The sequence below is a fragment of the uncultured Psychrosphaera sp. genome (assembly GCF_947500655.1).
Taxonomy (GTDB): domain Bacteria; phylum Pseudomonadota; class Gammaproteobacteria; order Enterobacterales; family Alteromonadaceae; genus Psychrosphaera.
This window is the reverse complement of sequence record NZ_CANMSK010000008.1, coordinates 1-57,671: the sequence shown is the minus strand read 5'-3', so window position 1 is coordinate 57,671 and position 57,671 is coordinate 1. Positions and strand designations below refer to the sequence as shown.

Sequence of the window (57,671 nt, the reverse complement as noted above, 5' to 3'; positions counted from 1 at the left end):
TGCTCAGCATTATCAGCAAACAATCAGCAAACTTATAGAACTGCAAAAATTACCTAAGCCTGTTCTATCTGGTAATAATCATCAATATGTAGCACCTAAAAACATAGACGAATTAGCTTATGAACTAACCAATGAGCCAGACTCAAAACTGGTTGCTGGTGGCACAGACTTAGCCCTTTCAGTTACTCAAAATTTAGCCGTTATAGATAAACTAGTGTACGTGGGCAATGTAGAAGAACTCACCACAATGACGGAAACTGAGTCAGACATTATTATTGGTTCAGCTTTGCCTTACAGTAAATTTATCGACACTTTGCATCATTATTACCCTGAACTGGGTGACATGATTGAGCGCATTGGCTCAAAACAAGTACGTAATACTGGAACCTTAGGCGGTAATATCGGTAATGCTTCACCAATTGGTGATATGCCACCGGCGTTAATCGCACTTGGCGCTAGTATGACACTGCATTTAAATGGTGAAGAGCGTACTATTTTAGTTGAAGACTACTTTGTAGATTACAAAAAAACAGTGCTTAAACCTTCTGAGTTTATTAAGTCTATCCAAATACCAAAACCGACCGCAGGCCAAACACTTAAGCTATATAAAATATCTAAGCGTATTGATGATGATATCTCTGCAGTACTAGCGGCTTTCTTTATTGAACAAAAAGATGACTCAGATAAAACAAAAATAACCAATGTTCGTTTCGCCTTTGGCGGAATGGCAGGTATTCCAAAACGAGCGTCGGCAACTGAACAAGTATTACAAGGTAAAAGTTTAGACAAGGAGTCGGTAGCTCAAGCTAAATTGGCATTGGCAACTGATTTTCAACCAATGTCAGATGTAAGAGCATCAGATAAATATCGCATGAAGGTTGCGCAAAACTTAATTGAAAAGTGTTACTTAGAGATGCAAAACCGAACAATAGAAACACGGGTGATGAACTATGCGTAATTTAATAAATGTTAGCTCTTCATCAGCAAGCAAAGCACAATCTAATATTGGGCTAGGCGGTGTAGGCCGTTCCAAAAAACATGAAAGTGCCGACAAACAAGTTGCTGGTGAAGCTATATACGTAGATGACCGTCCATCATTACGTGGTGAATTGCATGCAGCTGTTGGGCAATCTACCCAAGCTCACGCCAATATTATTTCTATGGATTTATCTGCCGTTAAAGCTGCCGAAGGTGTGGTAAAAGTTATTACAGTGGACGACGTACCTGGACATACCGATATTGGCCCTGTATTTCCTGGCGATCCTGTATTGGCCATCGGTAAAGTTGAATACATTGGCCAGCCCATTTTTGCAGTTGCCGCAACAAGTTATGATTTAGCACGCAAAGCGGTAAAATTAGCAAAAATAGAATACCAAGAACTTGAAGCGGTATTAACCGTTAAAGATGCATTAGCCAAACAAAATTTTGTACGTCCTCCAGCTACCATGAAGCGCGGTGATTCAGACTCGGCTATTGCCAAAGCGCCACATCAATTATCTGGTGAGATTATAGTTGGTGGACAAGAGCATATGTATCTTGAGGGGCAAGTATCTACTGCTGAGCCAACGGAAGATGGCGGTATGAATATTTATTCTTCATCACAACATCCAAGTGAAGTGCAAAAACTAGTGGCTGAAGTATTAGCGATTCCGCTAAATAAGGTGTTGGTAGATATGCGCCGCATGGGCGGTGGTTTTGGTGGTAAAGAAACTCAAGCTGCGCCTTGGGCATGTATTGCAGCGTTACTGGCAAATGAAACCAAGCGGCCAGTTAAATTTAAATTAGGACGCATGGATGACATGATCATGACGGGTAAACGTCATCCATTTGAAAATAATTATACCGTTGGTTTTGATGAGCAAGGTCAAATCCAAGGGATTAATATTCAAGTAAACGGCAACTGTGGTTATTCACCAGATTTATCCGACGCTATTGTTGATAGAGCTATGTTCCATTCAGATAATGCGTACTTTTTAAATGAAGCTAGGGTAACGGGAAATCGTTGTAAATTAAATACAGTTTCTCATACCGCTTACCGTGGTTTTGGTGGCCCGCAAGGCATGATGACCATTGAAATGGTGATGGATGATATTGCACGCCATTTAGGTAAAGATCCATTAGAGATCAGAAAAGTGAATTTGTACGGTGAGCAAGGCCGTGACGAAACTCATTATCATCAAACGGTAGAGCATAATAATTTACCGGAGATCATTAATACTTTAGAGCAAACATCAGATTATCAGGCTCGTCGTACAGCCATTAACAAATTCAACCAAGAAAATAGCATACTAAAAAAAGGCATAGCATTAACGCCGGTTAAGTTTGGTATTTCATTTACCGCACAGCATTTAAATCAGGCTGGTGCTTTGGTGCATGTTTATACCGACGGCACCATTCATTTAAGTCATGGCGGCACAGAAATGGGTCAGGGTTTAAATACTAAAGTTGCTCAAATAGTGGCGGAAGAGTTTCAGGTTGATGTTGATACGGTAGCAAGTTCGTCAGCGCGTACCGACAAAGTTCCCAACTCATCACCAACCGCAGCATCTTCTGGTACTGACTTAAATGGTAAAGCGGCGGAAGCCGCGGCTAAAATCATTAAACAAAGACTAATCGATTTTGCTTGTGAAAATTACCAAGTGAGCCAAGAGCAAGTTCGTTTTGAAAACAGTAATGTTGTGGTTGGCGAGCAAGTATTTAGTTTTGCAGAATTTGCACAAATTGCTTACATGGCACGCGTATCGTTATCATCTACTGGATTTTATAAAACCCCTAAAATCCACTTTGACCGAGCAACTGGCAAAGGTCGTCCGTTTTTTTACTATGCAACGGGCGCATCCGTATCTGAAGTTATAATAGATACACTAACGGGTGAATATAAAACATTACGTACTGACATCTTACAAGATGTTGGTCACTCAATTAATCCTGCGATAGATCTTGGCCAAATAGAAGGTGCTTTTGTGCAAGGTATGGGGTGGCTTACCACTGAAGAATTAGTTTGGAATGAGCAAGGCCGATTACTTTCTAATAATCCAGCCACTTATAAGATTCCAGCAATTAACGATGCGCCAGAAGACTTTAGAGTCGCGTTATTACCAGATGCGCCAAATCGTGAACACACTATTTATAACTCAAAAGCCGTAGGCGAGCCGCCGTTTATGTTAGGCATGTCAGTGTGGTCGGCACTTAAAGATGCTATTGCTAGTGTGGTTGACCATAAAGTAAGCCCAGCGCTTGATACGCCAGCAACACCAGAACGTGTACTATTTGCCGTTGAAGCTTTAAAAGCTGAGCAAGAGTAGGGTGGCAAATATGAATAATTTTGATGAAAGTTTTGAGCCACCAAAATCATTTACTGGTGGAGAGATGCATAAATTAAAATGGGATCAAGCCAGCTTTAATTTAAATAGCCAAGGTAAAGGTTTTGTTTTGATCACAATTATTGGTGTTAGCGGTTCAACACCAAGAAACAGTGGCACCAAAATGGTCGTCAGTCAAAATCAAAGTTTCGACACCATAGGTGGCGGTCACCTTGAATATAAAGCGATACAAAAAGCCCAAGAGCTATTACAGCAAAAGCAAGATTGTCAGGTAATTGAACATTTTCAATTAGGCAGTCAGTTAGGCCAATGTTGTGGCGGTAATGCCAGTTTATTATTTGAGTATTTTGCAGCCAGTAAAGTACATATTGCCGTTTTTGGTGCAGGACATGTAGCGCAAGCGCTAGTGCCTATTTTAGCCAGTTTACCTTGTCATATTACATGGGTTGATAATAGAGAGTCGCAATTTCCTGTTAACTGTGAACAGTATCCAAATGTGACTAAGTTGTTAACGGACGATCCCGCGAGCGAAGTGGCTTCGATGCCAAGCAATACATTAAATGTAGTGATGACACACAATCACCAGCTGGACTTTGAAATTAGCCTGGCGATTCTAAAGCGTGAAGATTTTCACTACTTAGGCTTAATAGCATCAGACACAAAATGGCGCCGTTTCCAGCAGCGTTATAAACATCGTGATGTAAAACCATCTCTTGTTGAACGCATGAATTGTCCAATTGGCTTAGAGCAAGTAGTAGGCAAAATACCAATGGAAGTAGCCGTGAGTGTAGCAGGCGAAATTATAGAGTCTTATCAGTCACTGCTATCGGTATCTGATAATGTTTCTTCTACGGAACAAGCTAGTAAAAAAAGCAAAGGCGTCGCTTGGCAAGAAGTAAAACAACTTCTTGCAATGCAAACGTCTGAATCAAGCGACGAGCTACTTGAAAATGAAAGCGAGTAAGCTAAATAAATAGCTCAACGGCTATCTAAGTAAAGAACTAAATAAAAGCTAAGTAAAAACGTAAACAAATTTGATCTAGGAAGACCAAGCTATGATGGCAGATATAAATACTCAAGAACAAAACAAACTAAGCGGTGATGCACTCGAGCTGGAACGTAAATTAAAAACACATTGTGTAGATTTAGCCAGTGAACGAGTTGGTGGTGAAACCTTATCTTGCAGTGATGACTTTTTTGCTGGCATGGAAAACTTGCTAAAAGAAGGACGCGGAATTTTTATTGACGGTAAATTTACCGACCGTGGAAAATGGATGGACGGTTGGGAATCTCGTCGTAGTTATGGCCGTGATAATGGTCGTGAATTTGACTGGTGTATTATTCGTCTTGGTATTCAAGGTGTGATCAAAGGGTTTGATATTGACACTAACTACTTCCGTGGTAACGCGCCACAAACCGTTTCAGTAGAAGCTTGTGTGAGTGATGTTCAGCCGAATAAAAGTACAGTTTGGCACACTGTTTTAACCGAAGTTTCTGTGGATGCACATAGCCAGAATGTTTTTGAAATACATAATGATATTTCTTGGACTCACGTTAGATTAAATATGTTTCCAGATGGCGGTATCGCTCGTTTTCGTGTCTACGGTGAAGCAGACGTAAATTGGAATGACTTTATTGACGGCGAGTTAATCGACTTAGCGTATATCAAAAATGGCGCAAAAGCCTTGTTAGTATCTGATATGTTTTTTAGTGATAAAAACAATTTGATCATGCCGGGACGCGGTAAAGATATGGGTGACGGTTGGGAAACAAAACGTCGTCGTGATCCAGGTCCGGATTGGTCAATCGTTAAGTTAGCAGCCAAAGGCAGTGTAGAAAAAGTGATAGTTGATACTTGTCACTTTAAAGGTAATTTCCCAGACACGTTTTTATTGGAAGGTATGGTTTCGGACAGTGACGACTTTACTAATGATGCACAAGCCGATAAATGGCAGCCTATTATCAGCAAAACTAAATTATATGCGCACCGTGAACACTTATTTATTAATGAAATTATTCCTGCTAATACGCAAGAATTTACTCATATTCGTTTAAGTATTTTCCCAGATGGTGGCATATCTAGATTGCGCGCCTTTGGTAAAACTAGTGGCAAAAACGCATGAACCTAGCACAATTAAACAAGCTTAATGTTGAGGATGCAACGCACATGTTTATGCAATGTTGTACAGCTACAACTTGGGTAAATAGCATGGTTAAAGCGCGTCCTTTTGCTAGAGAAGAAGCTTTGGTGCAACAAGCTGATAAAGCATGGCAAGGACTTGCTGAGTCTGATTACTTGGAAGCCTTTGAAGGTCATCCAAAAATTGGTGATGTAAATAGCTTACGAGCTAAATATGCCAACACCAAAGAATTAGCTGGTAACGAACAAGGTTTAGTTAAAGAGGCTGATGACACAGTGCTTGAGCAGCTTGCACAAGGTAATACAGATTACGAAGCCAAATTCGGTTTTATTTTTATAGTGTGTGCCACAGGTAAAAGCGCACAGCAAATGTCTGACTTACTGCAAGCTCGATTACCAAATAACAGAGCACAAGAATTAATTAATGCAGCAGAAGAGCAAAGAAAGATCTTTCAACTGCGCATCACAAAAGCATTGTCATAAGCTGTAAGCCATAAGCCATAAGTCATAAGTCTTAAGCTTTAAAGCTGAAAGTTAAGAGATAGAAATAAGATAAGAACAGGGAATAACATGAGTCAAATTACTACACACATATTAGATGTTACACGCGGCTTACCCGCGCAAAATGTGCCAATTACTTTATTTGCCCAAGATGGTAATAATTGGCAGGAGATCAATGGCGGTGTCACCAATCAAGATGGCCGTTTACCAAATTTATTAGCTGACGGTGAGGTTTTACCCGCTGGTGTTTATCGTATGCATTTTGCGACTGCGGTTTACTTTAACGCGAACGACGAAAAAGGATTTTATCCTTATGTTGATATCGTGTTTGAGATAGATGCTGGTGGTGCGCATTACCATATTCCATTGTTGTTAACTGCGTATGGTTATTCAACGTACCGTGGTAGCTAGTGCTGTTTAGTATATGTAAATGAATTGGAAAAGATCATGTTAAAAGAAATTATACCTAAGCCATTAACCAAAGACGCGTTTAAAGCGTTTGGTGATGTAATTGAAGCGAATGAACAAGCTAATAATTTCACTATTAACGATGGTTTTACTCAGCGTTATCATGACTTAGCCAAGGTTGATGTGGATGATAATAATGGTCGTACTTTAGTTAATATTTTCCGTTCAACACCATTAGAACAGCCTATTGCGATAAAAATGATGGAACGCCATCCTTTAGGTAGCCAAGCATTTATTCCTATGGGACAAAATCCTTATTTAGTAGTGGTTGCCCCTGCGGGGGAGTTTGATGTTAATAAAATTGAAGTATTTTTAGCGGACTCTAGCCAAGGTGTGAATTATCACAAAGGCACGTGGCATCACTTCTGTTTAGCACTGAGCAGCGAAAGCGACTTCTTGGTAATTGATAGAGGTGGCGAAGGTGACAACTGCGATGTATTGGAACTTGATGGTTCATTAGTTATCGCACAGAGCTAGTCAAACAACTCTTTTTAAAAGAGTTGAATTTAAGAAAGTTTACAAAGGTAAAATAATGTTAAAAGTATACCGTGGTGAGTTGTTACATTTTTTGGCAGACCCTGCAAAAGTCGCCTTAGAAGACAGCTATCAATATATCGAAGACGGTTTGTTAATTTTAAAAGACGGACTAGTTGAACAAGTTGGAAGTGCCGCTGAATTGCTGCCAACAATTGATGATAGTGTTGAAATAACTCACTATGAAAATGGTTTGATCATGCCCGGCTTTATTGACACGCATGTGCATTATCCACAAACAGAAATGATCGCCTCTTATGGTGAACAACTATTGGAATGGTTAGAGAATTATACCTTCCCATTTGAAAAGCAATTTAGTGACTTTGAACACGCTAAAGGCGTAGCTGAGTTCTTTTTGGAGCAGTTGCTAGATGCAGGAACTACAACGGCACTAGTATTTGGCACTGTGCATAAAGCCTCGGTCGATGCATTTTTTACTGCAGCACAACAGCGAAAATTAAGAATGATCTGTGGCAAGGTATTAATGGATCGTAATTGCCCAGAAGATTTGTCGGACACGGCAGAGTTAGGCTATCAAGAGTCAAAACAATTAATTGAAAAATGGCATAAAGTCGACCGTTTACAGTACGCCATTACACCACGTTTTGCACCAACCTCTTCTCCTGAACAATTAAAAAAAGCAGGTCAATTACTAGCTGAAAACCCTAGTGTGTACTTACATACTCATTTAAGTGAAAACAAGAATGAAATAGCTTGGGTTAAAGAGTTATTTCCAGAATCTGATGGTTACTTAGATGTGTACGACAAGAGTAAATTGTTAGGCCGACGTAGTGTTTTTGCTCATGGTGTTCATTTGCATGACTCAGAATGTCAGCGCTTAGGTGAAACCAATTCGGCTATTGCTTTTTGTCCAAGCTCAAACCTGTTTTTAGGCAGCGGTTTGTATAATCTTACACAGGCTAAGCAATTCGACATTAATGTAGGAATGGGCTCTGATATCGGCGCGGGTACTACGTTTTCTATGTTAAGTACTATGAATGATGCATATAAAACACAACAATTACGTAACGATAAATTAAGTCCTTTCCAGTCTTTTTACTTAGCCACACTTGGCGGTGCTATTGCTCTGGATTTAGAAGGGACAATTGGTAACTTTACCAAAGGTGCAGAAGCTGACTTTGTTGTGCTTGATTACAAGGCGACGCCTTTAATGGCAAGACGTATGACGCATTGTACTAACTTGTCTGAAAAACTATTTATTCTGAGTATGTTAGGTGATGAACGTCATGTAATTGCTACCCATATAATGGGCGAAAAAGTTTAAATAAAACACGTAAATTATAAATTTTTTATTAAAGAATAAGAATCGAGAAAAATTATGGATCCGTATATTACAGATTGGCTTAATTTAGTCCTTCGCTTTGCCCACGTTGTGGTAGGTATTGCTTGGATTGGCGCATCATTTTATTTTGTGTGGCTAGATAATCACTTAGAAACACCGCCACAGGAAAAAGCCGACAAAGGTATTTCTGGTGATCTGTGGGCTATTCACGGCGGTGGTTTTTATGAGGTAGCCAAATACAAACTTGCGCCACCAAAAATGCCAACTATGTTGCATTGGTTTAAGTGGGAAGCGTACACCACATGGATCACTGGCTTCTTCTTATTATCGCTCATGTTTTATGTAGGGGCTGAAACTTACCTTATTGACTCTAGTGTTGCCGAGCTTACTCAACTTCAAGCTATTTTATATGGCTTAGGTTCAATTGTTGTTGGTGTTGGAACGTATGAAGTTTTAGTTAGAACTAAACTTAAAGATCACAGTTTAATTTTAGCCATTATTTTACTGGCATTAGGCACTTGGTTATCTTACAGCTTGATGCAAGTATTTAGTGCTCGTGGTGCTTATATGCACATGGGCGCAGTGATGGGAACTATCATGGCTGGGAATGTGTTCTTTGGCATTATGCCAGCACAGCGCGCTTTGGTTAAAGCGGTAGAAGACGGAACAAAACCAGATTCTAAATATGGTTTGAACGCCAAATTACGCTCAACTCATAATACTTATATTACCTTGCCTGTGATCTTCATTATGATCTCTAACCATTACCCAATGACATTTAATCACAATGCTGGTTGGGCTGTATTAATGGGACTTGTTTTAATAGGTGCGGCGGTAAGACAATATTTTGTACTTCGTCATTTTGGTAAAAATAAGCCAAGTATTATTATTGGAGCAATATTAGCAACAATCACATTAGCCTATGCCATTGCACCAGAAAAGGTGGAGGTAACCAAAGAGCAATTACAGCAAAAAGTAACCATGGCTGAAGTGCAAACTATTATAGAAGCCCGCTGTAGCTCATGCCATTCTGAGCAAAATACCGACGACATTTTTACGGTAGCTCAAGGTGGTGTCGTGTTTAATGGCGAAGCTTCAATTAAACAATGGGCGCCACGCATACAGGCTCGAGTTGTTGACGCTAAAGATATGCCATTTATGAATAAAACTAAAATAACCGATAAAGAACGTGGTCAATTAGCTATTTGGTTACAGCAAAATAATAAATAGTTTTAATGAATGATTTGCTCTGATTTTGCTTGAGGAAAAGGATACTGTTATGAACAAACGTGTAATAAAACATGGTTATAAAGTTGCTGAGTCACTATACAACTTGGTAGAAAATGAAGTCCTGCCAGACTCAGGAATAAATGCTGAACATTTTTGGCAATCTATGGCAGATATTTTTGATGAGTTTATGCCAAAGAATGCAAGTTTATTAGAGCAAAGAGAAACATTTCAAGCGCAAATAGATAAGTGGCACTTTGACCATAAAAAGAATGCGTTTAGCCAAGATGAATACCAAGAGTTTTTAACGGACATAGGTTACATTGTTAAAGAAAAAGAAGGTTTTTCTATAACAACAACCAAGGTAGATGACGAAGTAGCACTGGTTGCTGGTCCTCAATTAGTTGTGCCTTTGATGAATGCACGCTTTGCTTTAAACGCGGCAAATGCACGTTGGGGCAGTTTGTATGATGCACTTTATGGTACAGATGTTATCAGCAATGACGATAGTGCAAAGGCAGGTAAAGGTTACAACCCTATCCGTGGCGCTAAGGTAACAGCTTATGCTCGTGCCTTCTTAAATCAAGCAATCCCGTTAACTTCAGGAAGTCATAGTGATGTCATTAGTTATCAAATAGCTAACTCTCAATTAGTTGCAACTATAGGTGCAAAAAAAACAGTAGGTTTAAAACACCCAGAAAAGCTAATTGGTTATAACGGCGAGCAAGACAAACCAACGACCATACTATTTAACAATAATGGTCTGCATATAGAAATTAAAATTGATCCAACTTCGCCAGTAGGAAAAACCGATATAGCATCAGTTTCTGATGTTATTTTGGAATCTGCATTAACTGTTATTCAAGACTGTGAAGACTCAATTGCAGCGGTTGACGCAGCAGATAAAACGGCGGTTTATCGTAACTGGTTAGGATTAATGAAAGGTGACTTAACCGAGACGTTAGAAAAAAATGGTAAAACCGTTACCCGCTCATTAAATGCAGATAAAACCTATAAAACGTTAGATGATAACGAGTTAACTTTACCAGGTCGCAGTTTGTTATTTATCCGTAACGTAGGTCATTTAATGACAAACGATGCAGTATTAACCGCTGACAATCAGCAAGTGCCAGAAGGTATTCTAGATGGCTTGATCACCACACTAATTTCCCTGCATGATTTAAAACGTAATTCTCAATTTATAAACTCCCAGCAAGGCAGCATTTATATTGTGAAACCTAAAATGCATGGGCCTGATGAAGTGGCATTTAGCAATGAATTATTTACTCGTATTGAGTCATGTTTAGGTCTAGAAACTAATACCATTAAATTAGGTATTATGGACGAAGAGCGCAGAACATCAGTGAATTTAAAAGAATGTATCCGGGCTACTAAAGACCGAATCGCTTTTATTAATACTGGATTTTTAGACCGAACTGGCGATGAAATTCATACCAGTATGCAAGCTGGTCCAATGGCGCGCAAAGAGTTAATGAAGAATGAACCATGGATCATAGCTTATGAAAACCGTAATGTGCGCATTGGGTTACAAGCCGGTCTAAAAGGTAAAGCACAAATAGGCAAAGGCATGTGGGCAACACCAGATGAAATGGCCGCTATGGTAGAAACCAAAATAGCGCATCCAAAATCTGGCGCTAACTGTGCTTGGGTTCCTTCACCAACTGCTGCTACCTTGCATGTTTTACATTATCACCAAATAAACGTAAGTGATATTCAAGACGCTATGCTGAACACATTTACCACAACCCAGTATGACGATGGCCTAACTGACTTGTTAACGATCCCATTATTAAAAAATCAAAGTGAATTAACCGAAGCCGACATTAAAAATGAGTTAGATAACAATGTACAAGGCTTGTTAGGTTATGTAGTTCGTTGGATTGACCAAGGTGTTGGTTGTTCAAAAGTGCCAGATATTGAGAATGTAGAGCGTATGGAAGATAGAGCAACCTTGCGTATATCAAGCCAACATATTTGTAATTGGTTATTGCACGGAATATTAAGTCAAGAGCAAGTGATGGAGTCGTTGAAGCGCATGGCGGCTGTGGTTGATGGACAAAACCAAACCGATCCAACGTATAAACCTATGTCAGCTGACTTTGACACTAATATTGCGTTTAAAGCTGCTATGGATTTGATATTCAAAGGCAAAGAGCAACCAAGTGGTTACACAGAGCCGTTATTGCATAAGCGTCGTGTTGAATTGAAGGCTGGGCTTATATAGGTTGTAAAAAATCGGTTTTTACTTTCTAATTGTTAACATTATCAGCGGCTTATATTAATCTGCCGCTGCCAATAATCTTGGTACTAAAATTAATAATATAAAAGGAGTTTTTGTGACAAAAGTAAACGAGTCTGAAGGGCGTATCAGGCAGAAGAATAAAGCTATTATTTTTGATGCTGCAAAAAAGGAATTTGTTACCCATGGTTTTAAAGGTGCATCCATTAAGCGAATTGCCGAACGTGCAAAGATCCCTAGAGCTAATATCCATTATTACTTTAAAGATAAAACAGACTTATATCAGCAACTACTAAGTAGCATTATTAACGTGTGGAATACGGATTACGACACTCTAAATGCAGACAATGATCCAAAGCAAGCCTTGAGCGATTATATCCGTGCAAAAGTGATGCACGCTAAAGATGATCCTGATGGCTCAAGAATATTTGCCAGCGAAATAATTCATGGCGCTCCAGTATTAAGTGAGTACCTAAACAGCGACTTTAAATCTTGGTTAGCCAGTAAAGTTGTAGTTATTGAATCTTGGATTGAACAAAGCTTAATTGATACCGTTAATCCACATCATTTACTGTTTTTAATTTGGAGTTCAACTCAGCATTATGCTGATTTTAATGTTCAAGTTGTGGCAGGATTAAGTAAAGATAAAATGGATGAGCAAGACTTTGAAGATGTGGTTGCTTCATTAACGCAGATCATTCTTAAAGGCTGTGGTATCAAATAAGCTCAGCTGTTTAACCTTTTAAAAGCGACAAAAAATTGCTGTAATGGAACCTTAGTTAAAAACGTATCCACTACAGCAATCTTATTTATAAATAGATGATATCTAACTTATTAATCTTGATTCTTTTCTGACTTCTTATTTTTAAACCATGTATAACCTTTGTAAACTACAACAGCAAATAAAGCCCAAAACACAGTGTGATAAATAGCATGAGAATTCTCAGTTAAACTATGATCTGGATGAGCGGCTACTTGAGCACTGAATATAAAAAGTAAGCTAATAAGTATTGTTAAAAATTTCATGTTAATTCCTTAATTCAATTGGTATAAATTTGGTTTATTAGTAAATCAATGCTGAAAATTAAACTTTCAACATACCTTCTTGTTCAATAAATTCTATTATTTCTGCTAGGCCTTGTTGAGTTTTCATATTAGAGAATATGAATTTTCCGTCGCCACGCATTCTTTTAGTATCTCGGTCCATCACTTCCAATGACGCGCCAACTAAATCAGCTACATCAATTTTATTAATAATTAACAAGTCAGATTTAGTAATACCAGGACCACCTTTACGTGGGATTTTATCGCCCGCTGAAACATCAATAACGTATATGGTTAAATCAGATAATTCAGGGCTAAAAGTCGCACTTAAATTATCACCACCACTTTCAACTAACACAAAATCTAAATCTGGGTGTAACTCTTGTAACTCATCAATCGCGGCTAAGTTCATTGATGCATCTTCACGGATTGCAGTATGCGGACAACCGCCAGTTTCAACGCCCATAATTCTATCTGCCGATAGAGCATCATTTTTAGTTAAAAACTCAGCGTCTTCACGGGTATAAATATCGTTGGTTACTACAGCCATGCTGTATTTATCACGTAATGCTAAACATAACTGGCGTAATAATGCGGTTTTTCCTGATCCTACTGGACCACCAACGCCGATGCGTAAAACTTGTTTTTTCATTTATGTTCTCTCTTGAATATATTTCTTTTTATTTTATTTTTTATATCTTTCTTTATAGTCACGAACGAAATAGTCGTGAATATTGCGTCTCATGCCAAGCACTTGCCATCGCTAAATGCGGTAAGCTAGTTCCAATATCGTCATCCACAACTTGGTTAGACTTATCAATAATCAACTGAGTATTTTCAGTAAGCTCAAATAGTAAATTTTGTGCCTGAGTTTGACCAAGCGGAATTAGCTTAGTCGCTGCGGCTACTTGGTTATCAATATAAGTCCAACAATAACCGCTTTGGGCTGACACTATATCTAGCTTAAATAAGAATGCACAAACAGCAAAAGCACTCACAAAACTGATCTCAGAGACTTTTAAAAGAGGCTCATAAGCTGCACTGTCAATACTATCAAGTTGTCTTAATAATCTTACTAAAGCTTTGCCCATTGCTAAGTCTGCCAGTAATAACTCATGACTTTCACGACAAGCTATTAAGTGTTCATTCCAAGTATTAAACGCATCAAAGTCATTGTTGCTTAACGCCTGATATAAGCGTTGTAAAATAGCTAAATCCGTTTGTGCTATGGACTCTTCCAGATTGATATTTATCCAGCTAGCTGCTGTTTCAGGTGACGTTAACCAACCCATTTCAACGGCATATTCCAATCCTTGCGAAAAGGAGAAACCACCAACCGGTAAATTGGCACTGCATAACTGCAATAACCTATTTAATTGGATTGGGTTACTCTGCTGAATATTTGGCGCATTAGTATTCATATTTGAGTCTGCATTACTAAGCATGGGAATGGCTGTGCGAATGCTCGCTTTCACCATGACTATGGGAGTGCCCGCCTTTACCATAAGCGCCATTTTCAGGTTCAAATATAGCGGGAGTCTTATTGATAGTTAAGCCGTATTTTTCGGCTAATTCTTCCAAAACATGATCAGGTTTAAAACGTACCCATAACTCACCAATTTGTAAAGACGTATGACGATTGCCTAGGTGATAACACACTTTACAAAACGTTAACCAGTCAGTTGCAATCGCGGTAGATACGGGTTCTTCTTGGCCTTTTATTTCAATAAATAAACCACATTCGGTTTTTAAAACTTCACCCACTAATAATGGATGGCCACGCTCCATAAAAATACCAATATCTAAGCCGCCGTTAGTTTTACCTTTAATGCGCGCTTTTTTACGAGTGTCTTGATCGAGTGTGATTGAGTCTGTAATTTCACTGTGAATATGATCAAAACGTTCATATGCTTTTAACATGTAATTTCCTAAAGTTTTTAATTAAAATAAGCAATACAGCTGTGAAAGAGGAAGCGAAGTCGCAGGCTCACAAGTTAATAACTCGCCATTGGCTCTTACTTCATAGGTTTGTGCATCCACCTCTATTTTAGGTTGCCAGCTGTTATGGATCATATCGTCTTTGCCGATATTTCTAGTGTTTTTACAAACCCCAATCATTCGAGTCATGCCTATTTTCTCTGGCACATTAGCGTCAATAGACGCTTGCGACATAAAGGTCATGGACGTTTTTGCCGACGCACTACCAAAAGCACCAAACATTGGGCGATAATACACAGGCTGTGGCGTTGGAATAGATGCGTTGGCATCCCCCATAGGCGCAGCTGCAATAAAACCAGACTTGATGATCATCGACGGCTTAATACCAAAAAATGCGGGTTTCCATAATACTAAATCCGCTAACTTGCCAACTTCAATTGAGCCAACTTCATGGCTAATACCATGACTGATCGCCGGATTTATTGTGTATTTAGCAATATAACGCTTAGCGCGGAAGTTATCGTTGCGTTCAGTATCAGGTGCTAAAGGACCACGCTGTTGCTTCATTTTGTGGGCGGTTTGCCAAGTACGGGTGATCATTTCACCAACACGTCCCATGGCTTGTGAATCAGACGAGATCATACTGATCGCACCTAAGTCATGCATAATATCTTCAGCCGCAATACTTTCTTTACGAATACGAGAATCAGCAAAAGCAATGTCTTCTGGAATAGATGGATTGAGGTGATGGCATACCATCAACATATCTAAATGTTCATCTATGGTATTAATCGTATAAGGACGCGTTGGATTAGTTGATGAAGGTAATACGTTAGGCTCACCACAAGCGCGAATAATATCAGGTGAATGACCACCACCTGCACCTTCTGTGTGATAAGTGTGAATAGTACGACCTTTAAATGCACCCAATGTATCTTCTAAAAAACCAGATTCATTTAGCGTATCTGTATGAATCGCAACTTGAACATCATATCGTTCAGCAACGGATAGGCAGTTATCAATAGCCGCTGGCGTTGTGCCCCAGTCTTCATGCAATTTTAAACCACAAACACCGGCTTCAATTTGTTCTTCTAAAGCTTGTGGCAAACTCACGTTGCCTTTGCCTAAAAAGCCAAAGTTCATTGCAAAGTCATTAGTTGACTGCAACATTTTATGAATATTCCAAGGTCCTGGTGTACATGTTGTCGCTTTAGTTCCTGTTGCAGGGCCTGTACCACCGCCAATCATAGTGGTGACACCTGACATTTGGGCTTCTTCAATTTGTTGTGGGCAAATAAAATGAATATGCGCATCGATTCCACCGGCCGTTAATATTTGGCCTTCACCTGCAATAACCTCAGTACCGGCACCAATTTCAATATCAATATTATCTTGAATATCAGGATTACCAGCTTTACCAATAATAGCGATGCGGCCATCTTTAATGCCGACGTCAGCTTTTACTATGCCCCAGTGATCAAGAATAAGTGCATTGGTAATGACCAAATCTACTGTTTCAAAACATGACGCTTGGCTTTGTCCCATACCATCTCGAATAACTTTACCGCCACCAAAAGTGACTTCTTCGCCGTATTCAGTAAAATCTTTTTCTACTTCAATCCATAAATCAGTGTCGGCTAAGCGAACACGATCGCCAACTGTTGGACCAAACATATGTGCATAAGAATGTTTATCAATCGTTGCCATGACTATTTATCTCCCTCTTTTTTACCATCACTATCATCACGAAGAGCACCTTGAATATCACCACGAAAGCCGAATACTCGACGCTTACCGCGATAAGGGATAAGAGTAACTTCTCTTTCTTGACCTGGCTCAAAACGAACCGCAGTACTTGAGGTAATATCTAAACGATAACCTTTAGTGATTTCACGCTCAAAAATCAACGCGCGGTTCACTTCGTAAAAATGATAATGCGAACCGACTTGAATTGGTCGGTCACCAGAGTTGGCAACGGTAATTTTTATCGGTTCACGACCTACATTTAACTCGCGGTCGCCACTGTCTGTTTTTATTTCACCTGGGATCATAATGTATTCTCTTGTGGTTAACGGTTGGCTAAGTCGATTAAATAATCGGGTTATGAACCGTGACAAGCTTAGTGCCGTCAGGGAACGTAGCTTCAACTTGCACTTCTGGAATAAGCTCAGAAACGCCATCCATCACTTGTTCACGTGTTAATAAGGTACGACCATAATCCATCATTTCAGCAACGGTTTTACCATCGCGTGCACCTTCAATTATTTCCATTGAAATATAAGCCATCGCTTCTGGGTAATTAAGCTTTACCCCTCGTTTTAAACGTCGTTCTGCTAATAATGCAGCGGTAAAGATCATTAATTTGTCTTTTTCTCTTGGCAATAAATCCATAATATTCTCGACTGTGTTGTTGTTCTTTTTTAAATATAGATATCTAAAACAGATGTCTCTAATTCATCTTTATAAGTGCTGTTTAGGTATGCCAAACGCGCGGTACATTGGCTGCTTTATTTAAATAAAGTGGCCGTATTTTTTGCCATAAAATAATAAATAAGGCTTTGCACTCTTCAGCGCTGTCACCTAAATAACGTATTATTAATAACTGGCGTATTTGGCTAATACTGACTTTGTGTTTTGAGTCTGCGGCAATCATACAATCACGCAGTTGCTCAACTAACATTTTGTTGTCAGCATCAGTGACTTGTCCTTTTGCGGCATAAGCCATAAAAGTAGCAAACACGCTGTGATTGTTTAAACCTGCAACATGTTGATGTATATGATTGTTAGGCTTAATGGCAATCCTGTCGTGATACATTAAAGTACCTTCACAATAAACTCGATTCAATTGAGTATAGCTGCCATGTTTAAAAAGTTGGCCTGAGCTGGGTAAACCCAAACAAGTAATATCCCAGCCTAAATAACTACTTTCATTAGTTAAATGTACATCTACAGTATTAAAGCCATCGGCACCTTCGTAGACAATAGTTTCCAGTGGGAAGTTCTCGCATTTTGCTGCTTGTTTAAGATTAACTCCACAATGCTGAACTTGCTTTGAATCGCCAATGGTTAAGTCTTCACGGGCGCGATAAAAGCGATTGGCACCGGGAGTCGTAATTAAACTGTGTGCTTGTTCATTTACTTGTATATCAATACGCAATTCATCACCCGAAACAATCCCCGCAGGTGGATGCAATAAATAAATATGAGCACAGTCGCGCCCTTCTGGATAAAACGCTTTTTGTACACTTAATGGCCCATTGCGTTTAGTTCGAGTAAGTTGGCTGCCATTTGGCGTTAAACTAAATTCCAAAGCTAAGCTGGCAAGCCATGCATTCTTTAGTGGAGGAGTAGGTGTGCTAGTAATTGTTAACTCCTTGATCACAGTGTTAATTGTCATTGCTATTCAGTATCCACAACTTTATCAGGGTTAGGAAGAATAATATTTAATATTAAAGCGATAATTGAACCTGTGGTAATGCCAGAGGCTAAAATAATTTTTATAGATTCAGGTAATTGGCTCAGAAGTTCAGGACGAAAAGTAACGGCCATACCAGAGGCAATACTAACAGCGATGATCATTCCATTTCTTTTTGTATGTTGTGTCGTTGATAAAATATTCACTCCGGCTGTGATGATCATGGCAAACATAACTAAGCCAGCGCCACCTAAAACAGGAAGGGGAATAGAAACAACCATAGCACCTAAAATCGGAAATAAGCCAGCAAGGACTAACATAGCGCCAGTAATAGCAACAACATATCGACTTGCTACACCAGTCATGCCAACAATTCCGACGTTTTGTGAGAATGATGAAAATGGTGTAGTGGAAAATACCGAGGCTAAGGCTGAACCTAATCCATCACATAAAATGCCACTGGATAATTTTTTACCGGTTAATTTTGTTTTGGTGACATTGGATAACGCAAGAAAATCACCAGTAGATTCAACAATTGTCACCAAGTAAGCAATAGACATACCTATGATGCCACTAATTGGAAAACTTAAACCAAAGTGAAAAGGGCTAGGTAAAGCAATTAGCGGTGAGTCTTGCACAGGTTTAAAGTCAATTAATCCCAAAGCTAAGCAAATGAGATAACCCACTAACATACCAATAACAACCGACGCTGCGGATAATAAGCCTTTACCATAAATAGATAAGCCAACAACCGTAACTAATACAAGTAAACCTATTGCTAAATTAGGTAGGGATGCATAACCCTCTTGGCCTACTTGACCGCCAGCAAACCAATCAACGGCAACTGGAATTAATGATAGCCCAATGAGCGTAACCACAGTTCCAGTAACAACTGGAGGGAAAAACTTTCTGATGGTCGGCATAAAAAAACTACCGATGATCATAATAAGTGATGCGACCAAAGCTGAACCTAAAATGCCAGATACGCCGTATTCAAAACCAATTGCAATAGAGACTCCAACAAAGGTGAAGCTAGTGCCCATAACACAAGGTAACCTTATACCAATAGAACCTATCCCTCGGCATTGAATAATAGTAACCACACCAGATATCAGCATAGCTGCGTTAACCAATACAATAATGTCTTCTACTGGTAGTTTTAAAACGCCGCCTATTACTAATGGTACTGTGATTATTGCACTTAGCGCAGCCAATAAATGTTGTGCTGCTAATAGAATAGACGTACCAACAGGTGGCTTATCTTCAACTTTGTATAAAATTTCCATAATCGCTATTAATACCTTTGGCTGTGTTACGAGACGTTAGCAACATCCGTTATTTTTTATTAAGTGACTAAGCAAACAATCAACTAATTATTAATCAAGGCTTCACTTGGTAAGGATAAGCGTCTTTATACTTTTCCCAATTAGCCACTATGTCATTAACTACGATACTACCTACAGAATAAGCAGACTCTAAAGACGATTGCATTCCAGCGTAACCATTTTCACCGCTTTCCAGTTTCAAATTCTCTGCTGCAGTTAAGCTACCAGGTTGCATGCTGTAATTACTGGCCGTTCTAAGCACCATAAAACGCGTTTTATCTACTTTGCCAGCTTTATCTAAGTAAGTTAATGATTGATACGTTCCTGTGTCTTCCATACCAGAAGTGACAAAGTTTGCTTCACCATCACTCCAGAATTTAGACCATGAATTGGCCCAGTCATTCATAAGCTTGCCATGCCAAAAAGTAGCGGCTGCCATATGATCACCTTTTAACACAAACGGTGGTAATTGAGCTTTTGGATAATTAACGTATTTAGCTCTAAGTTTTTGCATGGCAGGGTAATCTGTTAATGGAGTGTCTTTGGTTAATTGATAAGCCCACTCTGCCAACTCGCCATTGATTTTATATACTTCGCCAGCCGATTGATGTTTAGTATCTTTCGCTGTTTTACCTACATATGGTGCATGTGAGAAAAGAGGGAAATAACCTGACTTCCAGTCTTTTGGGATTTCACGAGCATCAATTTGATGTGCTAAATCGCCATCAACTAACCAAGTTGCCCACACTGCAGAGCCTATTGATGCATCTTGTGGATCAACACCAGCAATCCCAGCAACTAACCAATATGCTTTGGTTAGATCAAAGCGAGGATCAAGTCCTAAGGCCATAATGGCAGAGGCTGCACGAGCCGTTCCCATTCCTGTGACCATGCCTAACACACCAGTGTCTTCATTGTAATATAAGTCATGAAAAGACTGAGGGAATGGATATTTTGTATTTAATTGCTGACCTTGTTTCCACATTTGAAATTCACCGGCTTTGTCGCCGTCGTCTTCACCAATTTCAAACATATTAACAACAACTACTTTTACTTCTATAGGTGTATTAGACGTTGTTTCAGTGTTACTTTTCTCGCAGGCACTTAGCAAGGCGGCTAAGCTACAAAATAAAAATGCTCGATAGAAATACTTCATGATTTTCCTCTATATGTTTGTTGTGGATTTACCTAACTGTTAATTAAAAGCTAAAAAAGCGAAACATATTTTTGATATGTTTCGCTTTATTCTAGTTCTTACTTTATTTCTTTAAAGTCATAACTTCTAACTTAGAAGTTATAAGTGAACTTAGCTTGTACGCTACGTGGAAGTTCAGGTAAAACCACCGCACTACCAAATAAGTCCGGGAAGTTTGCACGGTAATAAGTCTCATCAGTTAAGTTTTTAACGTTAAGACTCGCTGACCATGTATCTGCTTGATATAACACACCGGCATTTACTAAAGTATAAGATGGAAGTAACACAGCCTGTGAATAACCAGAATAGGTAGAATCTACATCAATAACACTGGCATTAGCTGAAAATCCATTTTGGAAATCATAACTAGCAGTGAAAGAGTAAATGTTTTGTGGAATACCTGCTTTCAGACCCTCAGGGTTATTACTTGTAGGATTTGTGCCGCCAACTACACCGCCATAAGCAAGTGAAGGTTCAACTAATGGCATATCTTCAGCACCGAAGAAGCCATATTGACCGCCATCTTCTATTGCTGTTAAGTTCAGAACTTTAACATCGGTGTACCCTGCTGATACAACTAAGTCATCAGTCACGACCCAACGTAATTCAAATTCAGTACCTTTAGTTTCAGTTACATTATTAAGCGTAGTCGATTGTGCTTTGGTATCGGTACGTTCTTGAGTATAGTTTGAAAGAGCAAAGTAAAGAGAGTCTTCTAGGAATGTACCTTTAACACCAAACTCCATTAATGTAGATTTATCGAAAACGCCACCAGAGTAGATACTACCTGTTTTAATTTCTGCACCTTGGCCAACAATAATAGTCGATTGTTCAGCTGCTGTGATATATGGAATTAAACCCATATCAAACTTATACGAAATACTGGTATTCCAAGAAACACCATCAACCGTATCTTCAGCTTCTACAGGGGCTGTTATATCCGCAGCGGTATAGTTTGCTGAGTCTGCACCAAAGTCATTTAATATGTATTTTCCATCGTCAGACATAATAACAAAACCAGAACCGTAGTTACCTAATAATAATTTATCTGGGTCTGTACTACTTTCCATATCAAATGAGTCGTAACGTGCACCAAGGACAACATTTAGACCCCATTCCCAAGTAAGATCGACCATAGCAGCAAAACCAAGATCTAAATAATTACCTTCATACCATTCTGTATAATCATCATCAATTACGGTTGCTAATAAACGGCGGTCAAGTGAACTTGATTCCATTGTTAAATCGCGGCGATCAAAATATTCATTCTTCCAATCTTCACCATGTTCAAAATCAACATAACGTAATGATGGCGAAATTTGTACTTGAGCAATCATGTCGTCAAGTTCTAACTCAGTAGAGAAAACAATTTTATCTTCTATTACCCAACTATCATGATATTGAGAAAACCCGTAGGCATTTTCATTGTTATTTTCGTATCCTTCATAAAATAATTGGTTTTTAACTTCCCAACCGTTATCGGTGTAATACATAGCATCAAAGTACAATGTTTGAACGGTATTCGTCAGTTCATCATCTTCTGCGACTAATACTTGGCTAGCATCTAATGTTGTTGTTCCAACATTTTCTAACGCCATAATATCTGGAATAAGGTCTGGAGTAGTTCCATTCATTGGCACTTGCCAAATATATTGATCTACACCTGCTGCGTTGTATTCTTGATGAGAAATATAGCCGTCACCATCAGTATCTAGTGGCTGAGCTGTACCTGTAATATAAGTACCGTTATCAACTAAGTCTTGAGTTAAGCGATTCCAACCTGCAACTTGATTACCATCGTAATCATGGTACATACCACCAAATTCAAAACGAAGATTATCTGTTACGTCAATGTTAAATGCCGCTTGTAATACAGTTTGATCTGTTTTTGTATTTTCATAAAAGCTATCAGATCTCTCAACTTCACCGTATATATAGAAACCTGCTTTTTTTCCTGCAATTTCAGCTGGTCCACCGATTTCTGCGGTTATGACATTTTTATTCCAACTTCCTGTTGTATAAGAAAAGCCGCCAGTGTTGTCATCTAAATATTGGCCACCGCTAGCGCGTGCAGATTTAGGATTAAAGTTTAAGTAACCACCTATTTTTGCCGGACCATAAATAGGTGAGGCTGGGCCACGTACAATATCAACACGGCTTGACGCACCAATTGGTGTTGGATAGTTTCCTGGGTTATCTAAACGTTTAACACCACGGAAATAAGTTTCGCCTGGCGTACCACGAACATCTAGCGAGCCCGCAACACCAAAAAATGATTGGGTAAATGTACCAGGAGCAAATGCAACTAATTCATCTATATCACTTACGCTAAAACGTTCCATCTGCTCTTGACTGATAGTTGAAGCAGAACGAGGCGTTTCTAAGATTGATTTACCAAAACCAAAAACAGATTCAACGGCTTGTCCAGGAAGGCTGCCTAAAGAGCCTCGTACTTCAATTTTTTCAATTTCCTTATCAGTAGGCTCTTCTGCTTCATCTGCCGCGAAAGTATTCGCTGACATACTAAGGCTTAACGCAATAGCAGAAGCAAGGTAACTGGTTTTATATGTACGTAATGACATAGTAGAATATTCCCCTAAAGTTTTATTGAAAGTGCTAACTCGATGGTTAGCTTCAGTTAGTTATTATTTTATTAGGGTAATTAAAGCAGAATTAATGCCATTTAGTTGACTCAAGTGTCAAGTCTTATTTTTGTAGTTAAGTTTATGTTTATATTGGTTAATTTTTAGATTGGAATATGTGAGAGTTTAGTTGAAAGGCTTTAAAAATAAACAATTCAGCACTACAATAGAGCAGTTGCACTAATCTAGTGCCGAATAGTTAATCTATAAACGCGGATTTATAAAAATCAGTTTTATAGTGGTTTACAGTCTATTTATAACCACCATTAAGATAACGGTAAAATGCTGGGTTTACCCATACATCTTCAGTTGAAATTGTTACCTCTATGTTTGCCAGACTAGCTTTAATCAAATCAAGAGTTTTTGTAAGATCAGGTTGAAGTACAAGAGTCGAGGCAATAAAACCATCGGCTTGTAAAGAAATTCTCTTAACAGGCATAAAGGACTCTAGCGCAGAAAAACTGCGATAAAAAGGCTGCCACCAAGCATTAATGATTAATCCAGCTTCATCGTCAGTGTCTTTTTTGGCGTATTTATTAATTAAAGGCATAAAGCTAAGCTGTTCAGCTTGATCTGCAAAAATTAATCGAATGTCGTATTCTTTGGCTATTCGTACTCTGGATTCTTTTTCATCAATCTTAGTATCTTGCCAATCATCACGAATATTAAACGCCGAACTTTTAGGAATAAGTTGCCAAGTAAAATCAATGTTATTTATGTTCAATAAACTGATCAACTGCTTGGCGTGCGGTAAAGAACTATGACCGTAAAGGAAAATATTGTTACCAGTCTCTTTTGACGTAACCAGTTCTTGCTCCTTGATATTGTAGCCTTGAATAATATTCTGCTCTAGCAATTCATTGAATACTAATGTTAACGATGATGGCACATTTGGATAATCAATTGATAAAGGCTGTAAAGCCTTGCAGTCATCTACTGAAGTGGATTGCTTGCTATCATTAGTACTAATATCGATACAGCCTAATGCTGTTAATAATAGAGCCGACTGTTTTTCTTCTTCACTCCATTGCGCATAATCTACATCAGAAATTGTTTTTAAAGCAGCGTTGTTGTCTTCCAAGTTAATGGTATTTGCTACCTCAGTTAACTTGGCATTAGCAACAACTTGCGTATAAGATTTGTCAGCCTGTGTACAGCTTATTAAGATCAAGCTGATGAATATTATGGTGAGTTTTTTTAAATTATTAATTAAAAAAGTGTGCATAAATAAATTCTTCATAAAAAATAGCCTAATCAGTTAATTGTGGATAATAACGTCGAATAAATTGATTCAACACCGCTGGTTTTTGCAAACTGCTTGAGCCATTTTGTTCAAAGTTTTGCGTGAATGTATTAATGTTTTCATCAAACTTAACAAGCATTGCTTTTTTTGTTGGGTGATCTAAAAAACTATATTCGAGAGAGTTTTTACTTAGTGTTACCACTTCCTGCCAAGACAAATTAAAGGTCTTAACTGCGATAAAGAATTCATCGGTTAAGTTTGAATGGAACATGCCGCGGTCGTCAGTTGATAAAGCCACAGGAATGCCTGTGCGTAAAAATTCTGGAAAAGGGTGCTTTTTAAAGTCATCAACATATTCCAACAACAAATTACTGATCAGATTAACTTCTATTAAATAATGATTATGACGCATCAATAATGTTGTTTGTGGGTCTCCTAATAAATTAACGCCGTGACCAATTCTATCAGCGCCTAGTAATAACGTATCTCTAATATGAAAGTTTGGTTCATCCACTTCACCCGCATGAATAGTAAGAGCAATGGCAGGATATTGTTGTCTTAGTTCACGCAAGGTAGACAAAAAACGTAGTGGATGGCCTTTACCGTTATCTTCTCTACCAACCATATTAATGCCCACATATAGGTCACGATTTTGATCAACAAATTTATAAATGTCGGTTAGTTGCTGTTCTGCGTTAGGAGTAAAGCGCAATAGTTGATAAACCAGTTTTACTTCCACACCAGTTTGTTTGGCGTCGTCTTGAGCCAAACGTTCCTTAAGAATGTTTAAAGCTGCAGTTTGAGTTTGAGGCTTACCGTTTGGTGTCATAAACCCAGTCACATTAAATTGACTCTCAAGGTAAATTAGTCCTTCATTGCCAAACGCTTTCATATTTCGCACAAGCATTTCTGCTGCAATATACGGATTATTAGCCAGCTCATTTAACCGTTGCCAATGAGTTTGAAAAAACTCGTCACGACCTTCGTAGTCTTTATCCAACCAAATGCTTTGTTCCCACGCCTTTATCTCTTTTGGTGTTAAGGATGAAAGTTGTGTGTAATTTTTTTGTTCACAAGCACTGAGCTTTTTATAAATATTTTCAGCTATGGTTACAAAAGTCAGCGTCGGCGAGATATACCCAAAGGCATTTTGGCCATAACCTTGGCATAAGGTTAATTTAGTTTTTGTGTAATAACGGTAACCGCCATTAAGCTCGCTATTGATTGCAAGCTCATACCACCAACGTGGAAAGTTGCTACCACTTGCATGGTTATGTAAATCGGCACCTTTAGGCATGTTGTATAAAAATTTATAAAGTTGCTTATCAGATGCTTGCTGTTTAAAGTCATTAAACCAATTAGTTTGGCTATTTTCTATTTTTGCTGCAGCAGTTACCACAAAGCTCTGGCAAAATATTAATGGACTAACCAATAGTACCAAGCTAGTGAAAGATCTTAATGATGAAAACATGTTTATCCTTTTTATTGTATAAAGCAGTACTTTAAATTTACGCAATTTATTAGTGCTTATGCTTATATAGTACTTATAACTAATTATTTTATTTACTACTAACGCATGATGGCTAGAAAGTTATCACAAGTGTCAGTTTTTATAGATGATTTAACTTCACCAGTAGCAATAAAGCAATAATATTCACCTGTATACTTAGTGATAAATATTGACATAAGTGTCAAGGTTTGTGAGTTTACTAGCACATAAAGGTAATGCTATTACTAATAAAACGATAGCTATATATCAAACAACAAGAGAATTTGAGATATGAAACAAGTTGAGCAAACTTACGATAATGAACCCAAAAGCGTAGGTTTTTTAGAACGCTGGTTTAAGCTTGCAGCACATAAAACTACGGTGAAAACCGAAATCATGGCTGGCTTTACCACCTTTGTTACTATGTCTTACATCATGTTTTTAAATCCAACAATTATGTCAAATTCAGGCATGCCATTTGATGGATTGTTTTTAGCCACTTGTATTGGCGCAGCTATCGCAACTCTTATCATGGGATTGTACGCAAATTGGCCTGTGGGTCTTGCTCCTGGAATGGGCTTAAACGCATTTTTCACATTCTCAGTGGTTGGCGCTATGGGTTATAGCTGGGAAATTGCATTGGGTGCTGTTTTCTTATCGGGGGTGTTATTTGTTCTTATGAGTGTGACTCGTTTAAGAGAGTGGATGCTTGACAGTATTCCCATGAGTTTACGTTTAGCAATGACTGCAGGTGTTGGCCTCTTTCTTGGTTTTATTGGTTTACGCTTTACCGGTATTGTTGTTGCGAACCCAGACAATATAGTTTCTATCGCAGATCTTACCCACTTTGGTTTTGGTGTATTTGGTCCTGAAGCTCCGGCTCTTGGTTTTCTAAGTTTTTTACTTATCGCTATTCTAAGTTACCGAAAAGTGTTTGGTGGTGTGCTTATTGGTATTGGGGTTACTACCTTAATTGCGTTTATTATGACTTGGGTTTTACCGACTGACTTTTTTGTTGTTGCAGAAGCGGCTAAAGCATTTGCGCCAGCCACAGGATTTGTGAGTTATAACGGTATCTTAGCGGTTCCTGAATTTTCAGCTCTTGAGCCAATTTTATGGAAAGCTGATATTGCAGGTGCATTTGAAGTAGCCTTAATTCCAGTTATTGTTACTTTCCTATTTGTTAATATATTCGACACCGCTGGTACCTTAATGGGCGTTGCCGAAAAAGCTAACTTACAAGATGAAAATGGTAAAATTCAAGGCCTAGGTAAGTCACTAAAAGCAGATTCTATATCATCTGTAGTTGGTACTGCATTTGGTTGTCCTCCAGTAACGTCTTACGTGGAATCAGCCGCTGGTGTTTCTGTTGGTGGTCGTACAGGTTTAACTGCTGTGACTATCGGTTTGTTATTTGCCGCAGGCGTATTCCTTCTACCACTTGCTAAAATGTTACCGGGATTTGCGGTAGACGGTGCACTTATTTATGTTGCCATGTTAATGATGAGCTCTTTAAAAAGCTTAAATTGGGATGACTTAACAGAATACGCCCCCGCAGTATGCACTACAGTAATGATGGCATTTACCTTTTCAATATCTAACGGTATCGCGTTTGGTTTTATTACTTATACCGTACTTAAAGTTGGAACAGGTAAATCTAACCAAGTGTCAAAAGGTGTGTGGGCGTTAACCGCGTTGTTTGTGTTGAAGTTTATGTTTTTGCATGAATAGGGATTCTTGTTCTTGTTTGTTTTAAAAGATAAAAGCCTTTCTTGCGAAAGGCTTTTTTGTGCTTGAATGCTTCGCCCTAGGTGTCTTATCCTTAAGGGCTGTGATCCTTTTAAGAGCCAATTTGTTTTATACATTCATTTTAGGTTTGTAGTTTCTAATTATATTACTTGTGAACTCTAGGGTTTCGCCCCTCGGCAAGTCACCTTTTTGCAACAGCCCAAAAACCTAACCCCAAAAGGCCGCTTCCAACCAATATTCTTATCTTCTATAAAATTAAGTTTTATCCTCAAAAACGGGCTTAACTTTCGTCCCTGAAAACAAGCCCTTATTCGACGTCCTGTCTCATATTTTGGAAAACTTATTTTATCTCAGGAATATTTGGATGGAGACTTAAAAGCAAAAGCAAAAGCAAAAGCAAAAGCAAAAGCAAGGCGAACCGAACCTAACGGTTAGTTATAAATTGACTTAAATAAAAGTGCCATCCATTTTAATGTGAACTAAACTCATTTGTACCCATATTGGTACATTGAGTGTTTTTTATGCCTAGACCAAGAGAATTTCAAATTAGCTTAGCGGATACGCCTTACTATCATTGTATTTCAAGATGTGTTCGTAGGGCATTCCTATGCGGAGAAGACAAACAAACCCATCAATCTTATGAGCACAGAAGGCAATGGGTAGAAGATAAGATAGAGCAGTTACCACAAGTCTTTGCGATTGAAGTGTGTGCTTATGCCGTCATGAGTAATCATACCCACCTTGTTTTACATATAAATGAACAACAAGCGCTTAGCTGGGATACAACCGAGGTTCTAACTCGTTGGCATAGGTTGTTTAAAGGCACGTTACTGACACAAAAATACCTATCTAAAATTAATGGTTCACCTGACTTAAACAGTAAACTCTTAAATGAATCCAAGCCTCTAACTGGATCAGAGCTACTAGCCATAGAGGAAATAACCGTCATTTACAGAAAACGTTTAATGGATATAAGTTGGTTTATGCGTGTATTAAATGAAGGTATTGCCAGACAGGCGAATAAAGAAGATAGCTGCACTGGACGTTTCTGGGAAGGCCGATTCAAATGCCAAGCCTTGTTAGATGACTCTGCTTTACTCGCTTGTATGGCATATGTAGATTTAAACCCAGTAAGAGCCAATATAGCCAAAACCCCAGAAACATCAGAATACACCAGCATAAAACAGCGTATTCATCATGCACTTTATCAAACACAACCAAAGTCACTAAAACCATTTGTAGGAAATCTCAAAAAAGACATGCTTGATGTCATTCCATTTGAATTAAAAGAATACATAGAATTAGTCGAAGTAACAGGACGTTGTGTAAGAGAAGAGAAAGCAGGACATATAGATAACAATTTACCAACTCTACTAAGAAGATTAAACATAGAGCCAGATAACTGGTTAGTGATGACCAAACAATTCACCACTGTATTCCATGGTGCGGTTGGCAATGAGCATGTTCTACAAAACTTTGTAGAGCATAAACAACTAAAACGGCGACCAAACTTATCCATCTGTAGAAGATTATTGGCTTAATAATCCTGCAGTTTAATAAATAGGTAATCAAACAAAAAACTAAATCAGAGCACTCTGAGACATCTACGTATGTCGTGTTTAACCAAAATCGTAAACATATCTCAAATTTTCAATTTAGACCGGTAATTCAGACTAAAACACCAAGATAATTACGTCAGAAAATGCATATTTTTTTTAATTTTACAAACTCAGGTGATTTAATTTAAAGTGGGTGGCAATGTTAAGAACTGGATTAAGTTATTCATGCGTTATTTATCTGCTTTACTCCTTATTATTTTTCTTATCGTGACTATTTCTACCTGTTCCACTAGCCCTGCTGTTGTTGAGTCTCCCAAATCTTATTCTGGTTTTGGTTTTAATCATATTTATGTTGTTAGTCATGGTTGGCATACGTCTTTGGTAGTTCCATCCGTTAATGCTATTGCTGCTATTCCAGAGTTGGGGGAGCGGTTTGATGGTACTTCTTATATTGAATTTGGCTGGGGTGATAAAGGTTTTTATCAGGCTCAAGATATTACGGCAGGATTAGCTGTGCAAGCTATGTTGTGGCCTACTGATTCGGTTATGCATGCTGTTGGGATTAATAAAGAAGTATCGGCTTTTTTCCCTGTGAGTGATGTACAATTTTTGCCGATGACGGAAAGTGAAATATCGTTATTAATGACATTTATTTCTGGCAGTTTTGCTAGGGATGAACAAGCTTTGTTGCTTCCAACTCAAGATGGGCTTTATGGTGATAGTCAGTTTTATACAGGTGTGGGTAATTACTATTTAATGAATACTTGCAATAACTGGACGGCAAAAAGCTTAAAGAGTTTTGGGATGGATATTTCAGTAACCTTTAAATTAACATCAGACAGTGTAATGGGTTATGTAAAAAAACATATAAAAGAGAATGCCAAGCCGCAAGCGTCTCCAACTGTACAATAAAATTCTAAACTCAAACCTTAGAAATACAAAAGGCTCAAATATGAGCCTTTTGTATTTCTATATTAAAGCTCAATGGGCTTTAAAATATATAGTTAATTGCAATGCCGTAAATTTTAGCTGTATGACCATCTACAGCGTCTAAACTGAATGCTGGTGCAATACCAATGTGCTCGGTGATGTGGAAGTCGTACGCAACACTGGTTCTAACAAGCGACTCTGTGTAGCTATGTGAGCCGTGAATCTTCTCTTGTCCAAAACCAAGCCCAATACGCAGTAAGTTGTAATGGTAGTAACCAGAGACTAAAGCTACTGATATGTCATCATAATGACCATGGTGATCGTCATGCGCTTCAGGTGTTTTTTCGTATACGGCACCAGCTCCCCAAGTTTGGTCAAAACGGTATTCATATTCTAATCCGTAACTTGCCTTGTGACTGTAGTCTGATTTTGTTTTACCAATAAAAACACCAATGACATTGTGCTTAAACCCATGGTCATCGTCTTGAGCTAAAGCTGGTGTTGTAATGATTAATGAAGATAATACTGCAAGCAGAGTTGATTTTTTCACAAGTTACCCTTTCGTTAATACTATTAATTTTATTTCTAGCAAAAGAATAGGCAATAATCATAGAGATACAAATAATAAAATGGGTATTCATTATTAAAAGTACATACATATTCAGCATAACAAAGTTGTGTTACATAAATTGAAAATGACAGCTTCAATTGGGGGATATAAAAATAAACGGAATTATTAAACGATTGAAAGTAAAAAGTTTGTGGGTTGTACTCTTGTTTCAAAATTGCTTGGGAGAGAAAATGGTGCCCCCTCCCTGACTCGAACAGGGGACCTGACGATTATGAGTCGTATGCTCTAACCAACTGAGCTAAGGGGGCATTCCATTTGTTTTCGTTGCAAAAATAGTTTCTTGCTGAAAACGGCAGGCAGTATAAGCAATGTTGTTTTGCTTGTCACTCCCTGTTTTTGATTTTTGTTTTATTTGCTTATAGTTTAATCAATTGCTTTGTTTTTTTCTTAAAAAACGTTTTTATAAAGGTTGTTAGCATTACCTTTCGAGTCTTTTTTACTAATCGCTACCAAGTTTGTCATATTTTTAGAGGTTATTATTAATAGCCTTAGCCTTGTATTTGCTACTTTCTTTTTTATCTGTTGAGTTTGTATGCTTTTTTAATACAAGAATTAATTGAGTACAGATAAATATAAAATTAATTATTTATAAAATATCAGTATGTTCAGCAGGTTATGGATATAAAACTTGTACCTTGTATGCGCTAAATATTAATATACAGTTTCGATATTTTAAAAAATACATTTTATTGCCATAACGGGTATTTGGATAATTGCCAATACTAGGTTATAAAGCACTCTTCATATTTTTTTACGATTAAAATTCACACAAAATTGGATTTTTTATTTAGTTAGCCGATAGAGCTTTAACAACTATTGATTAAACCAATAAAATAATAAACATAACAAAAGGTTTTCTTTGTCTGATATTAGCTTTACCCAAGATGGTTCGATAATCTCTATTGAGATAGATTGTAGTGCCCATAGCCCTATCTATGAAGTATCGGATTTACTGAAAGCGCATGCTGACAGTACGTTTTATAAAACCTATGTAAAAAAAGAAGTACTACTCGACCTTATAGATTCGGTTAATGAATTAGTCATGGAAATTAAAAATGGCGTAAATAATCCAACCAAATTTACTCGTGAATTTGCTGAAATAATAGATGCGATTGTTACTATTAAAGTTTCAGCAGATAAAATGTCAGCTAAAGCCCAAATTGAAATGCCTTGGGGTGGAAAAATTGCTAGTGTTGATGCAATTAAAAAAGCATGTCAAAAGAAAAGAGTAAGCTTTGGTCTTAAACGCTCAAAAGTAGAAGCTTTATTAGAAAATAGTTTTGATGCCCATCCTGGTGAAATCTTTGAGTCGGTTATTGCTTTAGGTAAAGAACCTAAGCATGGAAAAAACGCCAGCTTTAAACCTCTTGTGGAATTATTCTCAGATAAAATTCGTAAACCAACCGAAATGGCTGATGGTAAAGTTGATCTCAAAGACTTAGGTGATATTGAAACAGTCAAGCCAGGCGAAAAAATTTATCAAAAAATGCCTTTAACAGCGGGTATCGATGGTCGCAATGTCTTGGGCGATACGTTAAAAGCGAATCCTGGGAAAGATGTCAGAATGGAAGTATCTTCAGGCACTATTATCGATCCAGATGATGAAACTATATTACTAGCCAAAAAAGAAGGCTTAGCTCGGTTAATTGATAATCGTATGGAAGTTGACGATGTTTATACGTTAACTGAATTAACACCAAAACAAGGTCATGTTAAATTTAATGGAACGGTAATTATACTTGGTGATGTGTCACCTGAAATGAAGATCATTGCTTCTGGTGATGTACTTATTTCAGGTTTTGTTGAGTCATCTAGTATACGCTGTCGTGGTGAATTAACAGTATTATCGGGGGCTTCTGGTAAGTCGTTAGATGAAGAAGTTGATGGCCGTAAAAATACCTGTTTGTTGGAGTCAGGTAACCGAGTGAATGTTGCTTTTGCTAATCATGTAGACATAGTGGCAAAACGTGATGTATTTATACATAAACAAATATCACATTGTAATGTGACGGCTGCATCTATTGTTGTTGGTAAAGGCCGAGTGCCACGCGGTAAGATCATTGGCGGACATTATAATATTAGTAAGTATATTGAAGTTGGGCACTTAGGTGCACCGTCGGATACCGTTACTCATATTTCCATGAATAGAACCTATGATGTATTTAAGCAAAAAGAAGATAGTTTTTGGCAACAAATTGAAGAATCACAAGAAAAATTAGACCTGCTACAATCTAACTTGCCCTCTTTAGTAGGAGGCGAACAAAAAAGTGCAGCAAAAGCTGAAATGATCCAATTAGAAAATAAAATAAATAAAACCATAAATTACCGTAAAACCTTAAGTCAACGTCGCCGTGATTATATGGAAAATGTGATCATTAAAGTTAATCATACTTTATATGGAGGCCTTTACTTTGACTTTGGTAGTAAAGGTATTACAAATACAGTCCGTAAAGGGCCGTCGACTGTTAGGTTAGAAGACTTTCAATTAGTTATTGAAGCTAAATAGCCTTTAATATTTTCGGTATTGTTATCATGTATAAATCCCTCTTTTATTAACCTGAACTTCCCAAGTTAAATATCTCTGTAAAACTTTGTAACAACCTAATTACAGAGATGTTTTGGCAAACTGCCGCTTTTCTTTTATATTCGACACATAATAAATATCGATTGGATAAAAAATGGAAAGCGAAACCACTAAAATTTTGGTTGTTGATGACGACATGCGTTTACGTAGCTTGTTAGAACGTTATTTAACAGAGCAGTCTTTTATCGTAAGAAGCGCCTCTAATTCAGAACAAATGAATCGATTGTTAGATCGAGAAAATTTCCATCTAATCGTGTTAGATCTTATGTTGCCAGGTGAAGATGGTTTGTCTATTTGTCGTCGCTTGCGTCAAAACAACAACCAAATTCCAATTATTATGTTAACGGCTAAAGGCGACGAGGTTGACCGCATTATTGGTTTAGAGCTAGGTGCTGATGATTATCTGGCTAAGCCATTTAACCCAAGAGAATTACTTGCCAGAATACGCGCTATTTTACGTCGTAAATCTAAAGACGTTCCGGGCGCACCAACAATGGAAGAGGAAGAAGTCACCTTTGGTGATTTCACCTTAAATTTAGCAACGCGGGAAATGCATCACGGTAATAAAATTATGCCGCTAACCAGTGGTGAGTTTGCTGTACTAAAAACCTTAATAAGCCATGCTAGAGAGCCATTGTCCCGTGATAAATTAATGAACTTGGCAAGGGGAAGAGATTACTCTGCACTGGAAAGAAGCATAGATGTACAAGTAAGCCGATTACGTAAAATGATTGAAGAAGATCACACTAAACCAAGATATATACAAACGGTTTGGGGCGTGGGGTATGTATTTATTCCAGACGGAAAAGGCTAGTTCGCATTCTTACCCAGCCTCGTTATGCCAACTTATATGAGTTGGCTTTTATCCAAATTTAAATGAAGTTGTTATGAAATTATTGCCTAAGAGCTCTTTTGGTCAGACTGTTTTTTTAGTTGGTTCGTTGTTATTAATTAACCAGATTGTTTCTATGGTTAGCGTATTATTTTACGTTATAGAGCCAAGTTATCAGCAAGTAAATAACTTATTGGCTAAGCAAATTAAAGTATTGTTTATGCCTAATACTCAAGGAATAACAATACCTAAACAGTTATCAGTCGACTTCATCAAAACCACTGGAATTAAAGTACTTACCAACCAACAAGCTGAAGAAAAAGGTTTGTTAGACGCGCAAGTTTATCCATACTTTTCTGAACAAATGTCAAAACAGTTAGGTGGTGAAACAGAGGTAAGAATATCGGAAGGTGATAATTACTATTTTTGGGTAAAACCACCACAAGCGAAAAACTACTGGGTGCGTTTACCTTTGGATGGACTAGAAGAAAGGAACCTTTCGCCTTTTACCATTTATCTAATTGCTATTGGTATTTTAAGTGTGGCTGGTGGTTGGGTGTTTGCTCGCCAATTAAATAGGCCGCTTAAGTCATTGGAAAGTGCCGCTAAAGAAGTAGGACAAGGTGATTTTCCTGAGCAACTCAAAGAGATAGGCTCAACAGAAATTGTGGCGGTAACGCGAGCTTTTAACCAAATGTCGGCGGGCATTAAACAATTAGAGAAAGATAGAAGTTTGTTAATGGCGGGAGTCTCTCATGATTTACGTACTCCATTAACTCGAATTAGGCTTGCCACAGAAATGATGGGGCCAAACGAAGATTACTTAAAAGATGGCATAGTTAACGATATTGAAGATATGAATATGATCATAGATCAATTTATCGCTTTCATACGTCACCATAAAGAAGAAGCACTTGTAGCTGTTGATTTTAATGCATTAGTAGATGATGTAGTCGAGTCAGAGAAATTGAATAAACAACGAGAATTTCAAACTTTCTTTGATAGTAAAATAAAAGCTCAAATGATGAGGCCCATCGCGATTAAGCGAGTGATCACCAACTTATTAGAGAATGCACTTAGGTATTCAAACGATAAGATTTTAGTTGAAACTGGAATTGATAAAAAAAATAACATGTTTTATTTTTCAGTACTAGATTCTGGCCCCGGAATTAAAGAAGACGATGTGGCTAAGTTATTTGAACCATTTTACCAAGGTGATATTGCGCGCGGTGGAGAAGGTAGTGGTTTAGGTTTAGCTATTATTAAAAAGATAGTTGATTCACACCACGGAGAAGTTATTTTAAAAAACCGAAAGCAAGGTGGTTTATCAGCAACGGTTAAGTTGCCTCTTATAGCAATTACTTGATTGTTATTCATTTAATGTAATTGGTATAACCGAGTTAAAAAGCTAAGCTAGAGTTATTGATACAGTATGATTTTTAAATTTTGGAGGAGAGTATGTCAGGACAAGGTTCAACAGGTAACGTATTAGCCGCATTGTGTAATGTATTTATTCCAGGGTTAGGACAACTGATCCAAGGCAATATATTACCTGCAATATTTATATTTGTGACAGTCACCGTTGGTTATGCATTATGGTTTCTAATTGTTCCTGTTATTTTCGCTGGATTAATACATTTGTGGTCAATTTATGATGCCGCTACATTTAGACCTGATTCTTATTTTGAAAGGTAAATAGCCCTTAATTTCAAGTAATAAAAAAGCCAATGTAAACATTGGCTTTTTTGATCCTGTTATACATATTTGTATAACAGCTCATAAGACTTGCTAAAGTTATTTAGTGATTTAAAACTTACCTCTAACCCCTACATGAAGTCCACGAGCTGGTAATAAAGTTAAGTCTTTCAGGTATGAACTGTGTACACGAGCTTCTACATCAAATACGTTTCTGATATTAGCAAATGCGGTAAGATCTTGATTGCCTGCTTGGAAGTAATAAGCAAAATCGATATCCGTCATATTGTATGAATCTGTTTTAGTTTCCAGCGGTGCTAATTTAGTTTGCGAGAAATAAAACATATTTTGAGCGCCTAAATCCCAGCTATTACCTTGGTATTTAAATGACAGGCCAATTCTATTTGGTGGGATGCGTGGTAAATATTCACCATTAGTTAACTCACCTACAATTGTGTCTGCTTGCAGTGCTAGCTTTAGTTCTGGTGTTACTTGCCATTTAAACTGGCTTTCTATGCCGTAGAACTTAGCGTTGTTAGTTTGCGTTATATAAACAGGTAGGTCACTTTCTTCGTGTTCATGCCCTTCTTCTTCATGATCTTCCTCTTCGTCGTGATGCTCTTCTTCATCATGCTCAAGGATATCTGACGATAATAGACCGGTTTCATTTTGATAATAAAAGTTGTCTACAGTGTTATAGAACAAGTTAATAACAAAACCAAAGTCACCGTTAAATTTACGTAGTGTTAATTCAGCATTGTTGGCTGTTTCTAACTCAGTTGGCTGTGATGATAATACTAACTCTGAGTGTTGGTCGGCTTCATCAAATTCAATCTCGTAAAGAGAACCAACTTCATAACTGCTTGTTCCAATATGTGTACCTAAAGATAGTAATTCACTTGCACTTGGTGCACGTTCAGAACGTGTTAAGGACACACCTAAGTTATAACCATCTGTAAAGTCCCAAACTATTCCGCTAGATAAGCTAATTGGAGAGAAATCAAAGCTTTGATTTACACCGTCAATGTCTGCTGATAAGTCTATCGATTCAACACGAGCACCTAGCTGCAATAACACAGAACCTAAGTGCCTTTCCTCTAGTAAAGCAATTGACGTGTTTTCAGTTACTGATGGTGGAGTAAATGCTTCTTCACCCTCTGCAGAAAAGTCTGAATGCTTATATTCAACCGATAATGCACCATGCCAACCGGCTATTTCTGCAAAAATTAAATCAGATTTTAATTGTGTCGTTTTGTTATAAAACTGAGTGCCAATTTCACCGTTTTCTAATTCTGCATGATGATAATCTGTGTAACCAAATTTAGTTTGTAAACCAGTAATGAATGAATGGTCAAATTCAAAAGCACTTAATACTTGTACTCGGTCTTGGGTCATATCGCCTTGGACAATCTCTTCTTCGTGCTCTTCTTCCTCATGCTCTTCCTCTTCTTCTTCATGCGAGTGACCAGTAATACCGTATAAACGGTTAAGTTGACCAAAAGAAACGCCAACAAAGCCAGAGTCAAATAAGTAGCTTGCGCCTAGATTAAAGCCGTCAGAGTCAGCGGCACTATTTTCTAGAACTCCAGTAAACTCTTCCTCGTGTTCCTCATGCTCTTCCTCTTCCTCATCATGAGCATCTTCTGATTCTGCAGGACCTGGGATTTCATAGTCATCGCTTGAGCGAGTGAATGCATCAAAATGTACAGCAACATTATCAAAGCCTTGTGCTGCTAATCCAGTACTTAAGTTAACGCTTAATTCATTTTCATTAGAAACTGTGTTGTGCGATACCTGATAATCAGCTTCAAATTCGTCGTTAGTTGGAACACGGTTATCTACTACGTTTATAACACCACCAATTGCGCCGTTACCAAATAGTAATGTGGCAGGACCGCGTAATATCTCAACTTGTTTTACCGTTGATGTTTCTGTTGAAACAACATGATCTGGACCCACTCTTGATGCGTCTGACGCATCTAATCCATTTTGCGTGATCATCACTCTTGGGCCATCTAAACCACGGATAATTGGACTAGAACTAACCGGACCAAAATAAGTAGAATGTACACCTAACTCATATTTTAATGTCTCGCCCAAAGTAGAAGTGTGCTTATTGTGAAGCTCCTCATCTGAGATCACAGAAATAGCAGATGCAGATTCAATAGTAGAAGAATGTAATGGTGATGCGTATACATCTATATGATCCATAACACTAGACGCTAACTCAACTTGTAATGGCAGGGTAGTGGACGTTGTGTTATCAACTAAAATATTTTTATGTTGGAATCCTGTAGCGCTAACGTGTAATTCGTAAGTGTTTGGATCAACTGCGTTTTTAATTGGTGTTTTAGACTCTAGTTCAATAACAAATCGACCTTGTGCATCGGTTTGCTCTGAATGGTTATGTCCATGGATTTGTACTTTTGCATTAGCAATTGGAACTTGCTCTGCATGCTTATTTTTAGAAAAAACCACGCCCGACAATGACTGAGCGGCAGAAATTGGAAATACGATAATAAGCGCTAATAAAGCGCAAACTTGCTTAAACATAATATTCGCCTGAAATATGACTTTTAAATAAGCCATTTAAAAATAGACTAAGAATAACTCCCTTATAACTTACAACCTGTAAATGACAGAGGATCAGTATTCATTTTTAATTACTGGCTAAAAAGCCAATGGTGATGAATCAAGCGTTAAAAGGCGGAGCCCGAGCATGAGGGATGGTTATTGGGGATTGTTTTTTTAGGGTGAAAGCATTGAGTAAAGTATCGTTATTTTCTTGAAAATAATGAAAGCTATAATTTGTAGGAATGATTAAGTGGTCAAGATAAGATGGATGTGAACAGACATCACATTGCTCAATAGTATGACTTTGAGATAAGTGAGTTAACTGATGTTCAGATTGCACAAAAGCAGCGTTTAATAAAACACTGATCAAGACAAGTCTAATAATGGACATCAATTTTGTAGGCATGAATTTATTAAATACAATCACTTATAAAGTTGATATGTTACATTGTATCTTTTTCGCTGTAAATTTATTTATGCGCTAAAGTAGATTTTTAGGTAAAGAGTAAGTGAATATAAAAAATAGGCGCCCAGAGGTTAAAGTTATTAACGTAACCGCCATAAAAGGTAGTGCCACTTATAAGGTTGGGATATATAAGTCGTACTATTTATCTATTTTGTCTGTGTCTTCTGTAGATCCATCTTTTGCATTCACTACATGTGAGATGAAATACCAAGTATAAAATACTCCCAAAAGAACAGTTAAACTTAATATGCCAAAGCTCATATACAATACTGGATCACTAAAAAAATCTCTGAACATTACGTTCCCCTTTTCAATATAGAAGTAAATAAATCTGATGGGTGAAGTGTAGAGTGATAGCTAAGAGTTGATATGATCCAGATCAAGTATTTTCTAGAGGATGGGAAGCACTAAACTAAATATTGATTTAGATCAGTTAATTTAACTTTTGGCAGACTAGTCAGCTCACTTTGTTCTATTAAATGTGTTTGGTACAAAGCTAAATTATCAATATTATCGGGTTCTTCTATTACCGAATGTAACTTGTTTTTTTGTGACTGGGGTAATTCTGACAGCAACAAGCTTTGCTCTTGTTGCTCAAATATCAATTCAGCATCTAACAGCTTTTGTCTAATAGCTGGATAACCTTCAATTGCATCCATGTCCTCTTTATAACGTTGTCGTAAAGCTCTTAATGGTTTGGTGTAGCCATTAGAAAAATCTGAAACTTTGGTATGTAGAGCCATTAACTCAGATTGGGGTAAGGCTATTTTTTGTTGGTTTAACATGGCGCATAACAAAGCCAGGTTAACATTGGCGTTAACATCATTTTGCCAAGTGATAAGAGCCGACTGCACTAAATCATTTTTATAAAGTGCTAGGCTAAATTGCCAGAAGGAAGATAGAGTAATTGCATTCATTCAATGATAGTAAAGAATTTAAAGGTAAGGTGCTATGAAAATATACGGTGATAGACAATCAGGCAACTGTTACAAAGTACAATTAATTTGTGACTTACTCGGATTGTCATATGAATGGATTGATATTGATATATTAGCGGGCGATACTAAAGACTTAGCCTTCTTAGCTAAAAACCCGCTGGGTAAAATTCCGTTATTAGAATTAGATGATGGCCGCTGTTTGTCAGAGTCTAATGCAATAGTTAATTACCTAGCGGCGCATACAGATTATTTACCATCAACACCATACGAACTAGCAAAAGTACAACAGTGGCAATTCTTTGAGCAATACAGTCACGAACCTTTTATTGCAGTCGCACGTTTTATAAATAAATACTTAGGCTTACCGGATGATAAAAAAGAAGAGTATGCCGCAAAACAGGTTGGTGGCCATAAAGCGCTAAAAACAATGGAAGCGGAATTACAAGAAAGTCATTTTATAACTGGCGAGCAAGTAACGACTGCAGATGTTTGTTTATATGCTTATACCCATGTAGCAGAAGATGGTGGTTTTAACTTAAGCCAATACCCAGCTATTCAGAATTGGCTTACTCAGATGGAAGAGTTGGAAGGATTTACAGCTATGCTGTAAATCCAGCTAATTATACTAAGTGTGTAATACTTTTCTATTTACTTAGCTCGTAAAACGAGACACGTAAAAGAAACTATTTATTAACTTTTTTCTTTTCCTTAAGAAAGTTCTGATAATCAACGATGTGTTGGTCGTACTTTAGGATTTTACTGTTAGGATCGACAATGATCACATCCATTTTATCAATAGTTAATGTAACGGGCGTAGCTAAATCTAACGTGGTTACTTTGCCATTTATTTGTATTTCGACTGGCATATAAAATGGTTTGTTGTTTTCAATCTGCCATTGCAATGTGATTTTATCGTCAGTTCTGTTTACAACTAATTTAGGTAATTTAGCTTGGTAAAGGTAAACATCAAAAAACCAAGATAAGTCTTTGCCTGTTACTTTATTTACTATGTTGACAAAGTCAGCGCTGTTTTTAAATACAGGGGTGAAGTTACCCGGTTTTGGTGTGGCGGTACCGTATACTAACTCTTTTGTAGACGTGAAAAATGCATCATCGCCAATCAAGCTTCTTAACGTATGGAGAACTAAGGAACCTTTAGTGTAAATGTCACCACCAGGGCCTGTTTTTGTTTCATAAACCTCTTCTTCTTCCTTTATCTCGTTTGATACTAAAGGAGCTCTATTTAGGATTTTTTTACGTTGATTATTTAATTGTGCTTTATAGGCTAAATCACCATGAAGGTACTGAGCAAACAAAGGTTGCATGTAAGAGCCAAAACCTTCGTGTAGCCACATGTGATCCCAGTTGTCATTGGTAAGTTGATTGCCAAACCATTCATGAGCAAATTCATGCTGCATTAATTGGTCATAACCAAACTCGTTTTTTTTATATTCATTGCCATAGGCATTGATTGTTTGATGTTCCATACCTAAATGTGGTGTTTCAGCTATTCCTACTTTTTCTTGGGCAAAAGGGTAAGGTCCAATCACACGTTCGAAGAAGTTGATCATGGTTGGAATTTCACTAAACAATATTTTGGCTTTCTCTGTCGTTTCAGGTAAGTGATAAAACTGAATATCTAATGTATTGCCATAGAGACTTTGGTATTTTGTCTCTAACAATTCATAAGGGGCAATATTTAGGGCTATAGCATAAGTGTTATGCATTGACTTAGTTTGCCAATGATAGGTTCTTGTAAATTTGTCTTCATCGACATTAACCAACACACCATTGCTTGCTGCAACGAGTGGTTTTGGAACAGTAATATGTTGCTCTACTTGCATTGGTTCAGTGGTAGGGTGGTCAATACAAGGCCAGAATAAATCACAGCCTTCACCTTGAACCGCACTGGCAATCCAATGCTCGCCGCTTGGTGTAGTTTCCCACATAACGCCGCCATCCCAAGGTGCTCTTACCGGTACTCTTGGTTGCCCTTGGTAGGTAATCGTCACACTAAATTCATCTGACACAGCTTGGTTAATTAAAAGCATACCTTCTGGGTTTGAGTATTGCTCCGAGCTGAGAGTCTCTCCATTTACTGCAACGGCAGAGACATTGAAAACACGGTCTAAGTCGACAGAAAAAGAATCACGAGGTTTATCTGTAATAAGAGTTAGGGTTGCTATCCCTGCAATGATTGTTTGCTCTGGTTTAATATCAAATGTTAAGTCAGCATGTTTCACAGTTAAACCTTGTTGTGAAACTGGCATGTGTCCACCACTTTTTAGTGAGTATGCACTGGTTGTAACTTGAGTATTACAAGCTGATAAAAGTGACACTATTACCAACGAAGTTATCGTAAATATGGCTAATGGAAATTTCATTATTATCCCTTTTTATATTTAGTTACTGTTTATTATATTTTTCTAGTTTTTGCCCAGCGCTAACTAAGCCGTAAATTCTTCGCGTATTGTTTCAATCTGCTCTTCTAATTCAAACCATTCAAGCTCAATGGTTTCTAATTCAGATTTAATACTGGCTTGCTCGGTTAATAGTTTATTTAGCTGAGTCTTGTTTTGTTCTGTATATAGCTCGGTATCTGCCATTAACTCTTCTATTTGTTTAAGTCGAGTTTCTAACTTTTTTTGTTGTTTTTCTAATTTGTCGGTTTGCTTTTTAAGCGGCGATACTTTCTTTCTTAATTCTGCATCAAGTCGTTTTTGTTCTTTTTTAGTGGCTGCTGAGTTTTCTTTATCATCTGTACTTTTATTTGCCGCTACTTCTTTCAATGTCTCGGTTAATAACCAAGCGTGATAATCTTCTAAGTCTCCATCAAAAGGTTGTACGGTTCCGTTGTCGACTAAATACAATTCGTCACAACTCGACTTCAGTAAATGCCTGTCATGTGAGATTAAGATCATCGCACCTTCAAAACCTTGTAGTGCAATGGTTAACGCTTGACGCATTTCAATGTCTAAGTGGTTGGTTGGTTCATCGAGTAATAACAGGTTTGGTTTTTCAAATACGATAAGAGCCAAAACTAAACGGGCTTTTTCTCCACCAGAAAAGCTGTCGATTTTGTCTAATGCTTGGTCGCCATTAAAACCAAAGCCACCAAGGTAATTTCTAGCTTCTTGTTCCAGCATGCCGGGATTTAACATAGTGATATGTTGTACTGGAGTTTGACCTAGACGTAATCTGTCTAATTGATGCTGCGAAAAATAACCAATATTAAGATGCTTGGAATGTTCCAATTCACCGGTAAGAGGTGGTTGAGATAATGAAATCGTTTTTATAAAGGTAGATTTACCAGCACCATTTCTACCCAATAAACCAATACGACTGCCCGGCACTAAATTTAAATGAATATTACTGAGTATGGTGGTGTCACCGTAACCGGCACTTACTTTTTCCATTTTCATAATTGGATTAGGAAGCTGCTTGGCTGGTGGAAATGAAAAGTTAAATTGAGAGTCAATATGAGCTGGTGCAATCACTTCCATGCGTTCTAACATTTTAACACGGCTTTGCGCTTGTTTAGCTTTTGTCGCTTGAGCTTTAAAGCGGTCGATAAAAGACTGAATATGCTTAATTTCAACTTGTTGTTTTTCAAATGTAGCTTGCTGCTGTGATAATTTTTCGGAGCGCTGTCTTTCAAAGTTTGAGTAATTACCTGTGTAACTATTAAGTGACTGTTGTTCAACGTGTAAAATACCTTGGCAAATATTGTCAATAAAATCCCTGTCATGAGAAATTAATAAGATGGTGCCAGCATAACGTTTAAGCCATTTTTCTAACCAGATAACGGCATCTAAGTCCAAGTGGTTAGTTGGTTCATCTAGCAGTAAGCAGTCACTATCAATCATTAATGCTTGCGCTAAGTTAAGGCGCATACGCCAACCACCAGAGAAGCTCTTTACTGGTTTTTGTTGTGCTTCGACATCAAACCCTAGACCGTTAAGTAATTCTCCGGCTCTAGATTTAATGGTGTAGGCATTAATGTTTTCCAGCTCATGATGCAAATGCCCAATTTTAGTTCCGTCGTTATTATCTTCTGCAATTTGTAACTGGGCTTGTAGTTCTCTGTACTTAATGTCGCCATCAATAACGTATTCAATAGCTGATGTATCTACATTTGGAGTTTCTTGTTTTACCCATGCAAGTTGCCAATTTTTTGGATAACTGACATCGCCATTATCTGTGCCTAATTCGCCACGGATAACATTAAATAACGTAGATTTCCCCGTGCCATTTGCACCAATGATCCCTATTTTATGTCCCGGATAAATAGTCGCGTTTGCGTTGGTAAATAGAACTTTGTTTCCGAGTTGTAAATTTAGCTGGGATATATGTAACATGAATTAAATGACTTACTAAGTTGTGGGATAAATTTATGTTTGGAATAGTATCGTCACAAACAATAAACGCAAGGAATAAGAGGTGTAATTTAGCGCAAAAATTGGTTAAATAGGCACATATAATCGGTTTGTACTAAAAATTAGTTTTTGCGGGGAAATGTGAGTAAAAATAAAAGACGTTTTATTTCTGGGGCTACCTGCCCAAAATGTGACTCTATGGATACTATGGTATTGTTTATAGAGAACAATGTTGAAAAAGTAGAATGCGTAAAATGTCATCACCAAATGGTACAGCCGGAAGGTGCGGTACAAGGTGCGACTCGCCAATTTGAACAAGTGATTGGTGTATTCACACCAGACGACTAACTGCTGAGCACTATTAATTAATAGTGCGGTGGCGGCGTTTCTTCTGATTCATCAGCAAGGTTGGAACCTTTATTGGAACTGACCTTCTCTGCTAATAACTCTATCTGACGTTTGAACATAGATTGTTTTAAGTTCAGCGCAGTGATCTCTTGATGAAGTTGATCAATCGTATCGTCTTGGAATGCTTGTTTATGTTCCAACTCTTCCAATCGTTGAATTAGCTTATCTGTCATGTTTTCAGTCATTATTATCTATCTACTTTATATTCCATACTTCACTTAAACCAGACGAGCTTTCACTGATTATTTGTGTGTCGTTATTTATAAACGCGGCACTATACACTACTGCACTAGCTGGGCGACTATTTTTTCTTGGTGAGACTAACCACTGCTTAATTTGTTTGCCAGTTTTCACATCCCACAATGTTAATTGTCGCGTAGGTGCACCAGTCACTAAATACCTACCATTGTGGCTAAACCGGGCAAAAGAGAAGATTTCTTGGCGACTGATGTACTGTAATTGAGATATCACTTTACCAGTTTTTAAATCCCAAATACTAGCTTGGTCACCAGTGTCAGAGGTGAACGCAAAACGAGCTTGTGCATCTAAAGCAACTTGTACTACACGATTATGATGTTGAAATTTATAAATGACTTGCCCAGTTTCGGTATTCCATAAATAAGCACTTTGATCACTGGAGCCTGATAAGGCATACAAACCATTCGGTGATAAGGCGACGCTATTAATTGCGTTGTTAATATGAAATGGCTTTTTATCACTGTCTAACAGTACTTGTTGATGGCCCAAAAACTCTAAGCGTCTACCTGTGTTTATGTTGATATGAACAACTACACCATTACTTTTACCTATTAATACATGATTGCCGTAATTAGAAACATCGATAGCTCTTATATTACCAACCACGACACAATGTTCATTTTTTTCAACCGATGGGTTTAAACATTTATTGGGATCAACAACATCGTAAATACTTAGTTGCTTGGTTGCACCGTTAATGGTTTTTGTGCGGTAAACCACTTTGGATTGTCTTACTTGCCAATAACCTTTATTTTCACCCGTTTTAATATCCCACAATGAAAAGTTTTCTTTGTCGGCCAAAACCGCATGGCTATCGTCATTAGATATTGCGGTGGCAAAAACAAAGTTATTATCAGCTTGAGCGTTAGAGTTATCGTCAAATAAAGAGAAGGTTTGTTCTTTAGGTGTTTGATACCAATTGTATTTTGCGCCATTGCTCTTTAAATCCCATAAAGAGACACCATGATATAAAGAGGAAACAACGGCGTAATTACCAGAATTAGAAACTGATGCTGCAAATGAACCACTTTGGCTGTGTTCAGATTGCGAAATTGCAATTGACGTTTTAGGCTGACATCCGGTGATTAACCAAGCGGATAAAATAATTGTGAGACTTAAATGGCTAAAAATACGCAAACTAATTGCCTTATTAGTGTTATTTAGGTTTTTCTTTAGGACGATACTCGCTAGTATAGGCCACTTTAGAGCCAAAATTGTAGCTTAGATTTTTACTAAATAATATTGATATTAAATTTGCTACCAACCTTACATTAACTATGGAGATCCATAATGAGAAAAGTAATTAAGCTTTCAATTGCTGCTGCAGCGATTAGTCTTATAAGTGCCTGCGGAAATGCAGATCAAAAGTCTGTTGAATTAAACACAGATTTAGATAAACAAAGTTATGCGTTAGGCGCATCTATGGGTCGTTACCTAAATGATAATCTTACTCAAAATGCAGAAATCGGCATTAAATTAGATCAAGAAAAATTACTCGGTGGTATTCGTGATGCATTAGCTGAAAATGTTCAGTTAACGGAAGACGAAATAAAAACTGTAATGATAGCTCTTGAAGCGGAAGTTAATAAACGCCGCGATGAAAAGCAAAAAGAACTTACAGCAGCAGCAAAAGGTGTTGGCGAAACATTCTTAGCTGAAAATGCTAAAAAAGAAGGCGTAACAGTAACTGAGTCTGGTTTACAATATGAAGTATTAACGGCTAGCGAAGGCGCGAAACCTGCTGCTACTGATAAAGTAACAGTGCATTATCACGGTACTTTCCTGGATGGCAGCGTATTTGATTCATCCGTTGAGCGTGGCGAACCTGCAACATTTGGTTTAAACCAAGTAATAGCTGGTTGGACTGAAGGTTTACAGTATATGACAGTTGGTTCTAAGTATAAGTTTTATATTCCTTATGACTTAGCTTATGGTGAACGTGGTCGTTCTTCAATTCCTGGTTATTCAACATTAGTATTTGAAGTTGAATTACTGAGTATCGCAAACTAAGTTCTATTAATTAGTTTGTATTAAAAAGGCGCATAAGCGCCTTTTTTGTTGGGAGTTATAAAGTGATAAGCTCTTTATAATTAAGCTATAGCCTATTTATGCGGATGGCTGCTCAGTGGTATTTAAATAGAAGGTATGAATTAGCTCATCTTCTAATTCTAATCTGGCTTCTAATATTTGGCCGATCACTGATAAGTCAGTATCAAAGCCTTCTAAATCTGTATCATCATTTAACGAAGCATATTTATCATTAAAGCTAACTAAATCATCTGTGGTCGCTGTTATTTTTGGATAAAGATTATCGGCTAACGTCGCGCTCTCAGGGCTATGCTCTTTACATTGCTTAACAACATCATTATATATTTCAAAATGGCCGGCAGATAAATAATCAATTAATATTTGGCAAAAATTATTCACTAGATTATTTTTGGGTAAGGCTTTTGTTTCCTTTTCAAAAGGCGGAAGACCGGCTAGTTTGCAATATTTGACTAATAACTTTTGTCGTTCAGCTAACCACGAATCAATTATTTTATTCGTACCACCATACTTCTGTTGTGTTTGTTCCAAACGCGTTAACATGCAATTACCTTATAAAATAGTTTATAGCTTTGCTATAACAAATGATCTTAGCTAAAAGATCAATATGTTTTAAACATCATATGTTAAATATATGTGATATCTCTAAAATTAACATTAATTGATTTCAATATTTTATAAGTTTACCTATCAATATCAGGAACAAACGATGATCCAACATAGTATTAGTTTTGAACAAGAATTAGAGGGATGGTGGTGTGTGATTGCCAACCATAAAGTTTATTTACCTGCACCAACTAATAATATTCCCTGCGGTGTCTTTTCAGATTTAGCTATGCCGTTTACTCCGCCAGAACAAGTGCATGAAATTGGTGTCTTCGATGGTAGCCTGGTTTATTTATTACAAATAACAGATGAAGAGTTTCGCCAACACGAAAGTGAATTCTTTGGTTTTAGGACTGTATTGTTTGACCAACCTGACAAATTTGAATTTGTTGCTAGGGCATTTCAAGTTGATCTGTTTTTACGCACGCACCAATTTTGTGGTCAATGCGGTGAAAAAATGACATTGATTGACTGGGAATTAGCAACTCAGTGCAAACCTTGTAATCACAGATGTTACCCGCGTATATCACCTTGTATTATTGTGGCTATTCGTAAAAAAGACAAAATACTATTAGCTCAAGGCGTTCATCATAAGCCGGGGCAGTTTAGTATTATTGCTGGTTTCGTGGAAAGTGGAGAAACTTTAGAACAGGCGGTACACAGAGAAGTGGGTGAAGAAGTGGGGATTAAAGTGAAAAACCTTAAATACTTTGGCAGTCAACCTTGGCCATTTCCGCACTCGTTGATGGTTGGTTATACCGCTGAATATGATTCAGGCGATTTGGTTCTTTGTGAAAAAGAAATACTGTCGGCTGATTGGTATGGATTAGATAACATGCCACGTACTGCACCAATTCAATCTATTGCGGGACAATTAATAGCTCAGACAAAAAAGATGATAAAACTGGCTTAGTAAAACGTTTGCGTTAGATGGTATCTAAACCAAGAACCCCAAATAGCACAAAAGAAAAAACCACTCAAAAGAGTGGTTGAATTTTTATAGCGCTTGAGTTTTTAGAATTAATGTTGCTGCTTATTTTATTATTCTTGAGCGCGTTATATTTATAGCAAAGGCAGATCTGCACTGCAACAATTAATCTTTGATTGATTTAGAATAAATAAATATCTTCTTAGATCATTTGTTTCTATAGAGACGAGGACGTTATGGTGATAAAATCTGTCCGTTGAATTTTTAAGGCGGAACCGTAGCAGAAATGGCAGAATTACAAAACGATCGATATTTAAAAGCATTAATGCAACAACCTGTTGACCGCACTCCAGTGTGGATGATGAGACAAGCAGGTCGTTATCTTCCAGAGTACCGAGCAACAAGAGCCATTGCTGGTGATTTTGTTTCCTTGATGAAAAATCCAGAATTAGCCTGTGAAGTAACTATGCAACCTTTGCGTCGCTACCCAATTGATGCTGCCATTTTATTTTCAGACATTTTAACTATTCCAGATGCTATGGGTTTAGGTCTGTATTTTGAAACGGGTGAAGGTCCTCGTTTTAAATCGCCAATTCGTACTCAAGCAGACTTAGATAAAATTGGTGTTATCGACCCAGAAGTAGAATTACGTTATGTAATGGATACAGTGCGTACTATTCGTAAAGAATTAAATGGCAAAGTACCATTGATTGGTTTCTCTGGTAGTCCTTGGACATTAGCCACTTATATGGTTGAAGGCGGAAGCACAAAAACGTTTTCTAAAATTAAAGGCATGATGTATTCAGAGCCTAAGATGATGCATCAGTTATTGGATAAAGTTGCTGATTCAGTAACTAGTTACCTAAATGCACAAATTGCAGCTGGCGCACAATCTGTAATGATCTTTGATACTTGGGGCGGTGTATTAACTCCAAGAGATTACAAAGACTTTTCATTAAACTATATGAGTAAAATCATCGACGGTTTAACACGTGAAAACGAAGGCCGTAAAGTACCAGTTACCTTGTTCACTAAAAACGGTGGTCAATGGTTAGAGATGATGGCAGAAACTGGCTGTGATGCACTTGGTTTGGATTGGACCATTAATATCGCTGAAGCTAAACGAAGAGTGGGTGATAAAGTGGCTCTTCAAGGCAATATGGACCCAGCAATGTTGTACGCAAAACCAGAACGTATTCAGCAAGAAGTGAAAACGATATTAGCTGATTACGGTGACAGTGGCACAGGTCATGTATTTAACTTAGGTCACGGTATTACACCAGATGTTAGTCCTGAAAATGCAGGCGTGTTCTTTGAGTCAGTTGTGGAATACAGCCCAGCCTTCCATAAATAAAGAGCATAAATAAAGAGCTATATACTTAAACTGAGTTAACATCAGTTGATCAAAATGTCATTAATACGCTGCCTCACTATAGGCAGCGTTTTTGTTTCGAACCATTTATTTTTCGATAACCAAATGTTGTTCCTTGGTGAAGGGTGGGGTAATACAAGTACATCACTGCTCTGAACTTCATTCTCTTTAATTGCGTTAGTTAAATTACTGAATTCTGCTACATACTGCTTGGCAGCATATTGTCCTACCAATAAAGTTAGCTTAATATTGTCCAATTTTTTTTGTATTTTGTTATGCCATGTTTGCTGACAAATACTCGGAGGTGCTTTATCTCCTGAGTTCGTATTGTTTTTACCAGGAAAGCAAAAAGCCATTGGCATAATGGCAAAGTTATCTTTGTTGTAAAATTCTTCATCAGTTACACCTAGCCAACTCCGTAGACGCTCACCTGACTTATCTAGAAATGGTTTATTGAACTCATGTGCAAGTTTCCCAGGTGCCTGACCAATAATTAGGACTTTAGAATTTTGCGATAGTTGAATGATTGGATTAGGAGGGAAAGGTAAGTCTGCAGCACAGATAGTACATTGTTTGACCTGTTGTATGAGTGCCTCTAGCTCTGTCATAAATAGTGTTTTAACCGGCTAATTAGATAGTGAAGTTAATATTTAGTATAAATAATACATAAAAAAACCGCAGTAACTTTACTCTTATTTAAGTAATAGTTACTGCGGTTTTGTTTTTATTAGCTCTTTAATTTAAGCGTTAAAATAATCTGTTTAAACCATTTAACGCAGCAACTCGATAAGCTTCAGCCATAGTCGGGTAGTTAAATGTAGTATTAACAAAATACTCTATGGTATTGGCTTCACCTTTTTGTTGCATAATTGCTTGTCCGATATGAACGATTTCAGCCGAACGTTCACCGAAACAATGTATGCCAAGGATCTCTTTGGTATCACAACGGAATAGTATTTTTAAACTACCGATTGGACTGCCGCCAATTTGCGCGCGAGCTAAGTGTTTAAATGATGCTCTACCAACTTCGTAAGGTATTTTTGCTGCAGTAAGTTGTTGCTCAGTTTTACCTACCGATGACATTTCTGGAATTGTGTAAATCCCAGTTGGAATGTCTTCAATTAACTTACGTTCTGTCGTTAGACCTAACATATAATCAGCTGCAATTCGGCCTTGGTCGTAAGCGGCACTGGCTAAACTTGGGTAACCGATAACATCACCAACGGCATAGATGTTCTCAGCCGAAGTTTTATAGGTAGAGTCAACCGCTAGTGAGCCTCTTGAATTGGCTTTTAAGTTAACCGCTTCTAAGTTTAATGCATCCGTGTTACCGGTACGGCCATTGGCGAATAAAATACAATCAGCTTTCATGCGCTTACCTGACTTTAAGGTCATTACAGCGCCGTCTTCTGTGCCTTCAATTTTGTCATATTCTTCATTATGACGAATAACGATACCACTATTCCAAAAATGATAACTCAATGAGTCAGTCATTTCTGCATCCATAAAGGAAAGTAATCTGTCACGGCCATTTATTAAGTCAACTTTACAACCTAGACCACGGAAGATAGACGCGTATTCACAACCAATAACACCCGCACCATAAATGATGATACTTTTTGGTTCATGTTTTAAAGACAAAATAGTATCTGAGTCGTAAACACGTGAATGAGTAAAGTCTACATCGGCAGGACGGTAAGGTCTTGAACCTGATGCGATTACAAACTTCTCAGCCGTTACATTTTCAACTGACCCATCAAGTAGCACAATTTTTAACGTATTAGCATCAACAAATGAAGCTGCACCATGATAAATGTCGACATCATTTCTATTATAAAAACCACCGCGTAACTTAACTTGGTCATTAATTACGTTGGTTGTATGTTTTAAAATACTATCAAATGTTAACACTCCAGCTTTTTCTGGGCTGTTAAACAGTGGATTTGAATTATATTCGATAAGTCGACTAACGGAGTGACGAAGTGCTTTCGAAGGAATGGTGCCCCAATGGGTACAACCGCCACCGACTTCGTTGTGCTTTTCAATTACAGCAACCTTTTTACCAGCTTTAGTCAGGTTCATCGCGGCACCTTCGCCACCTGGGCCTGTACCTATAACTATAACATCGTATTGGTACTTAAGTTCTGGCTGTATCTTTTGAGATGGTGCCTTTTGAGATTTTACTTTTTGAGCTGATTTGCTTTTTGCTGTCACGATTAAGCCTTGTCTCTGCTAGTTAGTAATATGAATGATAAAAACTTTTACTCAATAGTCCAAGCTTTATTATGATTTGTGGCTAATTATAGTAATAAAAAAGCGACCTAAGGTCGCTTTTGATTTTTATTCGCTAATTTAACCAAGTTTAATGACTAAGCTAATTGCATAATAGTTTGTTGCCATTGTTTCTGTTGTTCTGATATTTGCTGTTTTAGTTGTTTGTAGTTTTCTTTTATATCGCTAAATGCAGCATCAGACATTTTTTGTTTTTTGGCAATTAAGTACTCTTTTTTCACTTGGCCAAAAAGCTTAATACGTTCAACTAAGTGCTGGTATTCTACTTCTAGCTTTGCAATCAGTTCTTGATGATCTGGTTTTTCTAATAATTTATGTTCTGTTCTATATTTTTGCATCTGCAGTTTAGCAGCCGCTATTTTTGCTTCAGGTACCTTCCTTAAGTTTTTAGTTAAACCTAAGTAGCTACAGCCTTTGATAAACCATTTACTAGGATCAAACTGCCACCATAAAATACCATTACGGTAGTCAGTTTCAAAAATATGGTGATAATTATGATAACCCTCACCATAAGTTAAAAATGCAAGTGCACCATTATCCTTCGCTGTATTTTTATCTGTATAAGGCTGAGAACCCCAAATGTGGGCTAATGAATTAATAAAGAAAGTAAAGTGATGACTAAGGACTAAACGTAAAACCCCAACGGTTAGTAACATTCCCCAAATATCGTTGTAGATCACACCTAGTAATAAAGGCACGCCAAAGTTCATAAGAATTGCTAACGCTAGATAATGCTTATGTTGCCACATTACTATTTTGTTTTTTTGTAAGTCTCTAACATTTGAATAGTCAGAATAAGTATTGGCTTGGTAATCTCTTAACATCCAACCTATATGGCTAAACCAAAAACCTTTTTTTGCGGAATACGGGTCTTTGTCGTTTTGATCAACAAATTTGTGGTGTACTCTATGATCAGACGACCAATGCAATGCGCTGTTCTGCAAAGCAAAAGCGCCACCTAAAGCAAGGATAAATTGTACTATAGGATGTGCTTCATAGGTTTTATGCGCCCATAAGCGATGATAGCCAACAGTGATAGACATACCTGCATAACCAAGTGTTAGAATCGTCGCAACCCAATGAACAGTATCAAACCCGTATAGGTAAGCATAGAGTGGGACGCCAATAACAGCTACCAAAAAGGTGAGCAAAAAGACAAGGAGGTTAGTCCATAAAATAGCAGGTTTATTTTTCATAATCTCAGTTTTAGCTTACATGTGTACGCTGAATTTTAGAGGGGATAAATATAAAAGCAACCTTTTATGTTAAATTAAACAAGCTAATCTTGGTCAAATTGTAAATTAAGTAGAGAATTATGAATAAGAGTACAACCAGAGCTGAGCAAAAAGAGTTAACTAGGCGAACTATTATAGATGCTGCTTTTCGATTACTTAGTGCAGACCAGAGTTACGCCAATTTAAGTTTAAGAGAAGTGACTCGTGAAGCTGGAATAGCTCCAACATCTTTTTATCGTCACTTTAAAGATATGGATGCACTGGGATTAACACTTGTAGATGAAGCCGGCTTAACATTAAGACAATTAATGCGACAAGCTCGAGCTCGTATTGAAGAGGGCGGCGGCAGCGTTGTAAGAACATCCGTAACCACGTTTATGGAATTTGTTGAAACCAACGGCAATGAATTTAGACTTTTATTACGTGAGCGTTCTGGCACCTCAAAGTCATTTCGTTTAGCCGTACAACGTGAATTACAACATTTTGTTGAAGAGTTATCTGATTACATTGAAGCAAGAACCGGTGCAAATCATGTAACGGCTTATTATGAAGCAGATGCTTTAGTAACGTTAGTATTTAATGCCGGAGCAGACGCATTAGATTTATCCCCGAGTAAACGGATTTTGTTGGCTGATAAAGTAGTACAACAACTTAGGTATGTTGCAAAAGGCTCAGAGTCTTTGCGTAATCATAAGTGCTAACTTGTAGATGTAGATTTTTTCTTATTTTTAGTGACTTATATATTATATGACACTGAGCTGTCAAAAGTGACAGGGTCTACTGTCGTATGACAAACCATATGACTGTCGCTGAATTGTCGTCACCCCTTCTATAAATTTCTGTTGTACTTGGTGTCGAAATAAACAAATAAGAACGACCAAGTTAAAAGGATATACAAAATGAATAACAATTCAGCTATTAAACAAAATGAAGATGAAACCGACCACCAAGATGTCGAAAAAATTGGTGGACGTGCATTATTAACTAAAGGCTTTAACTTTAAATTTAATACTGAAGGCCATGAAGTACATGCTTGGGGATCAGCTAAGTCGGGCAAAGAAAAAGTATATGTGGATGGTAAATTAGTAAGTAGTAAATGGAGTTTTACAAAAAAATCATTGCATACCTTTACGGTGAATAATATTAGTTATGAGCTTGAATTTAACATGGTTAGTCTACTAACTGGTGAACTGCACTGTATTTTGATAAGAAAAGGTGTACACGTAGAAACTCAAAAGCAGGTAGCGAAATTCACAGCAAATAAACGTTTAATGAAATGGCGCATATTTTTGTGGTTTGTTATCGGTTTCGCATTTGGTTTCTTTGGCATTGATAAAATAATGTCTCTTTTTGCATAAAACTCTGTAAAGGTATTAGTAATGAATATAAATGCAGAGTTAATAAAAAGCCAAAGAACAGAACGCAATTGGACGCAACAACATTTAGCCGATGCTTGTGGGGTGAGTTTACGCACAATTCAACGTGTGGAACGTTATGGTAATGCAGCAAATGAAACCATAATGGCATTGGCTGCTGTTTTTCAAATAGAACAATCTGAAATTATCATACCTGATACACCAGTTGTGGAAGTGACGCCAGTGAATGAAGGATCGGCTTCAAAAGTCGTGACTTTTATGCTGACACTTTTAAGTGGAGTTATAATTGGTGCTACATTAGTAATATTTTTAAATTATGCTTAACAATATATGTGGATCAGTTTGTAAGGGAAGAGTAATGGAAGAGTTAGAATTAAAGAGTGAAGCAATTTCTATATTAAAAGAGCCTGGCGTTTTAGTTCTACTCGTCTTTATTGTTGCTGTATATATATTAGGTTTTGGCGTTTTAATTGGCAGCTTTATTGGTAAGTTATTAGCTTAGGAGGGAATGATAATGGCTAAAGAATTTAGTTTTAAAATCCAAGATACAAAAATAAGAATAGTAAATACGTGGTTTCATGGAGTAAAGCTTTATGTGAATGGAGAATATCGTGATTACAATAATCAGTTTTTCATATTAAGCAAACAAGTGTTATTAAGCGCAAATCTGGAGGATTTAGGCGTTTTAGAAATAGAAGTAAAACCAGGGGTTATTTCTATGGAACTTGATGCATATTTAGAACAAGGACGTGAGAGGTTGCATATTTATAGTTCACACGATCGCATCTCATTAAAAGCCCAACGCCTGATACGCGACTAATCTTTCATATAAAGCTTTTTGTGAATACAAAAAGCCCAGCAACATTAATTACTGGGCTTTTACGTATTCTAGGACGGGACAGGACATTACGGAAATGTATTTGTTGTTCTTACTTTTTAGTAAGCACAACACCACATTCTAAGTGATCGGTATATGGGAATTGGTCGAACACCGCAAACTTTTCAATGTTATGCGTTTTGGTTAATACCATTAAGTTGTCATGTAAGGTATTTGGGTTACAGGATATGTAGATGATGTGTTTGTATTTAGCCACCATGTTAACAGTGTCATCATCAAGACCCGAGCGCGGTGGATCTACAAAAATAGTTTCACAGTTATAACTTGTTAAGTCTATACCTTGTAAACGAGTAAATTCACGCTTACCTTCCATAGCTTCAGTAAACTCTTCCGCAGACATTCGAATGATCTTTACGTTATCTATGTTATTGACTTCAATATTATATTGAGCAGATGCAACAGACGGTTTAGATATTTCAGTCGCTAACACCTTATCGAACTTATCAGCCAAAGCTAATGAAAAGTTACCGTTGCCACAGTAAAGCTCCAATAAGTCACCTTTATAAGGAATGGCATTTTTCGCCCAACTTAGCATTTGTTCACAAACTTTAGCATTCGGTTGAGTGAAGCTGTTTTCTACTTGCTTATATATGTATTGTTTACCATCTACATTTAAATGCTCAATAACATAGTCTTTATCAAGTACGACTTTTACTTTTCGTGCTCGTCCTACAATATTGATTTTGTATTTAGCTTCTAATCTCGTTTTAAGTGCTTTACATTCATCAGTCCATTCATCGTCCAATGGTTTGTGGTAAAGCAAGCTAACTAATATTTCTCCAGATAGAGTAGACAAGTAATCAATTTGGAATAGCTTTCTACGTAAGATTTCATTTGGACGTAATTCAGCTAACAGATCATCCATCAAATCACTAATTAGTAAACTGGCTGGTGGAAAGTGATCTATCCGAACTTTTTCTTTAGTGCCTTTATTAAACATAATGTGAAATAAGTCTTCACCTTCATGCCATACTCTAAATTCGCAACGCATTCGGTAATTAAGCTTAGGAGATTCAAATGTCTCAATCTCATTTAGATCAAATTGCTTAAACTGATCCTTTATTAGAGAGATTTTATTAGTTAGTAATGAATGGTAATTGTCTGGATCGATAGAGCTGATTGGCATATATAAAAGAAACCTAAAAACGAGTTAATAACTATTTTACGTGAAATATCTCAATAAAGGGATATGCAGACAAAAAAAAGGCTGCAATTAGCAGCCTTTTCTCAAATCTAACACTATTTATTTATCATTTGCTAAACGCACTTTTAATACGCGTTCTTGAAATTCAAAATCATTTAGTTCAGCAATAACTTTTTTGCTATCACTTGTGGCAATCTCAACAAAACCAAAACCACGACGCTTGCCAGTTTGTTTATCACGTAATAAGCGAACAGAGAATACTTTACCGTATTCACTAAACAACTCTCTTACACTGCCTTCATTTGCACGGTAAGGTAAGTTGCCCACATATAATGTAGTCGTATCCGCTTTCCCTTCACCTGAGTTACCAGTTAAAGAAGAAACTAAACCAGCTAAAACAGCACCAACTGCAAATACTATAGCGTGCGAAGCAACGTCTATATTAAAAACAGAAATAAGAATAGCACCCACAACAGCAATAATTACTGAAGTTATTAATACAGAAGAATTAAAAGACATAAGTCGAACTCTCAAAAAGTAAAATTAAAAAAATATAAATTCACGCTCGGAAGTAAGCGTGTGGCTATATTAGTACGTCTACTTTTGATTACAAGTGTTTTATATAGACAAATTAGTAAGTTATTGAATCGTTTTTATACAAGTTGTCTGGTATTTGACCAAACAAACATAAATGTTAAAAAAGATCTTGCGCGGGTTTAAAAGATCC

At 37.5% G+C, this 57,671-nt stretch carries 54 protein-coding genes and 1 tRNA gene (1 of these 55 running past the window's edge); 28 read left to right on the top strand and 27 right to left on the bottom strand.

Annotated elements, in window-relative coordinates; genetic code table 11:
- The 11 genes from xdhA to Q0940_RS08635 form a co-directional block, all read left to right on the top strand.
- On the top strand, positions 1 to 958 hold the 3' portion of the coding sequence (gene xdhA, locus Q0940_RS08685; protein ID WP_299267096.1) for a xanthine dehydrogenase small subunit. Its footprint begins 512 nt before the window's first position; only the last 958 of its 1,470 coding nucleotides appear in the window; its start codon lies off the left edge, out of view; it ends in the stop codon at positions 956 to 958.
- On the top strand, positions 951 to 3,305 hold the full coding sequence (xdhB, locus tag Q0940_RS08680; RefSeq protein ID WP_299267094.1) for a xanthine dehydrogenase molybdopterin binding subunit: 2,355 nt from the start codon (positions 951 to 953) through the stop codon (positions 3,303 to 3,305). Before xdhA ends, xdhB begins: the two co-directional genes overlap by 8 nt.
- A 10-nt stretch (positions 3,306 to 3,315) precedes the next feature.
- A complete protein-coding gene (gene xdhC, locus Q0940_RS08675; RefSeq protein WP_299267092.1) occupies positions 3,316 to 4,287 on the top strand; it encodes a xanthine dehydrogenase accessory protein XdhC in 972 nt (323 codons plus the stop codon).
- 91 nt (positions 4,288 to 4,378) lie between these two features.
- Positions 4,379 to 5,446 (top strand): allantoicase, encoded by a 1,068-nt coding sequence (gene alc / locus Q0940_RS08670; RefSeq protein ID WP_299267089.1) that lies wholly within the window; start codon positions 4,379 to 4,381, stop codon positions 5,444 to 5,446.
- Positions 5,443 to 5,946: a 2-oxo-4-hydroxy-4-carboxy-5-ureidoimidazoline decarboxylase gene (gene uraD, locus Q0940_RS08665; RefSeq protein WP_299267087.1), complete on the top strand. Its 504-nt coding sequence runs from the start codon at positions 5,443 to 5,445 to the stop codon at positions 5,944 to 5,946. The genes alc and uraD overlap by 4 nt, the downstream gene beginning before the upstream one ends.
- 87 nt (positions 5,947 to 6,033) lie before the next feature.
- The gene (uraH, locus tag Q0940_RS08660) at positions 6,034 to 6,375 is read left to right on the top strand and encodes a hydroxyisourate hydrolase (protein WP_299267084.1); all 342 of its coding nucleotides are present in this window, start codon (positions 6,034 to 6,036) and stop codon (positions 6,373 to 6,375) included.
- A 36-nt stretch (positions 6,376 to 6,411) separates the two neighbouring features.
- Entirely contained in the window at positions 6,412 to 6,909 is a 498-nt protein-coding gene (locus Q0940_RS08655; RefSeq protein ID WP_299267081.1) for an ureidoglycolate lyase, read from the top strand.
- Positions 6,910 to 6,964: 55 nt separating this feature from the next.
- The gene (gene guaD, locus Q0940_RS08650) at positions 6,965 to 8,251 is read left to right on the top strand and encodes a guanine deaminase (RefSeq protein WP_299267078.1); all 1,287 of its coding nucleotides are present in this window, start codon (positions 6,965 to 6,967) and stop codon (positions 8,249 to 8,251) included.
- A gap of 54 nt (positions 8,252 to 8,305) precedes the next feature.
- Positions 8,306 to 9,499 carry a urate hydroxylase PuuD gene (locus Q0940_RS08645; protein WP_299267075.1) on the top strand — a complete coding sequence of 398 codons (1,194 nt, stop codon included), beginning with the start codon at positions 8,306 to 8,308 and terminating at the stop codon, positions 9,497 to 9,499.
- A 49-nt stretch (positions 9,500 to 9,548) separates the two neighbouring features.
- A complete protein-coding gene (locus Q0940_RS08640) occupies positions 9,549 to 11,741 on the top strand; it encodes a malate synthase G (protein ID WP_299267073.1) in 2,193 nt (730 codons plus the stop codon).
- 112 nt (positions 11,742 to 11,853) lie between these two features.
- On the top strand, positions 11,854 to 12,480 hold the full coding sequence (locus Q0940_RS08635) for a TetR/AcrR family transcriptional regulator (RefSeq protein ID WP_299267070.1): 627 nt from the start codon (positions 11,854 to 11,856) through the stop codon (positions 12,478 to 12,480).
- Between the two features lie 110 nt (positions 12,481 to 12,590).
- Here Q0940_RS08635 and Q0940_RS08630 read toward each other — a convergent pair whose 3' ends face one another.
- The 13 genes from Q0940_RS08630 to Q0940_RS08570 form a co-directional block, all read right to left on the bottom strand.
- Positions 12,591 to 12,782 (bottom strand): hypothetical protein, encoded by a 192-nt coding sequence (locus Q0940_RS08630; RefSeq protein ID WP_299267067.1) that lies wholly within the window; start codon positions 12,780 to 12,782, stop codon positions 12,591 to 12,593.
- 58 nt (positions 12,783 to 12,840) lie between these two features.
- Entirely contained in the window at positions 12,841 to 13,452 is a 612-nt protein-coding gene (gene ureG, locus Q0940_RS08625) for an urease accessory protein UreG (RefSeq protein WP_299267066.1), read from the bottom strand.
- Between the two features lie 58 nt (positions 13,453 to 13,510).
- Positions 13,511 to 14,245, bottom strand: a complete 735-nt coding sequence (locus Q0940_RS08620) for an urease accessory UreF family protein (RefSeq protein WP_299267063.1) — start codon at positions 14,243 to 14,245, stop codon at positions 13,511 to 13,513.
- Positions 14,238 to 14,720 carry an urease accessory protein UreE gene (gene ureE, locus Q0940_RS08615; protein ID WP_299267059.1) on the bottom strand — a complete coding sequence of 161 codons (483 nt, stop codon included), beginning with the start codon at positions 14,718 to 14,720 and terminating at the stop codon, positions 14,238 to 14,240. The genes Q0940_RS08620 and ureE overlap by 8 nt, the downstream gene beginning before the upstream one ends.
- 21 nt (positions 14,721 to 14,741) lie before the next feature.
- Positions 14,742 to 16,445: an urease subunit alpha gene (gene ureC / locus Q0940_RS08610; RefSeq protein ID WP_299267056.1), complete on the bottom strand. Its 1,704-nt coding sequence runs from the start codon at positions 16,443 to 16,445 to the stop codon at positions 14,742 to 14,744.
- A 2-nt stretch (positions 16,446 to 16,447) separates the two neighbouring features.
- A complete protein-coding gene (locus tag Q0940_RS08605; protein WP_299267375.1) occupies positions 16,448 to 16,789 on the bottom strand; it encodes an urease subunit beta in 342 nt (113 codons plus the stop codon).
- 37 nt (positions 16,790 to 16,826) lie between these two features.
- The gene (locus Q0940_RS08600) at positions 16,827 to 17,129 is read right to left on the bottom strand and encodes an urease subunit gamma (protein WP_299267053.1); all 303 of its coding nucleotides are present in this window, start codon (positions 17,127 to 17,129) and stop codon (positions 16,827 to 16,829) included.
- Positions 17,130 to 17,211: 82 nt separating this feature from the next.
- Entirely contained in the window at positions 17,212 to 18,135 is a 924-nt protein-coding gene (locus tag Q0940_RS08595; RefSeq protein WP_299267051.1) for an urease accessory protein UreD, read from the bottom strand.
- Positions 18,136 to 18,137: 2 nt separating this feature from the next.
- Positions 18,138 to 19,439, bottom strand: coding sequence for a nucleobase:cation symporter-2 family protein (locus Q0940_RS08590; protein ID WP_299267048.1), 1,302 nt, complete (start codon positions 19,437 to 19,439; stop codon positions 18,138 to 18,140).
- A 94-nt stretch (positions 19,440 to 19,533) separates the two neighbouring features.
- Positions 19,534 to 20,634: a purine nucleoside permease gene (locus Q0940_RS08585; RefSeq protein ID WP_299267045.1), complete on the bottom strand. Its 1,101-nt coding sequence runs from the start codon at positions 20,632 to 20,634 to the stop codon at positions 19,534 to 19,536.
- Between the two features lie 131 nt (positions 20,635 to 20,765).
- Positions 20,766 to 23,255, bottom strand: a complete 2,490-nt coding sequence (locus Q0940_RS08580) for a TonB-dependent receptor plug domain-containing protein (RefSeq protein WP_299267042.1) — start codon at positions 23,253 to 23,255, stop codon at positions 20,766 to 20,768.
- Between the two features lie 310 nt (positions 23,256 to 23,565).
- A complete protein-coding gene (locus tag Q0940_RS08575; protein ID WP_299267039.1) occupies positions 23,566 to 24,555 on the bottom strand; it encodes a hypothetical protein in 990 nt (329 codons plus the stop codon).
- A 10-nt stretch (positions 24,556 to 24,565) separates the two neighbouring features.
- Positions 24,566 to 26,029: an adenosine deaminase gene (locus Q0940_RS08570; protein WP_299267036.1), complete on the bottom strand. Its 1,464-nt coding sequence runs from the start codon at positions 26,027 to 26,029 to the stop codon at positions 24,566 to 24,568.
- Positions 26,030 to 26,338: 309 nt separating this feature from the next.
- On the opposite strand from Q0940_RS08570, the gene Q0940_RS08565 reads away from it, so the two are divergent.
- The 3 genes from Q0940_RS08565 to Q0940_RS08555 all read left to right on the top strand — a co-directional run bounded on the left by Q0940_RS08565 (position 26,339) and on the right by Q0940_RS08555 (position 30,267).
- Positions 26,339 to 27,778: an NCS2 family permease gene (locus Q0940_RS08565; RefSeq protein ID WP_299267033.1), complete on the top strand. Its 1,440-nt coding sequence runs from the start codon at positions 26,339 to 26,341 to the stop codon at positions 27,776 to 27,778.
- 539 nt (positions 27,779 to 28,317) lie between these two features.
- Entirely contained in the window at positions 28,318 to 29,337 is a 1,020-nt protein-coding gene (locus Q0940_RS08560; protein WP_299267031.1) for a transposase, read from the top strand.
- 243 nt (positions 29,338 to 29,580) lie between these two features.
- Positions 29,581 to 30,267 carry a TIGR02117 family protein gene (locus tag Q0940_RS08555; protein ID WP_299267028.1) on the top strand — a complete coding sequence of 229 codons (687 nt, stop codon included), beginning with the start codon at positions 29,581 to 29,583 and terminating at the stop codon, positions 30,265 to 30,267.
- A 79-nt stretch (positions 30,268 to 30,346) separates the two neighbouring features.
- On the opposite strand, the gene Q0940_RS08550 is transcribed toward Q0940_RS08555, so the two are convergent.
- Entirely contained in the window at positions 30,347 to 30,835 is a 489-nt protein-coding gene (locus tag Q0940_RS08550) for a hypothetical protein (protein WP_299267026.1), read from the bottom strand.
- A 252-nt stretch (positions 30,836 to 31,087) separates the two neighbouring features.
- Positions 31,088 to 31,164 (bottom strand) — tRNA-Ile (locus Q0940_RS08545).
- 611 nt (positions 31,165 to 31,775) lie between these two features.
- Here Q0940_RS08545 and Q0940_RS08540 point away from each other — a divergent pair.
- From Q0940_RS08540 to Q0940_RS08525, 4 genes are all read left to right on the top strand, one after another.
- Positions 31,776 to 33,422, top strand: coding sequence for a FapA family protein (locus Q0940_RS08540; protein ID WP_299267023.1), 1,647 nt, complete (start codon positions 31,776 to 31,778; stop codon positions 33,420 to 33,422).
- Between the two features lie 172 nt (positions 33,423 to 33,594).
- Complete coding sequence (gene ompR, locus Q0940_RS08535) at positions 33,595 to 34,314, top strand: two-component system response regulator OmpR (protein ID WP_299267019.1); 720 nt, start codon at positions 33,595 to 33,597, stop codon at positions 34,312 to 34,314.
- Positions 34,315 to 34,387: 73 nt separating this feature from the next.
- Positions 34,388 to 35,698 carry a two-component system sensor histidine kinase EnvZ gene (gene envZ, locus Q0940_RS08530; protein ID WP_299267015.1) on the top strand — a complete coding sequence of 437 codons (1,311 nt, stop codon included), beginning with the start codon at positions 34,388 to 34,390 and terminating at the stop codon, positions 35,696 to 35,698.
- A 92-nt stretch (positions 35,699 to 35,790) separates the two neighbouring features.
- Positions 35,791 to 36,027, top strand: coding sequence for a hypothetical protein (locus Q0940_RS08525; RefSeq protein WP_299267011.1), 237 nt, complete (start codon positions 35,791 to 35,793; stop codon positions 36,025 to 36,027).
- 111 nt (positions 36,028 to 36,138) lie between these two features.
- On the opposite strand, the gene Q0940_RS08520 is transcribed toward Q0940_RS08525, so the two are convergent.
- A complete protein-coding gene (locus tag Q0940_RS08520) occupies positions 36,139 to 38,580 on the bottom strand; it encodes a TonB-dependent receptor (RefSeq protein ID WP_299267008.1) in 2,442 nt (813 codons plus the stop codon).
- A gap of 894 nt (positions 38,581 to 39,474) precedes the next feature.
- A complete protein-coding gene (locus Q0940_RS08515; RefSeq protein ID WP_299267006.1) occupies positions 39,475 to 39,984 on the bottom strand; it encodes a TIGR02444 family protein in 510 nt (169 codons plus the stop codon).
- Between the two features lie 34 nt (positions 39,985 to 40,018).
- On the opposite strand from Q0940_RS08515, the gene Q0940_RS08510 reads away from it, so the two are divergent.
- The gene (locus Q0940_RS08510; RefSeq protein WP_299267003.1) at positions 40,019 to 40,615 is read left to right on the top strand and encodes a glutathione S-transferase family protein; all 597 of its coding nucleotides are present in this window, start codon (positions 40,019 to 40,021) and stop codon (positions 40,613 to 40,615) included.
- 73 nt (positions 40,616 to 40,688) lie between these two features.
- On the opposite strand, the gene Q0940_RS08505 is transcribed toward Q0940_RS08510, so the two are convergent.
- Positions 40,689 to 42,389, bottom strand: a complete 1,701-nt coding sequence (locus Q0940_RS08505; RefSeq protein ID WP_299267000.1) for a M1 family metallopeptidase — start codon at positions 42,387 to 42,389, stop codon at positions 40,689 to 40,691.
- Positions 42,390 to 42,452: 63 nt separating this feature from the next.
- Complete coding sequence (locus tag Q0940_RS08500) at positions 42,453 to 44,363, bottom strand: ABC transporter ATP-binding protein (RefSeq protein WP_299266996.1); 1,911 nt, start codon at positions 44,361 to 44,363, stop codon at positions 42,453 to 42,455.
- A gap of 159 nt (positions 44,364 to 44,522) precedes the next feature.
- Here Q0940_RS08500 and Q0940_RS08495 point away from each other — a divergent pair, with 159 nt between their 5' ends.
- Positions 44,523 to 44,729, top strand: coding sequence for a YheV family putative zinc ribbon protein (locus Q0940_RS08495; protein WP_299266994.1), 207 nt, complete (start codon positions 44,523 to 44,525; stop codon positions 44,727 to 44,729).
- 17 nt (positions 44,730 to 44,746) lie between these two features.
- On the opposite strand, the gene Q0940_RS08490 is transcribed toward Q0940_RS08495, so the two are convergent.
- Both Q0940_RS08490 and Q0940_RS08485 read right to left on the bottom strand, forming a co-directional pair.
- On the bottom strand, positions 44,747 to 44,974 hold the full coding sequence (locus Q0940_RS08490) for a SlyX family protein (protein WP_299266990.1): 228 nt from the start codon (positions 44,972 to 44,974) through the stop codon (positions 44,747 to 44,749).
- A 10-nt stretch (positions 44,975 to 44,984) separates the two neighbouring features.
- Complete coding sequence (locus Q0940_RS08485; RefSeq protein WP_299266988.1) at positions 44,985 to 46,184, bottom strand: WD40 repeat domain-containing protein; 1,200 nt, start codon at positions 46,182 to 46,184, stop codon at positions 44,985 to 44,987.
- A gap of 153 nt (positions 46,185 to 46,337) precedes the next feature.
- Between Q0940_RS08485 and fkpA the strand changes: the two genes are divergently transcribed.
- Positions 46,338 to 47,057 carry an FKBP-type peptidyl-prolyl cis-trans isomerase gene (gene fkpA, locus Q0940_RS08480; protein ID WP_299266984.1) on the top strand — a complete coding sequence of 240 codons (720 nt, stop codon included), beginning with the start codon at positions 46,338 to 46,340 and terminating at the stop codon, positions 47,055 to 47,057.
- A gap of 96 nt (positions 47,058 to 47,153) precedes the next feature.
- Here fkpA and rsd read toward each other — a convergent pair whose 3' ends face one another.
- Positions 47,154 to 47,636 carry a sigma D regulator gene (gene rsd / locus Q0940_RS08475; RefSeq protein WP_299266982.1) on the bottom strand — a complete coding sequence of 161 codons (483 nt, stop codon included), beginning with the start codon at positions 47,634 to 47,636 and terminating at the stop codon, positions 47,154 to 47,156.
- 166 nt (positions 47,637 to 47,802) lie between these two features.
- Here rsd and nudC point away from each other — a divergent pair, with 166 nt between their 5' ends.
- Both nudC and hemE read left to right on the top strand, forming a co-directional pair.
- On the top strand, positions 47,803 to 48,612 hold the full coding sequence (gene nudC / locus Q0940_RS08470) for an NAD(+) diphosphatase (RefSeq protein ID WP_299266979.1): 810 nt from the start codon (positions 47,803 to 47,805) through the stop codon (positions 48,610 to 48,612).
- Between the two features lie 301 nt (positions 48,613 to 48,913).
- A complete protein-coding gene (gene hemE / locus Q0940_RS08465) occupies positions 48,914 to 49,981 on the top strand; it encodes a uroporphyrinogen decarboxylase (protein WP_299266976.1) in 1,068 nt (355 codons plus the stop codon).
- Positions 49,982 to 50,022: 41 nt separating this feature from the next.
- Here hemE and Q0940_RS08460 read toward each other — a convergent pair whose 3' ends face one another.
- The 3 genes from Q0940_RS08460 to Q0940_RS08450 form a co-directional block, all read right to left on the bottom strand.
- Positions 50,023 to 50,607 carry a uracil-DNA glycosylase family protein gene (locus Q0940_RS08460; RefSeq protein WP_299266973.1) on the bottom strand — a complete coding sequence of 195 codons (585 nt, stop codon included), beginning with the start codon at positions 50,605 to 50,607 and terminating at the stop codon, positions 50,023 to 50,025.
- 139 nt (positions 50,608 to 50,746) lie between these two features.
- The gene (gene sthA, locus Q0940_RS08455; protein ID WP_299267372.1) at positions 50,747 to 52,153 is read right to left on the bottom strand and encodes a Si-specific NAD(P)(+) transhydrogenase; all 1,407 of its coding nucleotides are present in this window, start codon (positions 52,151 to 52,153) and stop codon (positions 50,747 to 50,749) included.
- A gap of 215 nt (positions 52,154 to 52,368) precedes the next feature.
- Positions 52,369 to 53,487 (bottom strand): fatty acid desaturase, encoded by a 1,119-nt coding sequence (locus tag Q0940_RS08450; protein ID WP_299266971.1) that lies wholly within the window; start codon positions 53,485 to 53,487, stop codon positions 52,369 to 52,371.
- 119 nt (positions 53,488 to 53,606) lie between these two features.
- Between Q0940_RS08450 and fabR the strand changes: the two genes are divergently transcribed.
- From fabR to Q0940_RS08425, 5 genes are all read left to right on the top strand, one after another.
- Positions 53,607 to 54,227, top strand: a complete 621-nt coding sequence (gene fabR / locus Q0940_RS08445; protein ID WP_299266969.1) for an HTH-type transcriptional repressor FabR — start codon at positions 53,607 to 53,609, stop codon at positions 54,225 to 54,227.
- Positions 54,228 to 54,425: 198 nt separating this feature from the next.
- Positions 54,426 to 54,884, top strand: coding sequence for a hypothetical protein (locus Q0940_RS08440; RefSeq protein WP_299266967.1), 459 nt, complete (start codon positions 54,426 to 54,428; stop codon positions 54,882 to 54,884).
- Positions 54,885 to 54,905: 21 nt separating this feature from the next.
- Positions 54,906 to 55,226, top strand: a complete 321-nt coding sequence (locus Q0940_RS08435) for a helix-turn-helix transcriptional regulator (protein WP_299266965.1) — start codon at positions 54,906 to 54,908, stop codon at positions 55,224 to 55,226.
- A 34-nt stretch (positions 55,227 to 55,260) separates the two neighbouring features.
- The gene (locus tag Q0940_RS08430) at positions 55,261 to 55,404 is read left to right on the top strand and encodes a hypothetical protein (protein WP_299266962.1); all 144 of its coding nucleotides are present in this window, start codon (positions 55,261 to 55,263) and stop codon (positions 55,402 to 55,404) included.
- Between the two features lie 12 nt (positions 55,405 to 55,416).
- Entirely contained in the window at positions 55,417 to 55,722 is a 306-nt protein-coding gene (locus Q0940_RS08425) for a hypothetical protein (protein ID WP_299266959.1), read from the top strand.
- A 109-nt stretch (positions 55,723 to 55,831) separates the two neighbouring features.
- On the opposite strand, the gene trmA is transcribed toward Q0940_RS08425, so the two are convergent.
- Complete coding sequence (trmA, locus tag Q0940_RS08420) at positions 55,832 to 56,926, bottom strand: tRNA (uridine(54)-C5)-methyltransferase TrmA (RefSeq protein ID WP_299266957.1); 1,095 nt, start codon at positions 56,924 to 56,926, stop codon at positions 55,832 to 55,834.
- A gap of 117 nt (positions 56,927 to 57,043) precedes the next feature.
- The gene (locus Q0940_RS08415) at positions 57,044 to 57,463 is read right to left on the bottom strand and encodes an RNA-binding protein (protein ID WP_299266953.1); all 420 of its coding nucleotides are present in this window, start codon (positions 57,461 to 57,463) and stop codon (positions 57,044 to 57,046) included.
- Positions 57,464 to 57,671 lie beyond the last annotated feature (208 nt).

Excerpts from the sequence above, each read along its gene's own strand:
- rsd (WP_299266982.1), bottom strand. The coding sequence starts at position 47,636 with ATGTTAACGCGTTTGGAACAAACACAACAGAAGTATGGTGGTACGAAT.
- envZ (WP_299267015.1), top strand. The coding sequence starts at position 34,388 with ATGAAATTATTGCCTAAGAGCTCTTTTGGTCAGACTGTTTTTTTAGTT.
- Q0940_RS08595 (WP_299267051.1), bottom strand. The coding sequence starts at position 18,135 with ATGACAATTAACACTGTGATCAAGGAGTTAACAATTACTAGCACACCT.
- Q0940_RS08645 (WP_299267075.1), top strand. The coding sequence starts at position 8,306 with ATGGATCCGTATATTACAGATTGGCTTAATTTAGTCCTTCGCTTTGCC.
- Q0940_RS08580 (WP_299267042.1), bottom strand. The coding sequence starts at position 23,255 with ATGTCATTACGTACATATAAAACCAGTTACCTTGCTTCTGCTATTGCG.
- Q0940_RS08575 (WP_299267039.1), bottom strand. The coding sequence starts at position 24,555 with ATGAAGAATTTATTTATGCACACTTTTTTAATTAATAATTTAAAAAAA.
- Q0940_RS08565 (WP_299267033.1), top strand. The coding sequence starts at position 26,339 with ATGAAACAAGTTGAGCAAACTTACGATAATGAACCCAAAAGCGTAGGT.
- Q0940_RS08570 (WP_299267036.1), bottom strand. The coding sequence starts at position 26,029 with ATGTTTTCATCATTAAGATCTTTCACTAGCTTGGTACTATTGGTTAGT.
- xdhC (WP_299267092.1), top strand. The coding sequence starts at position 3,316 with ATGAATAATTTTGATGAAAGTTTTGAGCCACCAAAATCATTTACTGGT.
- Q0940_RS08430 (WP_299266962.1), top strand. The coding sequence starts at position 55,261 with ATGGAAGAGTTAGAATTAAAGAGTGAAGCAATTTCTATATTAAAAGAG.
- Q0940_RS08505 (WP_299267000.1), bottom strand. The coding sequence starts at position 42,389 with ATGAAATTTCCATTAGCCATATTTACGATAACTTCGTTGGTAATAGTG.
- ureG (WP_299267066.1), bottom strand. The coding sequence starts at position 13,452 with ATGAAAAAACAAGTTTTACGCATCGGCGTTGGTGGTCCAGTAGGATCA.
- Q0940_RS08425 (WP_299266959.1), top strand. The coding sequence starts at position 55,417 with ATGGCTAAAGAATTTAGTTTTAAAATCCAAGATACAAAAATAAGAATA.
- Q0940_RS08440 (WP_299266967.1), top strand. The coding sequence starts at position 54,426 with ATGAATAACAATTCAGCTATTAAACAAAATGAAGATGAAACCGACCAC.
- Q0940_RS08560 (WP_299267031.1), top strand. The coding sequence starts at position 28,318 with ATGCCTAGACCAAGAGAATTTCAAATTAGCTTAGCGGATACGCCTTAC.
- Q0940_RS08585 (WP_299267045.1), bottom strand. The coding sequence starts at position 20,634 with ATGAAGTATTTCTATCGAGCATTTTTATTTTGTAGCTTAGCCGCCTTG.
- ureC (WP_299267056.1), bottom strand. The coding sequence starts at position 16,445 with ATGGCAACGATTGATAAACATTCTTATGCACATATGTTTGGTCCAACA.
- Q0940_RS08555 (WP_299267028.1), top strand. The coding sequence starts at position 29,581 with ATGCGTTATTTATCTGCTTTACTCCTTATTATTTTTCTTATCGTGACT.
- alc (WP_299267089.1), top strand. The coding sequence starts at position 4,379 with ATGATGGCAGATATAAATACTCAAGAACAAAACAAACTAAGCGGTGAT.
- Q0940_RS08515 (WP_299267006.1), bottom strand. The coding sequence starts at position 39,984 with ATGAATGCAATTACTCTATCTTCCTTCTGGCAATTTAGCCTAGCACTT.
- nudC (WP_299266979.1), top strand. The coding sequence starts at position 47,803 with ATGATCCAACATAGTATTAGTTTTGAACAAGAATTAGAGGGATGGTGG.
- Q0940_RS08630 (WP_299267067.1), bottom strand. The coding sequence starts at position 12,782 with ATGAAATTTTTAACAATACTTATTAGCTTACTTTTTATATTCAGTGCT.
- Q0940_RS08590 (WP_299267048.1), bottom strand. The coding sequence starts at position 19,439 with ATGGAAATTTTATACAAAGTTGAAGATAAGCCACCTGTTGGTACGTCT.
- Q0940_RS08655 (WP_299267081.1), top strand. The coding sequence starts at position 6,412 with ATGTTAAAAGAAATTATACCTAAGCCATTAACCAAAGACGCGTTTAAA.
- trmA (WP_299266957.1), bottom strand. The coding sequence starts at position 56,926 with ATGCCAATCAGCTCTATCGATCCAGACAATTACCATTCATTACTAACT.
- uraH (WP_299267084.1), top strand. The coding sequence starts at position 6,034 with ATGAGTCAAATTACTACACACATATTAGATGTTACACGCGGCTTACCC.
- Q0940_RS08510 (WP_299267003.1), top strand. The coding sequence starts at position 40,019 with ATGAAAATATACGGTGATAGACAATCAGGCAACTGTTACAAAGTACAA.
- xdhB (WP_299267094.1), top strand. The coding sequence starts at position 951 with ATGCGTAATTTAATAAATGTTAGCTCTTCATCAGCAAGCAAAGCACAA.
- fkpA (WP_299266984.1), top strand. The coding sequence starts at position 46,338 with ATGAGAAAAGTAATTAAGCTTTCAATTGCTGCTGCAGCGATTAGTCTT.
- Q0940_RS08640 (WP_299267073.1), top strand. The coding sequence starts at position 9,549 with ATGAACAAACGTGTAATAAAACATGGTTATAAAGTTGCTGAGTCACTA.
- Q0940_RS08620 (WP_299267063.1), bottom strand. The coding sequence starts at position 14,245 with ATGCTTAGTAATGCAGACTCAAATATGAATACTAATGCGCCAAATATT.
- Q0940_RS08600 (WP_299267053.1), bottom strand. The coding sequence starts at position 17,129 with ATGGATTTATTGCCAAGAGAAAAAGACAAATTAATGATCTTTACCGCT.
- Q0940_RS08415 (WP_299266953.1), bottom strand. The coding sequence starts at position 57,463 with ATGTCTTTTAATTCTTCTGTATTAATAACTTCAGTAATTATTGCTGTT.
- ompR (WP_299267019.1), top strand. The coding sequence starts at position 33,595 with ATGGAAAGCGAAACCACTAAAATTTTGGTTGTTGATGACGACATGCGT.
- Q0940_RS08435 (WP_299266965.1), top strand. The coding sequence starts at position 54,906 with ATGAATATAAATGCAGAGTTAATAAAAAGCCAAAGAACAGAACGCAAT.
- Q0940_RS08460 (WP_299266973.1), bottom strand. The coding sequence starts at position 50,607 with ATGACAGAGCTAGAGGCACTCATACAACAGGTCAAACAATGTACTATC.
- hemE (WP_299266976.1), top strand. The coding sequence starts at position 48,914 with ATGGCAGAATTACAAAACGATCGATATTTAAAAGCATTAATGCAACAA.
- guaD (WP_299267078.1), top strand. The coding sequence starts at position 6,965 with ATGTTAAAAGTATACCGTGGTGAGTTGTTACATTTTTTGGCAGACCCT.
- ureE (WP_299267059.1), bottom strand. The coding sequence starts at position 14,720 with ATGTTAAAAGCATATGAACGTTTTGATCATATTCACAGTGAAATTACA.
- uraD (WP_299267087.1), top strand. The coding sequence starts at position 5,443 with ATGAACCTAGCACAATTAAACAAGCTTAATGTTGAGGATGCAACGCAC.
- Q0940_RS08520 (WP_299267008.1), bottom strand. The coding sequence starts at position 38,580 with ATGTTTAAGCAAGTTTGCGCTTTATTAGCGCTTATTATCGTATTTCCA.
- Q0940_RS08525 (WP_299267011.1), top strand. The coding sequence starts at position 35,791 with ATGTCAGGACAAGGTTCAACAGGTAACGTATTAGCCGCATTGTGTAAT.
- Q0940_RS08605 (WP_299267375.1), bottom strand. The coding sequence starts at position 16,789 with ATGATCCCAGGTGAAATAAAAACAGACAGTGGCGACCGCGAGTTAAAT.
- fabR (WP_299266969.1), top strand. The coding sequence starts at position 53,607 with ATGAATAAGAGTACAACCAGAGCTGAGCAAAAAGAGTTAACTAGGCGA.
- Q0940_RS08500 (WP_299266996.1), bottom strand. The coding sequence starts at position 44,363 with ATGTTACATATATCCCAGCTAAATTTACAACTCGGAAACAAAGTTCTA.
- Q0940_RS08450 (WP_299266971.1), bottom strand. The coding sequence starts at position 53,487 with ATGAAAAATAAACCTGCTATTTTATGGACTAACCTCCTTGTCTTTTTG.
- Q0940_RS08490 (WP_299266990.1), bottom strand. The coding sequence starts at position 44,974 with ATGACTGAAAACATGACAGATAAGCTAATTCAACGATTGGAAGAGTTG.